This window comes from Pseudomonas sp. TWP3-1 (assembly GCF_049896625.1).
Taxonomy (GTDB): Bacteria; Pseudomonadota; Gammaproteobacteria; order Pseudomonadales; family Pseudomonadaceae; genus Aquipseudomonas.
The window spans coordinates 57,672-113,583 of the sequence record NZ_JAFCUQ010000016.1 but is presented as its reverse complement, the minus strand read 5'-3'; the positions used below and the strand labels follow the sequence as shown (position 1 = coordinate 113,583).

The window sequence follows — 55,912 nt, the reverse complement described above, 5'->3', positions numbered from 1 at the left end:
GTTGACCTGATGACCGCTCTGCACAGTGGTCATGGTCAACTCCATCACCATCACCTGGTTGCCATCAGCATCGGTTTTCACCGCGCGCTGGCGGGACACTTCAGGGCCAGTGTCAGGCAGCGCTTCGACCTGCCAGCCAGCGGGCCAGGTGATGCTCGGCTCCTGCGCGAACAATGGCGTGGCCAGCACAGACAAACTGAAGAAAACGAACAGCGATTTGAACGGTCGGATCATTACCGGAGGCACTCGCGAATTGAGCCGTAAAGTCTGAGGCCCGCCCACCCACAGGGCAAGCCCCACGGTTTCGGTTTGGCGATGCCGACAGGCATGCGTATCATTGCGCCCATTCACTCGCCCCAATTTGTTACGGAGGGCTCATGAGCCTGCAAGAACTGAACACTTTCCCCGGCGTCACTGCCACGCCAGACAGCGCAACCCGCAACTTCGTGTTCAACCACACCATGCTGCGCGTGAAGGACATTACCAAGTCGCTGGACTTCTATACCCGCGTGCTGGGTTTCTCGCTGGTAGAGAAGCGTGATTTCCCGGAAGCGGAATTCAGCCTGTACTTCCTCGCACTGGTCGACAAAGCACAGATCCCGGCTGACGACGCCGCGCGCACCGAGTGGATGAAGTCGATTCCCGGCATTCTGGAACTGACTCACAATCACGGCACTGAGAATGACGCGGATTTTGCTTACCACAATGGCAATACTGACCCGCGAGGCTTTGGCCATATCTGCATTTCGGTGCCGGATATTGTTGCGGCTTGTGCGCGGTTCGAGGAGTTGGGCTGCGATTTCCAGAAGCGTCTGACTGACGGGCGTATGAAAAGCCTGGCGTTTATCAAGGATCCGGATGGCTATTGGGTCGAGATCATTCAGCCTGCGCCGATGTAACTGTCGAAGAGCCAAAAGCCCCTCACCCTAACCCTCTCCCGGAGGGAGAAGGAACTGACGGCGGTGAACTTTCGATTTATGTCGACCGGAAAAGTTGAGTCGAACTCAGGCTTTGAACAGCACAGATATCTGCTCCCTCTCCCTCGGGAGAGGGCTGGGGTGAGGGGCTGGATCTGAAGCACAAAAAAACCCGTCATCGCTGACGGGTTTTTTTCGTTCCGGACTGCCGTTTAAGCCGGAGCCGAAGTCCGGATCAGGTGATCAAACGCGCTTAGCGAAGCCTTGGCGCCCTCGCCCACCGCAATCACGATCTGCTTGTACGGCACAGTGGTCACGTCACCGGCAGCGAAGATTCCGGGGATCGAGGTTTCACCACGGTTATCGACAATGATCTCACCGCGCGGCGACAGCTCGATGGTGCCTTTGAGCCAGTCGGTGTTCGGCAGCAAACCAATCTGCACGAAGATCCCTTCCAGCTCGACTGCGCGAAGCTCGTCAGACTGACGATCCTTGTAAACCAGACCGTTGACCTTCTCGCCATTGCCAGTGACTTCAGTGGTTTGCGCACTGGTGATCACGGTGACGTTCGGCAGGCTGTGCAGCTTGCGTTGCAGTACCGCGTCGGCACGCAGTTGCACGTCGAACTCAAGCAGGGTCACATGGGCAACGATGCCGGCCAGATCGATAGCCGCTTCAACGCCAGAGTTACCGCCGCCGATCACTGCGACACGCTTGCCTTTGAACAGCGGGCCGTCGCAGTGCGGGCAGTACGCCACGCCTTTGTTGCGGTATTGCTGCTCGCCCGGCACGTTCATTTCACGCCAGCGCGCACCGGTCGCCAGGATCACGCTCTTGGCTTTGAGGGTCGCGCCGCTGGCGAAATGCACTTCATGCAGCTCGCCGTTCTTGCCCGGGATCAACTTGTCGGCGCGTTGCAGATTCATGATGTCGACGTCGTATTGTTTGACGTGTTCTTCCAGTGCAGTTGCCAGCTTCGGGCCTTCGGTTTCCTGCACGGAAATGAAGTTCTCGATGGCCATGGTGTCGAGCACCTGACCGCCAAAACGCTCGGCCGCGACGCCAGTGCGAATGCCTTTGCGTGCAGCGTAGATCGCCGCCGAAGCTCCGGCCGGACCACCGCCGACGACCAACACGTCAAACGCTGCTTTGCCACTGATTTTCTCGGCCTGACGCTCAATGGCGCCGGTGTCGAGTTTGGCGAGGATTTCTTCCAGGCCCATGCGGCCCTGACCGAAGTTTTCACCGTTCAAGTACAGGCTCGGCACGGCCATGATCTTGCGATCATTGACTTCGTCCTGGAACAGCGCGCCGTCGATGGCGACGTGGCGGATGTTCGGGTTGAGTACCGCCATCAGGTTCAGTGCCTGGACCACGTCCGGGCAGTTCTGGCATGAGAGCGAGAAGTAAGTTTCGAAGTTGAATTCGCCTTTGAGCGAGCGAATCTGCTCGATCACTTCGGCGCTGGCCTTCGATGGGTGGCCGCCGACTTGCAGCAGGGCCAGCACCAATGAAGTGAATTCGTGGCCCATCGGAATGCCGGCGAAACGCAGGCTGATATCGGCACCGGGGCGATTGATCGAGAACGACGGCTTGCGTGCATCGTCGCCGCTGTCGATCAAGGTAATCTGGCTGGAAAGACTGGCAACGTCTTTCAGCAGGTCGAGCATTTCACGGGATTTCGCACCGTCGTCGAGCGAAGCAACGATCTCGATCGGTTGGGTGACCCGTTCCAGGTACGATTTCAACTGGGCTTTAAGATTGGCGTCCAACATACGGGCGATCTCCTGACTTTATTTGAGGCGAAAAAAAACGCCCGAGCGAATCTCGCCCGGGCGTTTTACAGGGCGGTGCAGCTTACTGAGTAGGTGCGGATGTCCGCCCTGAGTTGCGTGTCACAGACTTAGATCTTGCCGACCAGGTCAAGGGACGGAGCCAGAGTGGCCTCGCCTTCTTTCCACTTGGCTGGGCAAACTTCGCCTGGGTGAGCAGCGACGTACTGAGCAGCCTTGATTTTGCGCAGCAGCTCGGAAGCGTCACGGCCAACACCGCCATCGTTCAGTTCAACGATTTTGATCTGGCCTTCAGGGTTGATCACGAAGGTGCCACGGTCAGCCAGACCAGCTTCTTCGATCAGTACGTCGAAGTTGCGGGAGATGACCTGAGTCGGGTCGCCGATCATGGTGTACTGGATTTTGCCGATGGCTGGCGAGGTGTTGTGCCAGGCAGCGTGAGCAAAGTGGGTGTCGGTGGAAACGCTGTAGATTTCGACGCCGAGCTTCTTGAATTCAGCGTAGTTGTCAGCCAGGTCTTCCAGTTCGGTTGGGCAAACGAAGGTGAAGTCGGCTGGGTAGAAGAACACTACGGACCATTTGCCTTTCAGGTCAGCGTCCGAGACTTGTACGAAGTCGCCGTTTTTGAACGCGGTAGCTTTGAACGGTTTTACTTGGCTGTTGATGATAGGCATTGATGACTCTCCGTCAGGGTTGAGAAGTTGATGGGGTGAATCCTACCCACTCACTCGACGGATGGCTCATTGGCAAACCTGATGCTGCTGATTGGTTTTCGCTATTAGCAGACTGTATTAATAGAAGAAAACGATATCTACGGCGACAGCGGTTTTTCCGTAACCCGAACCATCCCTTGGAATGGGCTGGCTTCAACATAGCGCATTGCCGACTTCATATCCTTCCAGCCGACGTAACTCATCAACGATTTCAGATCCCAGCCGCTTTGATGCGCCCAGGTGGCGAAGCCGCGACGCAGCGAATGGCTGGTGTACTGCTCGGCAGCAATTCCGGCACGCTCCAGCGCTTGGCGCAATAAAGGGATCACGCTGTTGGCGTGCAAGCCCTCCTTGCTCAAATTGCCCCAGCGGTCGACACCGCGAAAGACTGGTCCTCGCACCAACGCGGATTCGGTCATCCATTCGATGTAGGCCTGAACCGGACACAGCTTGAGCAGCGCCGGCGTCTGGTAGGTCTGGCCGAGATTTTCCCGGTCGCCCTTGCTGCGCGGCAGGTACAAGGTGATGCCGCGGCCGGCATGCGCCTGCACATGCTCGACCTGCAAGCGACACAGTTCATCACTGCGAAAGCCGCGCCAGAAGCCCAGCAGAATCAGCGCCCTGTCTCTGCAGGCTCTTAGCAGCGAAGGTTGATCATGGTTTTCTCTCGCTTCCTCGATTTCCTTCTCAAGCCATTCCACAACCAGTTGAAGATCGCGCAGTTGCAGCGGCTCGGCCTGTTTTTCCTGCGCGGGATGCAACGCGCGAATGCCCTTGAAGACTTTACGCACCACCGGCGCCTTGGTCGGATCGGCAAAGCCCTGACTGTTGTGCCACTGCGCCAACGCTGAAAGGCGCAACTTGAGCGTATTGATCGACAACACACCGGCGTGCGCCACCAGATACCGCGCGACGCTGTCAGCCGTCGCCGGCAGAAACCCTCCCCAACTGACTTCGAAGTGTTCGATGGCCGCGCGATAGCTACGGCGCGTGTTATCGCGGGTGGCGGCTTGCAGATAGCGATCCAGATCGCTCATGGGTTGTTTTCTCGCTGGCGTACTGATTTGGAGGCTGAAAATCAAATTACAGCGCATCACACGGGGTAATACCAGTATATCCCGCCTGACAATTGGCCAGCATTTAACTTTATATTCAGCATGGTACACTGCAGACTTTGGTGGTACGTACCACAGTACAAAACCGTAGGAGTGATCATGGCCCGTGGCGGCATTAACAAAGCAGTGGTTCAGATCGCGCGCACAGCGATCCTGGCTCGCGGCGAACACCCAAGCATCGACGCTGTACGCATCGAAATGGGAAACACTGGCTCGAAAACCACAATTCATCGCTATCTGAAGGAGCTGGATGACGGTCGCGAACCCGCCGAAGCTTCTGCAGAACCGATCGATGATGAGTTGGCAGCACTCGTTTCACGCCTCGCGCAACGCCTGAAAGAGCAGGCGCAAGAGCCTATCGACCAGGCCCGCGAGCAGTACGAGCAACAACGTCAGACGCTAGAAAGCGAGCTGAATCAAGCGCGCCAGGCTCACGCGCAATTGGAGCAGCAACACGAAATCCAGGCCGCCGCCCTCGCCCGCGAATCTGAAGCACTGAACAACACCCGTTCAATGTTGCAGACCGAACAGACCCGCAACGCCGGGTTGAATCAGGCGCTGGCAGATTTCGAATTGCGATTGCAGGACAAGGACGAGCAGATCCGCTCCCTGGAAGAAAAACACCTGCACGCTCGCGATGCGCTTGAGCACTATCGCAACGCCAGCAAGGAACAGCGCGAGCAGGAACAGAGTCGTCACGAAGGACAGGTCCAGCAATTGCAGATGGAATTGCGCCAATCCCAGCAAAGCGCACTGGTGCGCCAGGACGAAATCACTCAGCTACACCGCGACAACGAGCGCCTGCTGACGGAAAACCGTGGCACGTTGCGCGAACTGAGCCTGTTGCAGGATCAACTCAAGCACAGCAATCAGCGCCAGGATCAATTGCTCGAGCAAGCCACTCGCGTCGACAGCGAGCGCACCCTCCTCCAGGAACGCTTGCGCGTTGCCTTGCTGGAAAGCCAGACACTCAAACAAAATGTCGACGAGCAGACGCAACTCAATCAATCACTGGAAAAGGATTTGGCCAAGGTTCAGGCCAGTCTGGATGACAGCTTGCGTCTGGCCGCTACCGTTGCGGCAGCGCCAGACGCAGCTGGGTCGAAAGACGCTTAAGCGCCGACCGGCGTACGCATGGTGACAAATTCTTCGGCGGCCGTCGGGTGCACCCCGATGGTTTCGTCGAAGTCACGCTTGGTCGCGCCAGCCTTCAAGGCAATCGCCAGCCCTTGCACGATTTCACCGGCATCCGGACCGACCATGTGGCAACCCAGGACCTTGTCAGTCTTGCCATCGACCACCAGCTTCATCAGCGTGCGCTCCTGGCATTCAGTCAAGGTCAGCTTCATCGGCCGGAAGCGGCTTTCGTAGATCACAACATCGTGGCCTGCGGCGCGCGCCTCTTCTTCGGTCAGACCGACCGTGCCGATATTCGGCAGGCTGAACACCGCTGTCGGGATCATCTTGTAATCCACGGGGCGATACTGCTCAGGCTTGAACAGGCGTCGCGCCACAGCCATCCCTTCCGCCAATGCAACTGGCGTCAACTGCACACGACCGATCACATCGCCCAGCGCGAGAATCGATGGCTCGGTGGTTTGATACTGCTCATCGACTTTGATGAAGCCCTTGTCGTCGAGCGCCACGTCAGTGTTTTCCAGCCCGAGGTTGTCGAGCATCGGACGCCGACCAGTCGCATAGAAAATGCAGTCCGCTTCCAGCACACGACCATCCTTGAGCGTGGCTTTGAGGCTGCCATCGGCCTGTTTGTCGATGCGCTCAATGTCCGCATTGAATTGCAGATCCATGCCACGCTTGGTCAGCTCTTCGTGCAAATGCTTGCGCACGGCGCCGTCGAAGCCGCGCAAGAACAGATCGCCGCGATACAGCAGCGTGGTGTTCGCGCCCAAACCGTGGAAAATCCCGGCAAACTCGACCGCGATGTAACCGCCGCCAACTACCAATACGCGCTTCGGCAGTTCTTTGAGGAAAAACGCCTGATTCGAACTGATCGCGTGCTCATGCCCCGGAATTTCCGGAATCTGCGGCCAGCCGCCCGTGGCGATCAGAATGTTTTTCGCGGTGAAACGCTCACCGTTGACCTCGACTTCATGCGGGCCAACAATTTTCGCGTGCGCTTCATGCAAGGTCACGCCGCTGTTGACCAGCAGATTGCGATAAATCCCGTTCAGGCGATTGATCTCGCGATCCTTGTTAGCGATCAGCGTCGCCCAATCGAATTTGGCTTCACCCAGTGTCCAGCCGAAACCCGAGGATTGCTCGAAGTCTTCAGCGAAATGCGCGCCGTACACCAACAGCTTTTTCGGCACGCAGCCGACATTGACGCAAGTACCCCCCAGATAACGGCTCTCGGCCACCGCCACTTTCGCACCGAAACCGGCAGCAAACCGCGCAGCGCGCACACCGCCGGAACCGGCGCCAATCACATAAAGATCAAAATCGTAGGCCATTTCTATCTCCTCGGCAGGGGATCAGCATACCCACCGGCATCTTTTGGGCAAGCGTTGCCATGCATATAGGGGCGGAAAATGAAAAAACCACCCGAAGGTGGTTTTTTCAAACAGACGATGCAGGCGCTATCAGTAAGCCTTGCCCGTCTTATAGAAGTTCTCGAAGCAGAAGTTGGTTGCTTCGATGTAACCCTCAGCACCACCGCAGTCGAAGCGCTTGCCTTTGAACTTGTAGGCAATCACGCAACCGTTTTTCGCCTGTTTCATCAGGGCGTCGGTGATCTGGATCTCGCCGCCTTTGCCTGGCTCGGTTTGCTTGATCAGCTCGAAGATGTCCGGGGTCAGGATGTAACGACCGATGATCGCCAGGTTCGACGGAGCATCTTCCGGAGCTGGTTTTTCGACCATGTTGCGTACGCGGTACAGGTCGTCAGCGATCAGCTCGCCGGCGATTACGCCGTACTTGTTGGTTTCCTGCGGATCGACTTCCTGGATCGCAATGATGGTGCAGCGATACTGTTCGTACAGCTTGACCATCTGGGTCAGGACACCGTCGCCTTCGAGGTTGACGCACAAGTCGTCCGCCAGCACTACCGCGAACGATTCGTCACCGATCAGCGGGCGACCGGTCAGGATCGCGTGGCCGAGGCCTTTCATTTCGGTCTGACGGGTGTAGGAGAACGAGCACTCGTCCAACAGTTTGCGGATACCGACCAGATATTTCTCTTTGTCGGTGCCTTTGATCTGGTTTTCCAGCTCGTAGCTGATGTCGAAATGGTCTTCCAGAGCACGCTTGCCACGACCGGTAACGATGGAGATTTCGTTCAGGCCAGCGTCCAGAGCTTCTTCAACGCCGTACTGGATCAGTGGCTTGTTTACCACCGGCAGCATTTCTTTGGGCATGGCCTTAGTCGCTGGGAGGAAGCGAGTACCGTAACCGGCTGCTGGGAACAAGCATTTCTTGATCATAAAAGTCCTTGAAAGGGCTGTGTGTACGAGTTTCGGCGCAGTCTAATCAGGCGGCGTGCACCTTACAATGCCCCGCACTGGCTAACCGATGTCAACATAGAGAAATATTCTCGCCGTTAGTTCCGTCGCAACGTCGAGACGGTCAGAGCAGAGTAGCTCAATGACGCCGGCGAACCGATTTACCCTACGCTTATAAGCAGCCGTGGCGAGCATTTGCCGGTATCATGGCGCCTTTGAACGATTTCAACGAGGCAGATAGATGTCCGCAGCAAAGATCATCAACGGTTATACCGTCGACAAGGGAAAAGACGGCCAGTGGCATATCACCGCCGCGAACGGTGAAGACGTGTCCGGGCCATTGCCCACCGAAGCGATGGCGATTGAAGTGGCGTCGGTACTCGATTACACGCCGCCCGCGCCGAAACGCCGCGGTAAAGATCAGGACTGATCAGCCCCAACATCAAAGCCCTGCCGTCGCGCAGGGCTTTTTTGTGGATCTTTGCGCAGATATGGCCAATCGCTATAACCTTTTCATTTCGGCGCTGTCAGAGCGTCTAGCCCCCCTCCTCTCGAAGACGATACCACCATGAACACTCACACTTTCACCAGCATGCTGCCCATGATTGCTTTGCTGACCCTGGGCGGTTGCGCCACCTCGCAGACCACCTACCTGAACAATGGCCAACAAGGTTTGAGCATCGATTGCTCTGGCGAGGCCAACTCCTGGGCCACCTGCTACGAGAAAGCCGACGCCTCTTGCGCGGGCACCGGCTACAACATCGTTGGCACTGACGGCACACCAGCCCCCAAAGAAAGCGACAAGACCCTTGGCGTAGACGTCGGCAACTACAAGAACCGCAGCGTGGTGGTGGTCTGCAAGTAAGCCTTACATGTGGATTTCGGCGAATTTGATTCCCAGGCCACGGACGACTTCGATCAAGTCATCGAGCCGGGCGAAAGATTCGACTTCGTCGTTATCGTCCACCAAAAAGTAGCTGCGCCCGGCGCTTTTCTTGAAAAACACGATCCATTCGCCCGAATTGGCAGGGTTCTGGATAACGTGGGTGGCAGAAACAAGGCCTTCTGCATGCCGTTCCCGTACTTGCTCGCGCTTCATGCGTATCTCCAGATATGACAATGCCGCCCAAGCGTGACTTGGGCGGCATTGATGCTGACCGCCGACATTCTATCAGCCGGAGATGCACGCCGTAGCGGCATTGCGCACATCGCGCGGGCGCATCGGAACGTTGGACATGCGCTCGTGCAGCTTGATGCTGCTGCCGCCGGAGCGGTCGTCAATGTCAAATACCGCCGCCGGACCCGACGCGAGCTTGCCTGGAACAATGACCCGGACACCGTCTTTGTGCGCTTCCATCTGCAAGGCACCGCGGCTGTTGGCCAGCTTGTCTTCCAGGCACTGCGCATACTCATGGGGCTTCTTGCCGGAAATGACGTTCACGGTGGGCAACGTTTCATTGATCTCTGAAACGTTCGCACAACCACCCATTGCCAAAACCAACGGCAGACACACAACACCCCACTTCATACAAAATCTCCATAAAGACCCTCCGACAGCACGAATGCTGTTTTTCTCCGGGCGTACTGCATTTAACGCGCAACGAATCGCGAATAACTGTTTTAAATTGTCAAAGCGGCGCCCGACGGCCGGATAATAACCTGTCCGGACTGATAAACTGCGGCAAAATTGCCCTGCTATCGTTTTGATTTTGTAGAAAAAGCCCATCTGGAGGCGCCCATGAAATTTATTCACCAGCGCGAACACCTCAACGAAGACGACATTGTCGTCATTCAATGCTCGCAAACCTGCAACATCCGTCTGATGAACGACGCCAACTTCCGCAGCTTCAAGAACGGTGGTCGCCATACTTATCACGGCGGCGCTTTTGACACGTTCCCGGCGCGCATCACCGCGCCAAGCACCGGTTTCTGGAACATCACCATCGACACCGTCAATCGCCGTGCGATCAGCGTAACGAAGAAGCCGACATTGACGCACTCGATCAAAGTCATCCGTCGCTCTAGCACCCGACTCAGCTGAGCCCGCCCCGCCAACGTAGACAGGTAAGCATGACCGTGGCCCAAACGACTAAATACGTCATCAAATACAAACTCAACGGCGAACGCCGCTTCGAGTTCGCCCAGCTGGAAAACGGCACGCCGGAAGAAGCCAAAGCCGCCCTGGATGCCTTGCATGGCCAGAGCGACGATGTGATCAGCGAGATCAGCGTCAGCAAGGCGCTGTAACGCGTATCCAATCATGCAGACCACCTTCGATCTGTTTGCCGACACCGAATCCACTCAGCCGCCGCGCGCTGAACAGATCGGCGAGCAATCGTGGGTGTTGCGTGGTTTTGCCTTGCCCGATATGGATACGTTGCTGCTGGCGCTTGACGTCGTTCTCGCAAGTGCTGCGTTGCGCCATATGGTTACTCCCGGCGGATTCAGCATGTCGGTGGCCACCAGCAGTTGTGGCGCGCTGGGCTGGATCACTGACCGTAGCGGGTATCGCTATTCTTCAGTGGATCCGGCGACCGGGCAGCCTTGGCCGAGGATGCCCGAGGTCTTTTGCAGTCTCGCCCGAGCAGCTGCGACACATGCGGGATTTGCCGATTTCACGCCGGACTCCTGCCTGATCAATCGCTATGTTCCCGGTGCCAAAATGTCTTTGCATCAAGACAAAGACGAAAAGGCCTACGCTGCTCCAATCGTCTCGCTATCACTCGGGCTTCCAGCGATGTTCCTGTTCGGCGGTTTTGAACGCAGCGACAAGCCTCAGCGCATTCCACTGTTACACGGCGACATGGTGATCTGGGGCGGGGTTGATCGCTTGCGTTATCACGGCGTATTGCCGATCAAGCCCGGGCAGCATCCGCGCCTGGGTGAACAACGGGTCAATCTGACCTTTCGCAGCGCCGGGTAATCCTGCAAAGTTTGACCGCAAGGGTCGGAGTGTTGCGACAACTGCGGCTGGTTAACCTGCATCAAACAGGTCAACGGACTCTCCATCATGAAAACGCCCCTTACTACGTCAGACACCGAAACCGACCCACGCTGGGCCGCCGTCGTCGCACGCGACCCACAAGCCGATGACCAATTTGTCTATGCAGTGAAAACCACCGGGGTGTATTGCCGCCCGAGCAGTCTGGCGCGTTTACCGAAACCGCAGAACGTGGTGTTTTTCGATACCGCACAAGATGCGGAAGCCGCAGGTTTTCGCCCGAGCAAGCGCGCGAGCAGGGATCAGACTGAAGTGCTGGCCCAACATGCCGCGAAGGTTGCAGCGGCGTGCCGACAGATCGAAACCTCTGAAGCGCTGCCGGCGTTGAATGACCTTGCACACGCTGCAGGATTGAGCCCTTTCCATTTCCATCGTGTGTTCAAAGCGGCCACCGGCCTGACCCCCAAGGGTTACGCGGCGGCTCATCGCTCGCGTCGAGTGCGCGAACGCCTGACCGATGGCGGCTCGGTGACTGACGCGCTTTACGAGGCTGGCTTCAATTCCAACAGCCGCTTTTATGAGGCTGCCGACCAACTGCTCGGGATGAAACCCGGCGATTACCGCGCGGCCGGGCAAAACAATGACATTCGGTTTGCCGTCGGGCAGTGCTCGCTGGGGGCGATACTCGTGGCGCAGAGCGCGCGCGGAGTCTGCGCAATTCTGTTGGGCGACGATCCGCATCAACTGGTTTGCGACCTGCAGGACAGATTCCGCCGCGCCAATCTGATCGGCGCAGACCGCGAGTTCGAGCAACTGATCGCCCAAGTCGTCGGCTTCATCGAAGCGCCCGCCATCGGCCTCGAGCTACCGCTGGATGTGCGCGGCACGGCCTTTCAGGAGCGGGTCTGGAAGGCCTTGCGCGAAATCCCGGTGGGCAGCACTGCCAGCTACGCCGACATTGCGCAGCGTATCGGCGCGCCAAAATCCATGCGCGCGGTTGCTCAGGCGTGCGGGGCCAACCACCTCGCAGTGGCGATCCCTTGCCACCGCGTAGTCAGCAGCGATGGCAATCTTTCCGGCTATCGCTGGGGCGTGGAGCGCAAGCGTGAGTTGCTGGCCCGCGAATCTGCTGTCAGCGATTGACGGCCACTAAAACCCGTCCGACGCGCGAATATCCCATCGCAACATTTTGCCCCACTCGACTTTCCACCAAACCACAAAACCAGCGGGTGAATCCTCGGCGGACGACTATGCTTTTTCGACGGCCCCGATTGCCACTGAAAAGCCTCTGTCGATGGAGTTGACGATGTCCCGCACGCGTAGTGTTTTTGCATGGCTGCTGCTCTGCTTGCTGACGGCAAATGTCGCTTGGGCTGCGCCTGCGCCCAAAGCCGCCGAGCCGGCCGCCGTCGAACCAAGCTGGCCGCAAGTCATAACCAGCGGCAAGGCGAAACTCACCGTGTATCAGCCGCAACTCGACAGTTGGGATGGCTACACCTTGCAAGCGCGCGCGGCAGTCGAAGCCACAGCTGCCGATGGCAAGGCGACTTACGGGATCGTGCAATTCAGTGCTCATACACTCGTCGACAAGGCCACACGCTGGGTGATGCTCGACCAATACAAACTGATCAAAGCCGATTTCCCCGCAGACGCCAGCCAGGCCGACATGTGGGTCGCGGCGCTGGAAAAAGACGCGGCAAAGCGCAAAAAAACCATTTCGCTTGATCAACTGGAGGCTGCTGTCGGTGTCCTCAATGCCGAACACCAAGCTGACGCAGCGACGCTGGAAAACACTCCACCGACAATCATCAGTTCGGACGTTCCGGGGTTGCTGGTGTATATCGACGGCGAAGCTGCCTACCGGCCGGTCGAGGGCACCGGTCTGCAGCGGGTCATCAATACCCGGCCGCTACTGCTCAAGGATGCTCAGGGCAAACACTACCTGCACGTATTCAATGGCTGGATGACCGCCGATCGGTTGAACGGCCCCTACACACGCCTGCCCTCGCCGCCCGCCGATCTGGAAAAAGCCAAAAAAGCTGCAATAGATAGCCGACAAGTGGATTTGCTGACGGGCCAGAGTGATCCCAAGGACAAGATCCCGGATCTGGCCAAACCGCCGCAACCCAAAATATTCATTGCCACCACACCCACCGAGTTGATCGTCACCGACGGTGCTGCGCAATGGCAGCCAATTCAGGGCACGCAACTGCTGTATGTCAGCAACACCACCGGACATATCTTCAAAGAGATTGGCGACCAGAGCAGCTACGTTTTGATCTCCGGGCGCTGGTTTCGCGCGGCAGACATGAACGGCCCGTGGACGTTTACGCCGGCCGACAAGCTGCCGGCTGACTTCGCCAACATCCCCGACGACAGTCCGAAAGAAAACGTCAAAGCTTCGGTGGCCGGCACCCCGCAAGCCAAGGAAGCCGCCATCGCTGCGACCATTCCGCAAACCTCGGCGATCAAGAAAAGCGCAGTGAAAATGAGCCCACCGCAGTTCGACGGCGAGCCGCAGCTCAAAGCGATCAACGGCACGCCACTGCAGTACGTGATCAACAGCGCCACGCCGATCCTGCGGGTCGACAACAACAGTTGGTACGCAGTAGAAAACGGTATCTGGTTCACCGCTGCAACGGTCAAAGGGCCGTGGGCAGTCGCCAGCTCGGTGCCGGCGGTGATCTATTCGATTCCACCGAGCTCGCCGATGCACTACCTCACCTACGTCAAAGTCTATGAATCCAGCGGCGACACCGTGGTAGTCGGTTACACGCCCGGTTATCAGGGTTCGACCCTCGATCCGGCAACCGGCGTGGTGGTTTACGGCACCGGTTATCCCTACACGCCGTGGGTCGGCAGCGTCTGGTACGGGCCGCCGGTGACCTACGGTTTCGGCGTCGCGATTCGCTACACGCCATGGACCGGCTGGACGTTCGGCTTCGGTTTCGGCTGGAGCTGGGGCGGCAGCACCGCTGCAATGGGCTGGGGCTGGGGCGCTTATCCGTGGTGGGGCAATTATGGCTGGGGTTACGCCTGGGGGCCGCGCCTGTATCCGGCGCCACTGGCCTGGGGCGGTGCGGCTTATGGCTATCGCGGCGGCGCGGTAGCGTGGGGCCCCGGTGGCTGGGCCGGTACCACCGGCAACATATACCGGCAATGGGGCGACCGGGCGACCGTCAGTCGTTACGGTTCGGGGTATAACGCGTGGACCGGCAATCGCTGGGCCGGTCAGGTCGGATCGTCGTATAACTCGCGCACCGGGATAGCCACGGCGGGCCAGCGCGGTGCGGTCCACAACGTCTACAACGGCAACTACGCGGCGGGTCGCAGCGGTATGGTGGCCGGGCCGAACGGCGGCGCGATTGCCGGTGGCCGCGTCACCGCTGGCAACGTGCGTAATGGCACGCAGGTCACGGCCAATCGCGGCGCGGTATACAACCCGAATACCGACAAAACCACCCAGTACGGCGGGGTTCGTGGGCGCAATAGCGGCGCGGCTCGCGTCGGCGACAACGTGTACGCCGGGCATGACGGCAACGTCTACAAGAAAACCGATGATGGCTGGCAGTCGATGGTCAGGGGCGGCACCAATCGCGCGCCGGTCAACAACAATGCCCAGCTGCAAAACCTCAATCGCGAATCTGCTGCACGCAATTCCGGTAACCAACGGCTGAACAATTTCCACAACTCCTCGCAGTTCATGAATCACTCGTTTGGCGGAGGCGGCGGATTGCATCGGCGCTGATGTGACTGCGGGCAGGCTGCAAATCTCGGCTGGTCATGCAGGACTGATTGCGTTAAAAAACCGCTCTAGCGCCCCTGCCCTGTTTCGACGTCGGAGAAATTCAATGAGCCAATGGCCAGATACTCGCATTCTCGATCTACTCGGTGTCGAGTTGCCGATCATCCAGGGGCCAATGGCCGGCGCCACCAATTCTTCGATGGTGATTGCGGTGTGTAACGCCGGCGGATTGGGTTCGATGCCAGCAGCGATGCTCAGCATCGAGCAATTGCGCGAGGAACTGAAAACCATCCGCCAAGGCACAAACAATCCCTTCAACGTGAACTTCTTCTGCCATCAGTCACCAGTTGCCGATGAGCGACGCGCGCAGGAATGGAAGAATCTGTTAGAGCCTTACTACCGCGAACTGGGCGCAGATTTCGACGCACCAACGCCGGTGTCCAACCGCGCACCATTCGACGCCGCGGCCTGTGAAGTGCTGGAAGAGTTTCGCCCGCAAGTGGTGAGCTTTCACTTCGGCCTGCCAGAGAAATCGCTGCTGGATCGGGTCAAGGCCACCGGCGCAAAAATCCTGTCCTCGGCGACCACGGTCGATGAAGCAATCTGGCTCGAGCAGAATGGCTGCGACGCAATCATCGCGATGGGCTACGAGGCTGGCGGCCATCGCGGGATGTTCCTCAGCGATGAACTGAGCACCCAGGTCGGCACTTTTGCCTTGGTGCCACAGATCGTCGATGCCGTAAGCCTACCGGTGATTGCGGCGGGAGCGATTGCTGATGCGCGCGGGGTCGCAGCGGCATTCATGCTTGGCGCGTCGGCGGCGCAGGTAGGCACCGCGTACCTGTTTGCCCACGAAGCAAAAGTCAGCGCTGCGCATCACAAAGCCTTGCGCACCGCCAAGGAAAGCCAGACCGCGATCACCAATCTGTTTACCGGCCGCCCGGCACGCGGGATTCTCAATCGGGTGATGCGTGAGATTGGGCCGATGTCGTCCTCTGCTCCGGCCTTCCCTCTGGCGGGTGGCGCTTTGTTGCCACTACGCGCCAAAGATGAAGCGGACTTCAGCAACCTCTGGGCCGGTCAGGCGTTTCCTTTGGGCAAAGACACCACTAGCGCTGAACTCACCCGGCAGTTGGCCGAAGGCGCCCGGGAAAAACTGACTCGCTGAATTCCCGCAGCCATCCAGTACTTCCCGTCTGACGGCGTTTCGCTATATATTTCGCTATATAGCGTTTTAGCCCTCGCAGCGGAGCCGTTTCATGACCATTCGTGCCTCACGTTTTGCCCCTGGTTGCCTGGCGTCCCTGATCGCGCTCTGCGCTTTCGGTAGCGCTCAGGCCGATGAAGTACAAGTCGCTGTCGCAGCAAACTTCACCGCACCGATCCAGGCCATCGCTGCCGATTTCGAAAAAGACACCGGGCACAAACTGGTCGCAGCCTACGGCGCTACTGGACAGTTCTACACCCAGATCAAAAACGGCGGGCCGTTCGAAGTCTTTCTCTCGGCGGATGACACCACTCCGGAAAAGCTCGAAAAAGAAGGTGAGACCGTCAAGGGCTCGCGCTTCACATACGCCATCGGCACGCTGGCGCTGTGGTCGGCCAAGGACGGTTACGTCGACTCCGAAGGCGAAGTCCTGAAGAAAAACGAATACCAACATCTGTCCATTGCCAATCCGAAAGCCGCGCCTTACGGCCTGGCTGCGACCCAAGTGCTGGAGAAACTCAAACTGACCGAAGCGAGCAAAGCCAAAATCGTCGAAGGCCAGAACATCACTCAGGCTTACCAATTCGTTTCCACCGGCAATGCCGAGCTGGGCTTCGTTGCTCTGTCGCAGATCTACAAGGACGGTAAAGTCACCAGCGGTTCAGCGTGGATCGTTCCGGCGAGCATGCACGACCCGATCAAACAAGATGCCGTGATCCTCACCAAAGGCAAGGACAACGCCGCCGCCAAAGCACTGGTCGAATACCTCAAAGGCCCGAAAGCCGCTGCGGTAATCAAATCCTACGGCTACCAGCTCTGACATGTCGCTGACGAGTGCTGATTTCGCAGCGATCTGGCTGACCCTGAAACTGGCGTCCCTGACCACCGTGATCCTGTTGATCATCGGCACTCCGATTGCGCTGTGGTTGTCGCGTACCCGCTCCTGGTTACGCGGCCCTGTCGGCGCAATCGTCGCCCTGCCCCTGGTGTTGCCACCGACCGTCATTGGTTTTTATCTGCTACTGGCGCTCGGTCCGCACGGGTATGTCGGCCAGTTCACGCAGTGGCTGGGGTTCGGCACGCTTACCTTCAGTTTCGCCGGATTGGTGATCGGTTCGGTGCTGTATTCCATGCCGTTCGTGGTGCAGCCGTTGCAAAACGCTTTCTCTGCGATTGGCACCCGCCCACTGGAAGTGGCCGCGACCTTGCGCGCCAATGCGTGGGACACTTTTTTCAGCGTGATCCTGCCGCTGGCCCGCCCCGGTTTCATCACAGCGGCGATCCTCGGGTTCGCGCATACCGTCGGCGAATTCGGCGTGGTGCTGATGATCGGCGGCAACATTCCCGACAAAACCCGTGTGGTTTCGGTGCAAATCTATGACCACGTCGAAGCCATGGAATACGCGCAAGCGCATTGGCTCGCGGGGGCCATGTTGGTATTTTCGTTTGTGGTGTTGCTGGCGCTGTATTCCAGCCGCAAGACTCGCGCGGGCTGGAGTTGATCGATGATTGATGCGCGTCTGAAACTGGCGTATTCAGGCTTCAGTCTGGATGTCGACTTGAAGTTGCCCGGCCGGGGCGTGACCGCCCTGTTCGGTCAATCCGGTTCTGGCAAAACCACCTGCCTGCGCTGTATCGCCGGCCTTGAGCGCGCCGAGCAGGCGTTCGTGCGCATCAATGACGAAGTCTGGCAGGACAGTGACAACGGCATCTTCGTACCGCCGCACAAACGTGCGGTGGGTTATGTATTTCAGGAAGCCAGCCTGTTCCCGCACCTTTCTGTGCTGGCCAATCTGCAATTCGGCTTCAAACGTATTCCAAAAGCTCAACGCCGGGTCGACATGGCGCACGCCACCGAGTTGCTCGGGATTGGCCATTTGCTTGAGCGGCATCCGCAGCATCTGTCCGGCGGCGAGCGCCAACGCGTCGGCATTGCTCGCGCGCTGCTCACCAGTCCGAAACTGCTGCTGATGGACGAACCGCTGGCGGCGCTCGACAGTCAGCGCAAAAGCGAAATCCTGCCGTATCTACAGCGTCTGCATGACGAACTGGATATCCCGGTGCTGTACGTCAGTCACGCGCAAGATGAAGTCGCGCGACTGGCTGATCACCTTGTCCTGCTCAGTGACGGTAAAGCGCTAGCCAGCGGCCCGATCGGCGAAACCCTCGCCCGCCTCGACCTGCCGCTGGCGATGGGCGATGACGCCGGCGTGGTGATTGAAGGTCAGGTCAGCGCCTACGATTCGGACTATCAATTGCTCACACTGCAACTCCCTGAGACGTTGCTGAGCATTCGCGTGACTCACGCACCGTTGGCCGTGGGCCAGGCCTTGCGTTGCAAAGTTCAGGCGCGGGACATCAGCCTGACGCTGCAAAACACCGAACACAGCAGCATCCTCAATCGCTTGCCGGTCACAGTGGTCACTGAACAGCCGGCAGATAATGCGGCGCATGTGTTGATCCGCCTCGACGCCGGTGGTACGCCGTTGCTGGCGCGAATCACACGTTATTCGCGCGATCAACTCGGCGTACATCCAGGCCAACAGCTCTGGGCGCAGATCAAGGCTGTCGCGGTACTGGCATAAATCCTTTGGCACTGCGGGCATGGCGTGCGGTCAATCGCATAACAGCCATCTATTGCCACCAGGAAACCTGCCATGCCAGACACCGCGCTCACCGATGTGCTGCCCTCCGACCTGCACTATGTTGATGACACGCAGCCAGGCATCACCCGCAAAAAGCTGCGCGGCAAGTTCTGTTATTTCGACCCGGCGGGCCAGCGCATCACTGATCCCGGAGAGATCAAACGCATCAATGCCCTCGCGGTGCCGCCGGCCTACGTTGATGTGTGGATCTGCAACGATCCGCGTGGTCACTTGCAAGCCACCGGCCGTGACGCGCGTGGCCGCAAACAATACCGCTATCACACGCGCTGGCGCGAGGTGCGCGATGCCGACAAATACTCGCGGCTGCGCGAGTTCGGCGCGGCCCTGCCCAAGTTGCGCAAACAACTCGAAGCACTGCTGGAGGCGCCCGGTTTCAGCCGCGACAAGGTCATGGCGACCGTGATTACTTTGCTCGACGCCACGCTGATCCGCGTCGGCAATACGCAATACGCCCGCGATAACCGTTCCTATGGCCTGACGACTTTGCGTAGCCGTCACGTCGAGGTCAACGGCAGTGCGATCCTGTTCCAGTTTCGCGGCAAGAGCGGCATCGAGCATCAGATCACGGTGAAAGATCGACGCCTGGCGCGGATCATCAAGCGCTGCCTGGAGCTTCCGGGGCAAAATCTGTTTCAGTATCTGGATGAAAACGGTGAGCGGCACACCGTCAGTTCCTCGGATGTGAACAGCTACTTGCAGAAGCTGACCGGCGCCGATTTCACCGCCAAGGATTACCGCACCTGGGCCGGCAGTGCACTGGCGTTGTCGGTATTACGCGAACTGCAATGGGAGTCGGAGGCCGAAGCCAAGCGGCATGTGGTGGAAATGGTCAAAGGTGTGGCCCGGCAACTCGGCAACACGCCGGCGGTGTGCCGCAAGTGCTACATCCACCCGGCGGTGGTCGAACATTTCATGCTGGGTGCGTTGGCGGAATTGCCGCGCCCACGCTTGCGCAAAGGGCTGCGCGCAGAGGAAGTTGCACTGGCGACATTTCTTGAGCAGATGTCTGAAGTGGCAGCCGCGCCTTGATCCTCGGGCGTTCCTCGGCTAGTCTGCCGGGCTTCCCTTCCCTCAGGACGACCGCAGAAGTGAACAACTAAGCCTTCAAAAATGTAATCGCGACATGCGCTTCAGGGTGCTTGTCAGTGTTCACGACATTTTTCGGAGGTGCCGATGACTCACGTCTCGCGTACGCCTGCTCTCGTCTCCCTCAATCAGCTGGGTTTTCAGTTGGCTGATGGCCAGACGATTTTCACTGCGCTGAATCTGCAATTCGACCACACACCAACGGCCATCGTCGGACGCAACGGTGTCGGTAAAAGCCTGCTCGCACGCCTGCTAGCCGGATCCTTGCAGCCCACTAGCGGCAGCGTGGTCAGCTCGGTAGCGATCGCTTATGTGCCGCAAAATTTTATCCATGAACCTTGGCAAACGGTTGCTCAAGCCACGGGAACAGCCTCGATTCTTGAAGCGCTGGATCGGCTAAGTCAAGGCTGCGCAACGGTCGAGGATTTCGACGTGATTGGCGAGCGCTGGGATATGGCCGAGCGCTTGCGCCGCGCGCTAGATGGCGCAGGCTTGCCCGAGGTTGCTTTCACCGATCTGACACAGCACCTGAGCGGCGGCCAACAAGCGCGCATTGCCCTGATCGGCGCCTTTCTGAGCGAGGCATCGATGCTGGTTCTGGACGAGCCAAGCAACCACCTGGATGCGCCCGGCCGACAATGGTTGATGAATACTTTCGAGCGCTGGCGCGGGGGCCTGATCGTTGTCAGTCATGATCGACAACTGCTTGAAGGTATGCAGCGGATCATCGAGCTGAGCGTATCGGGTGTCAGCGAGTTCGGTGGCAATTACTCAGCCTTTCGCGAGCATCAGCGCACTCACCAAGCCGCAGCGCAAGCTCGACTTGCTCAAGCCAGAAGCGAACGTCAGCGCGAACGCCTGCGTTTGCAACGTGAACACGACACGATTCAGCGCCATGCGGCTGGTGCCCGACGCCACGCCGACACCGCCAACGTGGCCGGTTTCGAGCGAGCCGCCATGAAAAGCGCCGCCAAGGACATCATGGGCCATGTCCGCTCGAATCATCAGGCGCGCAAATCTGAACTGGACGCGCAGGTCACTGAGGCCTTTCTCAAGGTTGCGCCCATGGAGGGCGTAATGATCAACCTGCCGGGCAGTGCTGTGCCGATGGGGCGGCAAGTCTGCACGCTGGTGGAAGCTGGTTTACCGTGGTTGCCGATAGAAGCGCCGTCAACCCGGCTCACCCTCACGCTGGGTGGCCCGATGCGCGTGGCCGTCCGCGGCCCCAACGGTTGTGGCAAGTCGACTTTGCTGAGAATGCTCGCTGATGAACTCGCACCGGTAAGCGGTACCTGCGCAACGAATGTGCCTTGGGCTTTCCTGGATCAGCATCTGACATTACTCGATGATCAACAGAGCATCATTGAGCAACTGATCGCGCAGGGCACTCCGTTGAGCGAGGGCACCTTGCGCAGTTACCTCGCCCGATTGCAATTGGAGGCCAGGCAGGTCACGCAACCCTGCGGGTCGCTAAGTGGCGGCGAGCGCTTGAAAGCTGCGCTGGCTTTGGCAGTCTGGCGCAAGACACCCGCGCAACTGCTCCTGCTGGATGAGCCGACCAACCATCTGGATCTGCCATCGACAGAGGCTTTCGAAGAGTCTTTACAGACATTTCCTGGCGCAATTGTCGCCGTTTCCCACGATCAGAATTTCCTCCAGGCGCTGAATCCCAGCCACTGCCTGCAATGGCACCGAACAGGCTGGGAGCTGTACCCGACGAACTGACTGTCTATTTTTTGCACGATTGGCCCAGGCTTCTATAGTTCATCTGACACAAATCAGCTGCGGTGAAGCCATGGAAGACATTTTCGTAGTGAAACGCTGCAACAAGATCATCATCCACGGCCGTCGTGCTGGAGAAAGCCAACACGCGCCGGCTGAAGCCACAGTGTGGTTTCGCATTTGCGATACGCGCACGGCTGGTTTCATCGGCGATGGCTACGATGTTGAAGAAGATGCCATGCATGAATGTCGCCGACTCAACACCGCCAGCGCGCCATCACCTGCCCGGGAGTCCTCCGGCTGATGCCGATCATTTTCGGGCCTATACTGAGATTTGCTTAACGCAACGCGTACTGACGATTCACAACTTTTTGAACGGAGGTGTCACATGTCCGAAAAAGAGTCCATCACCACCCTTCTCACCTTGCTCGACGCTCGCGAGGCACGCCTGGCGGCCGCTTGCAAAGACATCGCCGACTGGGTCGACCACCAAGGCGGCCACCCGACCGCACTACGTATCCGTGATCGACTGAACGATATCGAAAAGGATACTCCGCTGATTCGCAGGACCTTGTCCTCGCTCAGACCGGCCGATCGGCCGCTGCCGCGGTTCAGGTAGTTAGCAGTCTGCAATCACGACTGGCGGTTGAGCGACGCTACTGTCGCCAGCTGCTGCCTGGGATAATCGTGTTACCGAACGCCCTTGGTGATTAAAGGTCAAAACCTTTACACGTCACCAAGGAGACGTCTCATGGTCATTCACTTCAAAGTCGACGGGCACCTCGCCTGCGGCCACAACGGTAATAACCTCTCCTCCAGCCGCGAACTCAACCAAGTCAAGTGCCGCAGCTGCCGCAATACCGATGCCTACAAAGATGCTCGCAAGAGCCAACGCAATCGCGCACGGCGAACTTCTCGCAAGACCATTACGCCGCACGCTGCCGGTAACTGGCGTTCGGAGTGGACTGAACGACTGACGGCGATGATCGGACTGCAACGTCTGCCTCGAGGCTTCGCCGGACAAGCATTCGTCTGATGTTCGAGCAAAAAAAATGGGCCGATCAGATCGGCCCATTTGCATTAGTGATTGCCTTGCAGCTTCTTCGTATGACGGCTAGGTGACGACAATCTCGCGCAGACACACTTCGACGCTTGCGAATCGATCAAAGGTTGCAGGTGTACTGATATTCGAAGGGGAAAAATAGCGTATCGACAACCAATGAGAACGGTGCGTCGATCAGTAAAAAAGGAATCAGCTTTCCTTTAGATGTACCTACCAGCCACCAGTCAAATCGTACCCCGATGTAAGGACATCGATGTTTGTCGTAATCCATTCGCGTGGCAACTGCCGCACACGCGCTCAGACTGGTGATCAAAATCAGCAAAATCAGTTTCCGAAACAAGTAACTTCCTTATTACTTTTGCGTTTGGCTGGGCAGTGCATTTGGAATTGGATTTGAACGGAGATGTACGTTACGCCGACGGAATGACGTGTGAAGCGCGTGTTGCTGAGCATAAGCAATATTTTGCGGAGCAAAAGAATAAGGGCCTGCATGAGGTATCTCACGCAAGCCCTTGATATTCATGGTGCCCGAAGCCGGAATCGAACCGGCACGCCCTTACGAGCGGGGGATTTTAAGTCCCATGCGTCTACCAGTTTCGCCATTCGGGCGGTAGCGCGGTGTTGCATTGCTCTGTTGTTGAATCACGATCCTGACAGGGTCAGCACCGCAGCAAGCAGAGGGGAAATATATACATCACTTCCCGGTGACGCAAGTTGGCGAGAGTCGTTTTCAAGACTAAATCTTTCAACTTTTTCGCCAATAAAAAAGCTCCGTAAATCATGGATCTACGGAGCTTGTTTATAGTGGAGGCCGAGGTCGGAATCGAACCGGCGTAGGTGGATTTGCAATCCACTGCATAACCATTTTGCTACTCGGCCTCAAAGCATCTGCTGTCAGTAGCACAACAACAAACACGTACAAATTGGAGCGGGAAACGAGACTCGAACTCGCGACCCCGACCTTGGCAAGGTCGTGCTCTACCAACTGAGCTATTCCCGCTTGGTGTGGCGCATTCTATAGAATCCAGAAGCCCCGTCAACCCTTTGATTCAAAAAAGTTTTATTTCTTTTCAACATCAGTCTTCAGATGCGGCCAGGCAGCCCGCAGGTATTGAACCATCGACCACAACGTCAGGCCGGCAGACACGATCAACAATGCATAACCCAATACGACCCAGAAGTTGAAAGCCTTCGGCGTGGCCAGCAAGATCACCAGTGCGAGCATTTGCGCAGCAGTTTTCCATTTGCCCAGATTCGAGACGGCGACGTGCGCACGAGCGCCCAGTTCTGCCATCCACTCGCGCAGTGCAGAAATAACAATCTCGCGACCAATGATCACGGCGGCCGGCAGAGTCAGCCAAAGATTGCCGTGCTCTTGAACCAGCAGCACAAGCGCAACCGCGACCATCAGTTTATCAGCGACAGGGTCAAGGAACGCGCCAAACGGCGTGCTTTGCTCAAGGCGTCGCGCCAAATAGCCATCCAGCCAGTCAGTCGCGGCAGCGAATGCGAAGACCGAACTTGAAGCGAGATAACTCCATTCGTACGGGAGATAGAACAGCAAAATGAAGATCGGGATGAGCAGGACGCGGAGAACGGTAATCAGATTCGGGATATTCATCGGCACAACTGGCTACGAGGTGAATGGGCATTCTACTCACTATGCAGGTTTGCATAAATCGACTCTGCTAGCTTTTTACTGATCCCCGGCGCTTTGGCGATCTCTTCGATGCTTGCACGAGACAGCTCCTGCAATCCACCAAAATGTTTCAACAAGTCGCGACGCCGGGTTGGCCCCACACCCGCAACGCCTTCCAGCGTTGACGTACGCCGGGTTTTACCGCGGCGCGCGCGATGGCCAGTGATTGCAAAGCGGTGAGCTTCGTCGCGAATCTGCTGGATCAAGTGCAACGCGGGCGAATCTCCACGCAATGTGAACTCATGCGCTGCATCATTAAGATACAAAGTCTCGAAGCCCGCCTTGCGTGTAGCACCCTTGGCAACGCCCAACAGAATCAGATCGGGCACAGCCAGTTCATTGAGAACATCGCGCGCCATCGACAACTGACCTTTACCACCGTCCACCAGCAAAATGTCCGGCAACTTGCCCTCGCCGTCTTTTAGCTTGCTGAAACGTCGGGTCAAGGCCTGGTGCATTGCCGCGTAATCATCGCCAGCCGTTACGCCTTCAATGTTGTAGCGCCGGTAATCTGATTTGATCGGACCTTCCGGGCCGAACACCACGCAGGAAGCGACCGTCGCCTCACCGCTGGAGTGACTGATGTCATAGCATTCGAGACGTTGCGGCGGTTCATCCAGATTCAGCACTTCGGCCAGTGCTTCGAAGCGCGCGGCCACATGTTGTCGGTTGGCCAGTCGCGCGCCAAGCGCCTGCTCGGCATTGGTCACGGCCAATTGCTGCCAACGCGCACGCGTACCGCGAACCCGATGGCTGATCGCCAACTCGCGACCGCGCAGCGTCTGAATACCTTCGATCAGCGCCGGAAAGTCTTCATGGACCACGTTGACAATCAATTCACTCGGCAAGTCGCGCTCCGGGCTGGTAATGAAGTATTGTCCCAGAAACGCCGCCATGACCTCGGACACATCTTCTTCAATACCAACCTGTGGGAAGAAGTTCTTGCTGCCCAGGACGCGCCCTCCCCGCACGCTGATCAGATGCACACAGGCGCCACCAGGATTGACGAAGGCGGCGATTACATCGATATCACCGGTGCCGCCTTCCATGCTCTGTTGATCCTGAACCCGGCGCAGCAAGCCGATCTGGTCGCGCAGTTCGGCAGCTCGTTCGAACTCGAGGTTGACCGCCGCCTCTTCCATCGCTGCTGAAAGCTCGTTGGTCAACGCATGACTGCGCCCCTCGAGAAACATCACCGAGTGGCGCACGTCTTCCGCGTAGATTTCAGGCTCGACCAACCCGACACACGGCGCCTTGCAACGTTTGATCTGATATTGCAGGCACGGACGGGTGCGGTTTTTGTAATAGCTGTCTTCACACTGACGAACGAAAAACGTTTTTTGCAGCAAGCTGAGGCTTTCGCGGATCGCCCCGGCGCTCGGATAAGGGCCGAAATACTTGCCCTTGGCCTTCTTGGCGCCGCGATGAATACTCAGTCGCGGGAATTGTCCGTCAGACAGAAATACATACGGATAGGACTTATCGTCGCGCAACAGAATGTTGTACGGCGGCCGCCACTCCTTGATCAGGTTTTGCTCAAGCAGCAGCGCTTCGGTCTCATTGGCGGTGATAGTCGTTTCGACTTGGGCGATACGCCCGACCAGAGCCGCAGTTTTCGGCGCCAGACCGGTCTTGCGAAAGTAACTGGCCAGGCGTTTCTTCAGATTCTTGGCTTTGCCGACATAGAGCAAACGCGCATCGCTGTCGAACATGCGATAAACGCCTGGACGCCCGCTGACAGTCGACAGAAAGGCGCTGGGATCAAAAGTCTCGGTCATGATGGTCAGAGGCTGGCGTCAACCATGCCGTGACGAACTGCCAGAAGCGTCAGCTCGACATCGCTGCTGATCGATAGCTTCTCGAAAATGCGGTAGCGGTAGGTATTCACGGTTTTCGGTGACAGGCATAACTTGTCGGAAATGATCTGGACTTTCTGACAGCCGACAATCATCAACGCGATCTGGATTTCACGCTCGGAAAGCGCATCGAACGGAGAATCGCTGGTTGGCTGGAAAGATTTGATCGCCAGTTGCTGGGCAATCTGCGGGCTGATATAGCGCTGGCCGGCAAATACCAGACGGATGGCCTGCACCATCTCAGGCAGTCCGGCGCCCTTGGTCAGATAACCCGCAGCTCCGGCCTGCAGGAGTCGTGTAGGAAACGGATCCTCTTCGCACACGGTGACAGCGACCACCTTGACGTCAGGGTGACTGCGCAGCAGTTTGCGCGTGGCTTCGAGACCGCCGATGCCAGGCATCTTGACGTCCATCAGCACCACGTCGGGCTTCAACTCTCGAGCCTTGATCAGGGATTCTTCCCCGGATTCGGCCTGGCCAACTACTTGTAGGCCATCGATATCGGCCAGCATCCGTGTAATGCCTGTACGAACGAGATCGTGGTCATCGACCACTAGCACCCTAATCAAGCAGACACCTCGCGATATGGTCTTATTGGGATGGCTGACACCTTAGCAAAAAGAGCCAGACAGACCTAGCGGCAAGCCGCATATAAAAAGTTTCAATTCATCATGGAGGGCTTGTCGGCCGTGGATTTCAGAGCACAGCTGTACTCAAATCCAGCTGCATTCTCAGGAAACACTCGTCCTCACCCTGCAGGATCAATCCCTTTCGCTCATACAGACTTCGCGCCGGATTATTGTGGAAAACCGTCAGGCGCAATGCCGCGCGCTTTTCCTCCCGCGCCACCGCAATAACCTGATCGATCGCCCAGGATCCCGCGCCCCGTCCTTGCCACGCTGGTGCAACCTGCAATTCGCGGATGTATAAGGCACGTGCATCGCGGCTCAGGCTGAAATAGCCAACTTGCTCAGCACCATGCCCGATCAGCCAATTGTCCCGGCCGAGCCAGGCCACATCAAACGCCTCGTCTTGCCAAAGCAAGTCGTGCTGAATGTAGTAGCGCAGCATATTCCTGCAAGTGAGTTCTCGAACAAATGACAGGTCGGCCAGCGTTGCTCGGTGTAATTGGAACGTCATCACCCCTCCCGTAACAATGAATCGCCGATCTTGCGAAGCGCAAATCCCAGAGTGTGTCAGAACATCGGGGGCAATCAACCGATAGCCAACGTTTCGCCCATTCAATAGCAATTTCTGATTGCTGACGCGCGGCAGGCTCTAGTAAGCTCGGCGCATCCATCGGAGACAGCTCATGTTCAACGCCCTTCACCAGCTTCACACCGCCAGCGCCCTGCGTTCGGTTGCGGCTGCCCGGGTGAACAACGTCTGCGCTCCGGTCAGCTTTTATTTTGGGTATTGGTTTAGCCACTGGCGCGCCTGATACCCACACGGCGCCCATACAGACGGGTCGCCTACCAGAGAATTCTCAACCCCCGGTCGGCCTCCCGACCGGGGGTTTTGTTTTTTCAGGCCCCACACTTTTCAGTATCACACCAGACACTTTGAGGAATCACCACATGAACTACGCCACTTATTACCGCTACGACAGTTTTACCGCATGGCGATTTACCAGCCGCCGCTCGGGACAGCCTGCCGCCTCCGATCGGTCACCCACAGGTGGCAAGCACACGCACGCAGCCAGTACGGCCAATTGTCGAACACCCCAGTAGGGCCGAGCGAGCGGGAAGCACCCGCCGCCAGCCCAGGAAATCTGAATATGAACTCGTCCATCTCTGCTCTGCCGCTGTCCACCCTCACTTCTGCCAACGAAGCGCTGACCGTACGTCTGCCCAGCTCGTTGCAACTCAAACAGCAATTGCCACTGAGCAATGAGCTGAGCCAGCAAATCAGTGCCCATCGCCAAGCCGTTCGGGCGATCCTCGACGGCCACGACAGCCGTTTACTGGTGATCGTCGGCCCCTGCTCGATTCATGACCCACAATCCGCGCTCGAATACGCTGGCAAACTCGCACGCCTCGCCGATGAGGTCAGCAATGAAATGCTGCTGGTCATGCGTGCCTACGTGGAGAAACCGCGCACCACGATCGGCTGGAAAGGCCTGGCGTACGACCCTGATCTCGACGGCAGCGATGACATGGCCACCGGCCTGTCCCTGTCGCGCGGTTTGATGCTGGAAATGACTCGCCTTGGTTTGCCTGTCGCGACCGAATTGCTGCAACCGATGGCAGCCGGCTACTTCGATGACCTGCTGAGTTGGGTCGCCATCGGCGCGCGCACCACCGAATCACAGATTCACCGGGAAATGGCCAGCGGATTGGGTATCCCGGTCGGGTTCAAAAACGGTACCGACGGCGGTGTCGCGGTAGCCGTCGACGCCATGCGCTCGGCTGCTCACCCGCATCGCCACTTTGGGGTAGATAGCCAGGGGCATCCGGCAATCATCCCGACCTTGGGCAACCCGGATACGCATCTGGTACTGCGCGGCGGTCATTCGGGCCCGAACTACGACAGCGCAAGCGTGGCCCGGATCCGCACCGAGCTTGCCCGCTTGAAGATCCCGAGCCGGATCATGGTCGATTGCAGCCACGCCAACAGCGGCAAAGATCCGCTGCGTCAGCCGAGCGTGTTCAACGACGTGTTGGAGCAACGCCTGCAAGGTGACCATTCGCTGGTCGGCATGATGCTCGAGTCGCATCTGTTCGAAGGCTGCCAGCCATTGGGGACATCGCTGCGCTACGGCGTTTCCGTGACCGACGGCTGCCTCGGTTTCGATGCGACAGAGCGCCTGCTGGTGGACGCGGCAGCTCGCCTGCGCAAGCGTTCCCGGAGCTGAAAGTGACTGCAGCCTTGCAGAGTATGCGCACTCCGCAAGGCTGCACATCATGCTTGTACCCGCAACACGGTTACGCCGGATAGCTGGGTTGCTTCATCCAGTCGTTCAATGGAAAACGAAACGCGCACCTCGGTATCCACGTGCTCCCGCCAGAACTCATATGGAACATTGAATTCCAGTGGTTGCGAGACCATCGCGCCAGTGATTTCCCGATCCTCGCGATGAGAGAAACTCTCGCCATCGCATTTGAGATAAACCAGTTCGCCATCTTCTACTTGCGCATCACTGATCAGTGCAGTGACGCCATCATTGGCATCCTGCAAATCGAGCACACCATCTATTGCCTCGAGTATTTGCGGGGCTTCCAACAGACCTCTTTCCTGCGCCGCGATCATGATTCGTGTGACCCCGGATTCGCGGATCGCCGTGCTTCGTTGCTCGACGCGGTACCGCACGGTTACTTCGCTGCCAATATGCGCGGAGATTGACTCGGGAGGAATGCCAAATACCAGTGGCTGGCCCACAGCGAAAGGCTCGACGATCAGTTGATCCTCAAACATCGCGCTCCCCGGCGCCACGCCCCAGAACAACCAGATGCGGTCACCGGCAGCCATCCACGCGTAGGGCCGGATCGTGGCCGAGGTGCCATGCGTAACCCTCGCCGGATCAAGGTGTGCTCTGATCGCGTCGTCAATGATCGCCGGCAACAAGCTGCCGCGAACATCTCCGACATCCAGCTGCAATCGGTCAGAAGTCACGGGGGTCGGGATTCTGCTGCTGGTCAGCGTCCAGAAAACCTCTAGTGTCCCCCCATCCAGCGCAGCGATGTGAGCGCTTCTGACAACGAAAACAACCTCCTTTCCCAGTTGAAGTTGACTCACAAAGCGGATGCTTTCGTGACGGTACGGCAAGCCGTCCATATCCAGACCAGTCCAGCTCAACATCAGCCTGTCGCCGCACGCCATGCCGGGGTAAGGCGCAATACGCACCACAACCTGTTGCAGTGACGGATCAAGCACCGTTCCATTTACCGCATCGAGCGCCGGTGGATCGAGGGTTACTTCGTGTTCGCGCTTGCAACAGAGCACAGGCAGCTTTGGCTTTTTCGCCATTACCCGAGCGCTAAGCCTTGTTGTTGCCAGCGTTGGTGCATCTCGCCTCTTCATATACCGCTCCATTCCCTGGATTAACCACGCAGCCAGCCTGCCGCGAGCAAGAGCCTTTATTGAACCCGTTTCGTGGTCATTGCGATGTCAGCTCCAGGCGCCTTGGGTGCGAGTCAACAGCGCCCAGGAAGGTAGGCAACTGCGAGAAAATCACTCTGGATGACGTAAAAGATGTCCAGTTATTCCGATCCGGATTTCAGAAAGTAGAGATATTTCGCACGCACGCTGATCCGAATTCCAGCAAACGACAAAGACTCTTCATACATCGCCAGCGCCGTGAGTGTTTTAGAGTGACACGCAGACAACGTCGATCAACTTCTGCGATTTAGGTGCAAATATGCAACGGAATGCCACAACTCGTTACCCCATCCTGTTGGTGCACGGACTGTTCGGATTTGAGCGAATCGGCCCCTTCGACCTGTTCCACGGCGTTACACAGGCACTCAAAGACGCCGGTAATCGAGTGTTTGTGCCGCACCTCTCGGCGACTCAAGACAACGAAGTTCGGGGTGAGCAACTGCTCTTGCAGATAGACTCCGTGCTGCGAGGCACGGGCGCGGCCAAAGTCAACCTGATCGGACACAGTCAGGGCGCACTCTCCGCCCGATACGCTGCGGCGCTTGCACCACACCACGTCGCTTCAGTGACCTCGGTCAGCGGGCCAAATCACGGTTCGGAACTTGCAGATTTCCTGCGCAAGGCGTTGGTACCGGGACGATTACCGGAAACGGTCGCGCAAAATGTCGCGACGCTGTTCGGCGACTTCCTGTCGCTGATCAGTGGCAGCACCACACTGCCGCAAAACGCGCTGGCCTCACTTGATGCCCTGACGACCGAAGGCGTCGGAAAATTCAATGACAAGTACCCGCAAGGCTTGCCTGAAACATGGGGCGGACACGGAGCGGAACAGGTCAATGGCGTGCGCTACTACTCCTGGAGCGGTGTCGTACCGGATGCAGTCTTGCCAGCGGTTGATCCGGTGCGAAGTGTCTGCACAGCCCTTTCGGCATATTTTGTGACCGAGCCTGCGCAGAACGACGGTTTTGTCGGTCGCTTCAGCTCTCATCTCGGAACCGTGATCCGTTCTGATTATCCCCACGACCATTTAGCTAGCCTGGGTCGAGCCCATGGCCGACGACCATCACCTGTTGACTCGATTCAGCTCTACGTCGAGCATGCCTTGCGCCTGCAAGCAGCGAATCTCTAGGTGCAGTGATCAGACAAGCGAATGGAACTTTGCCGAGAAATCGGCCACTGAATCCGGTAGGCTCCACCCTTTACTGAATCTTGATTGGAGAGTTTCCCCATGGCTAAAGCCACTGCCCGCCACATCCTCGTTGCCAGCGAAGACAAGTGCAACGAACTCAAGGCCCAGATCGAAGGCGGCGCTGATTTCGCCGAAGTCGCCAAAGCCAATTCCACCTGCCCGTCCAGCCGTCAGGGTGGCGATCTCGGTTCGTTCGGTCCTGGTCAGATGGTCAAGGAATTCGACACCGTGGTATTCAGCGCGCCGATCAATGTCGTGCAAGGCCCGGTGAAAACCCAGTTCGGTTATCACCTGCTGGAAGTGACCAGCCGTCAGGACTGATCCGTCGTCCGACTCGCTTGAAAACGGCCCGCCTATTGGTGGGCCGTTGTGTTTTGGTAACACGATACGGCTGGCGGGCACCGCGTTGCTCGCGTACAAATTGCGCTTATCGATCACCCGGCGCTAAGGCTGACAATGCGACTGGCTTTCCCCACATTGATGTTCACTGCCGTGGCCCTGCTGTTTGGCGCCGCAGGTGTGGACGCTGCTCCGCAACATGCATTGACCGTTTATGGCGAACCGGCGAAGTATCCAGCCGGCTTCAGCCACTTCGACTACACCAACGCGCAGGCACCGAAGGGTGGCACCATGCGCCGCTCAGCCGTCGAAATCGGCCATTTCGACCATCTGCTGCCTTATATAGACAAAGGTATCGGCGTCTCCCAGATCGACGGCATGCTGTATTCGCCGCTGGCCCAGCGTTCACAGGACGAGCCGTATACGGTCTACGGCCTGGTCGCGCAGAAGATGGAGCGCTCCGAGGACGGCCTGTCGCTGCGCTTTTTCATCAATCCCAAGGCGCGCTTCGCCGATGGCAAACCGATCACCGCCGAGGATGTGCGCTACACCTACGATTTGTTGATGACCCAGGGCAGCCTGCGCTACCGCACTCAGTTTGCCGACGTCAAAGGCGTCGAAGTCGAAGCGCCACTGACCGTGCGTTTCGATTTCAAGAGCAACGAGAACCGTACCCTGCCGCTAGACATCGCGACTCTGCCGGTGTTTCCCGAACACTGGTGGAAAACCCGGGATTTTGCCGGTGGTGGCGGCTATGAACCACCGTTGGGCAGCGGCCCGTATCGCGTCGGCAAGGTCGACTCCGGGCGCAGTATCACCTTCGAGCGCAATGCCGACTGGTGGGGCAAGGATCTGCCGGTCAGCCGTGGGTTGTACAATTTCGATCACTTCAGTATCGAGTACTTCGGCGACACCGACGTTGCCCGTCAGGTATTGCGCGGCGGCGCTTACGACTACAACCGCGAATTCTCCGCCACCGGCTACTCCATCGGTTACGACAGCCCGGCGTTGAGTGACGGGCGTCTGCAAAAAGCCCATCTGGCAACCGAGGCGCCGCAATCGGCGCAAGGTTTCGTGTTCAATCTGCAAAAACCGCTGTTCGCCGATCGGCGCGTGCGTCAGGCACTGGCCATGCTCTGGGACTTCGAGTGGAGCAACCGGCAGATGATGCGCAACCTGTACATTCGCCAGCAGAGCTATTTTTCCAACAGCGACCTCGCCGCTCGGCAACTGCCGGACGCTGCCGAACTGAAAATTCTCGAACCCCTGCGCGGGCAAATACCCGATGAGGTATTCAATAAAGTCTTCGAAGCGCCGAAGACCGACGGCAGCGGAGTGATTCGCGACAAGCAGTTGCAAGCGCTTGAGCTGCTGGAACAGGCCGGATGGAAGCCGGAGGGCGATCAACTGGTCAATGCGCAGGGCGAACCGTTGAGCTTCACCTTTCTGGTCAGCCAGAACGGCATGGATCGCTTGCTCTTGCCGTACAAGCGCACACTGAAGCAGATCGGCATCGACCTCAACATCCGCCGCATCGACTCCTCGCAATACGTCAACCGTTTGATGAGCCGTGACTACGACATGATCGTCACCGGCTACCCCGTCACCACTTCCCCGGGTGGCGAGTTGCTCAACTATTTCGGTTCAGCCTCGGCCAACGATCCCGGCGCCAACAACTACATGGTGCTGAAGAACCCCGCGGTCGACACCTTGATCAACGGCCTGATCCGCGCCTCGACCCAGCCCGACATGCTGCGCTACGCCCACGCGCTGGATCGTGTGCTGCAATGGAACTACTACTGGATCCCCAACTATTACCCGCCGGGCACCTCGACGGTGTGGTGGAACCGCTTTGGCATCCCGACTGTTCAGGCGAGCAATGACGAGGCCATCGAGAGCTGGTGGGAGATCAGCCGCACGCCGCTGACCAATCAACAGATGACGGCCGAGAAAATCAGCCGTGGCAGACCCGGAGGGCCGCGCTGATGTGGGCTTATATACTGCGACGTCTGCTGCTGATCATTCCGACGCTGGTGATCATTCTGCTGGTCAATTTCGTGATCATTCAGGCCGCACCGGGCGGTCCGGTGGAGCAAGCCATTGCGCACTTGCAGGGTATCGGCGGCAGCAATGTCGGCGGCGGTTCCAGTGAGACCATGAGCGGCACCTCGCGCGCCAGCCGTGGCCTCGACCCGCAACTGATCAAAGACATCGAAAAACAGTACGGCTTCGACAAACCGGCGCATGAGCGCCTGTGGCTGATGCTGAAGAATTACGCGCAGCTGGACTTCGGCAAGAGCTTCTTCCGCGGCGCCACGGTCACCGATCTGATCCTTGAAAAAATGCCCGTGACCATTTCCCTTGGATTGTGGGCGACGCTGATTACTTATCTGGTATCGATCCCGCTGGGCATACGCAAAGCCGTGCATCACGGCAGTCACTTCGACATCTGGAGCAGCACCGCGATCATCATCGGTTACGCGATGCCGGCGTTTCTGTTTGCGATGTTCCTGATCGTGGTCTTCGCGGGCGGCACTTCCCTGAATTGGTTTCCGGTACGCGGACTGGTTTCAGACAACTTCGAATCGCTGTCGACCCTCGGCAAAATCACCGACTATTTCTGGCACCTGGTGCTACCGGTGACGGCATTGGTGATCGGTGGTTTTGCGACGCTGACCATCCTCACCAAGAACTCGTTCCTCAATGAAATCACCCGTCAGTACGTGGTCACCGCCCGCGCCAAAGGCCTGAGCGAACGCCGAGTGCTGTACGGCCATGTGTTCCGCAACGCCATGCTATTGGTGGTTTCGGGAATTCCTCAGGCATTCATCAGCGTGTTCTTCGCCGGTTCGTTGCTGATCGAGGTGATCTTCTCCCTCGACGGCCTCGGACGCATGAGTTACGAAGCGGCCGTATCGCGCGACTATCCGGTGGTGTTCGGCTCGCTGTTCATCTTCACGCTGTTCGGCCTGCTGATAAAACTCATCGGCGACCTGTGCTACACGCTGGTCGACCCGCGCATCGACTTTGCCGCGAGGAACGCCTGATGTTCAAGCTATCGCCGTTGGGCCGCCGCCGCTTCGAACGTTTCAAGAAAAACCGCCGGGGCTGGTGGTCGCTGTGGCTGTTTATCGGCCTGTTCCTGCTAAGTCTCGGTGGTGAGTTGATCGCCAACGATAAACCGTTAATGGTCAGCTATCAGGGCGACTGGTACTTCCCGGTATTCAAGCGCCACACTGAGCAGGAGTTCGGCGGACAACTGCCGTTTCAGGCCGACTACCGCAGCGATTACGTGCAGAACCTGATTCGCAAGGACGGTGGCTGGCTGCTGTTTCCGCCAATCCCGTTCAGTGATGACACGCCGAACTACGAACTGAACAAACCGGCGCCGAGTCCGCCGTCGGCCGTCAACTGGCTGGGCACCGACGACCAGGCACGAGATGTGCTGGCGCGGGTGATTTTCGGTGCGCGGGTGTCGATCCTGTTTGCGCTGATGCTGACCTTGGTCAGTGCGCTGATCGGCATTGCCGCCGGTGCGTTGCAGGGTTATTACGGCGGCTGGGTCGATCTGATCGGTCAGCGCTTGCTGGAAGTCTGGTCAGGGTTGCCGGTGCTGTATCTGCTGATCATTCTCTCCGGTTTTGTCGAGCCGAACTTCTGGTGGCTACTGGGGATCATGGCGCTGTTTTCCTGGCTGGCGCTGGTGGACGTGGTGCGTGCCGAGTTCCTGCGCGGGCGCAATCTCGAATACGTCAAAGCAGCGCGGGCATTGGGTCTGACCGACCGCAAGGTGATCTTCCGGCACATTCTGCCGAACGCGATGAATGCGACCCTGAGCTATCTGCCGTTCATTCTGACCGGGGCAATTTCCACCCTCACGGCGCTGGACTTCCTCGGTTTCGGCATGCCGGCCGGCAGCGCTTCGCTGGGCGAATTGATCGGTCAGGGCAAGCAGAACCTGCAAGCGCCGTGGCTCGGGCTCACCGCGTTCTTCACCTTGGCGTTGATTCTCTCTTTACTGGTTTTCATCGGCGAGGCGTTGCGTGATGCCTTCGATCCGCGATCCTGAGGCGCAGGCACAAATGACTGACAACCTGATCGAAATCCGTGACCTCAACGTCGCCTTCCATGGCCAGGTTGTGGTGCGCAATCTGTGCCTCGACATCCGCCCCGGCGAATGTCTGGCACTGGTCGGCGAATCCGGCTCTGGCAAATCAGTGACCGCGCATTCGATCCTGCAATTGCTGCCCGAGGGCGAAGCGCAAACCACCGGCAGCATTCGCTATCGCGGGCAGGAGCTGGTCGGCACCGACCCGAAGATCTTGCGCGAGCTGCGCGGTAATCGCATCGCCATGATCTTTCAGGAGCCAATGACCTCGCTCAACCCGTTGCACAGCATCGAAAAACAGATCGGCGAAACCCTGCTGCTGCACCGGGGGTTGGGCGGCAAACAGGCACAAAAACGCATCCTCGAATTGCTCGAGCTGGTGGGCATTCAGAAACCGCAAGAGCGGCTCAAGGCTTATCCGCATCAACTCTCCGGCGGCCAGCGCCAGCGCGTGATGATCGCCATGGCTCTGGCCTGCGAGCCGGAACTGCTGATCGCCGACGAGCCGACCACCGCGCTCGACGTCACCGTGCAGCGCAAGATCCTGCTGCTGCTCAAGTCCCTGCAACAACGGCTCGGCATGTCGTTGCTGCTGATCAGCCACGATCTGAACCTGGTGCGCAGCATCGCGCAACGGGTGTGCGTGATGAAAGCCGGCGAAATTGTCGAGCAGGCGCCCTGCGAAACGCTGTTCACCGAGCCGAAACACCCTTACAGCTGCGTGCTGCTCAACGCTGAGCCGGAAGGCGAAGCGCTGACCCGGGCCGAGCGGGAAAACGTCCTGGAAGTGGAAAACCTGCGGGTTGACTTCACCGTCGGCGGTGGTTTGTTTCAGCGCAAGCAATACCTGCGCGCAGTTGACGGCATCAGCCTGAACATCCAGCGTGGCAAGACCTTGGGCATCGTTGGCGAGTCCGGTTCAGGCAAGTCGACACTGGGCCAGGCAATCCTGCGGTTGCTCGACTCAGAAGGCAGCATTCGCTTCCAGGGCGAATCCCTCGACCGCCTCAATCAGAAGCAGATGCGTCCGTGGCGCCGACAGATGCAGGTGGTGTTTCAGGACCCGTTCGGCAGCCTCAGCCCGCGCATGTCGGTGGCGCAGATCATCAGCGAAGGGCTGGAGGTGCATTGCCAGTCCACCGCTGATGAGTGCGACGCACAGGTGATTCGCGTGCTCAAGGAGGTCGGCCTCGACCCCGACAGCCGTCACCGCTATCCCCATGAATTCTCCGGCGGCCAGCGCCAGCGCATCGCTATCGCCCGCGCATTGGTGTTGAAACCGGCGCTGATCCTGCTCGACGAACCGACCTCGGCGCTCGATCGCGCGGTACAGAAACAAGTGGTCGCCCTGCTCCGCGATCTGCAGGAAAAACACGGTTTGACCTATCTGTTCATCAGCCACGACCTCGCCGTGGTGCGTGCCTTGGCCCACGACATGATCGTGATCAAGGACGGCAAAGTGGTCGAGCGCGGGGCGAGCCATGATGTGTTCGACTCGCCGCAGCATCCGTACACCAAAGAGCTGTTGGCGGCGGCGCATCCGGGTTCAGTCCGATGAACAGCACCGAAAGCCTCAAGGACTACCAACGCGTCCGCACCTTGGCGATCCGCTCGCTGTTCGAGATCATCGAGCAGTCCAGCGAAGGCACGGTGATTGTCGACCGCGACGCGAACATCGTCTGGATGAACGAGCGTTATGCCCGACGATTCGGCCTCGAATCCGCCGAGGGCGCCATCGGCAAACCTTGTGAAAGCGTGATCCCCGGCAGTCTGCTGCGCGAAGTGGTGCGCACTGGCCGGCCGATTTTGCTGGACATGCAGGACACCCCCAAAGAGCCGCTGGTGGTGATGCGCCTGCCGATCCACGACGACGCTGGCTCAGTAATCGGCGCCATCGGTTTCGCCCTGTTCGACGAATTGCGCACGCTGTCGCCGATGCTCAAGCGCTACCTGAGCATGCAGGAGGAGCTGGCTTCGACCCGCTCGCTGCTGCGCGCCCGCCAGACCAAATACAACTTCGCCCATTTCATCGGCACCAGCGCCGCCAGCCTCGAAGTCAAACGTCGCGCCCGGCGTAGTGCCAGCGCCGAATCGCCGGTATTGCTGCTCGGCGAGACCGGCACCGGCAAAGAACTGCTGGCGCAGGCGATCCACAGCGCTTCGCCGCGAGCGCACAAAGCCTTCGTCAGCATTAACTCCGCAGCCATTCCGGAGGCGCTGCTCGAAGCGGAGTTCTTCGGCACCGCGCCGGGGGCTTTTACCGGCGCTGACCGTAAGGGTCGAACCGGCAAATTGCAGATTGCTCAGGGCGGCACGTTGTTTCTTGATGAGATCGGCGATATGCCGCTGCCGCTGCAGAGCAAACTGCTGCGCGTGTTGCAGGAAAAGGAATTCGAACCGGTCGGCTCCAACGACGTGATTCAGAGTGATGTGCGGGTGATTGCCGCGACCTCGACGGATCTGGAAGCGGCGATCAAGCGTGGCGAGTTTCGTGCGGATTTGTACTACCGCCTCAACGTGTTGCCGATCAAGGTTCCGCCGTTGCGCGAGCGTCTCGATGACCTGCCAGCACTGAGTGAAGCGATTCTTGAAGAGCTGCGCAGCCAGCATGAGCTGCATCGTGAGGCGCTGGAGTTGCTGGGGCAGCACGCATGGCCGGGGAATATCCGCGAGTTACGCAACGTGCTGGAGCGGGCGGCGCTGTTGAGTGATGACTTGCTGTTGACGGAGCATGACATTCGCGTGGCGATTGGTACGTTTACCCCGGTTGAGCGGACGTCAACGGCGTCCGCCGAAGCGCTGTCAGGCGAAACCTTCAGTCAGGCGCGCGAGCGGTTTGACCGGCAATTGATTGAGACGACCCTCGCGCAATGCGGGGGCAAAGTCGTTGAAGCGGCTGAGCGTTTGGGGCTTGGGCGGTCGACGTTGTACAAGAAAATGGTCGCACTTGGAATTGCCGAATCTCGATAAAGAGACTAGATCTCCATATTGAGATAGATCCCCGGGATCGCTTCGCGATCATCGCTAGCAGGCTAGCTCCCACAGGGAGAACGCGTTTCTACTGTGGGAACTAGCCTGCTAGCGATGACGATAGACCATAACCAACAATCTCTAGATTGAGACAGAAAATCGAATTTATTACCTCGCATTGAAATATATTCATATATTTCAATCACTTAACTGTTGGCACACATCTCGCAATAGTCCCTTCCTACAAAGCATCACCCACAAAAATAACAATCCCAGGAGACACACCATGAGTGTGATCATTGCCTTGGCAGCCCTCGCGCTGCTGATGCTCGCGGCCTACCGTGGCTACAGCGTTATCCTTTTCGCCCCGATCGCCGCCCTCGGCGCTGTCCTGTTAACGGACCCCTCCGCCGTCGCCCCTGCATTCACCGGGGTGTTCATGGAGAAAATGGTCGGCTTCATCAAACTGTATTTCCCGGTATTCCTGCTTGGCGCGGTGTTCGGCAAGTTGATTGAGTTGTCGGGGTTCTCGCGTTCGATTGTCGCGGCGGCGATTCGTCTGCTCGGCACCCGCCAGGCGATGCTGGTGATCGTGCTCGTCTGCGCCGTGCTCACTTACGGCGGCGTGTCCCTTTTTGTGGTGGTGTTTGCGGTGTATCCGTTCGCCGCAGAAATGTTCCGCCAGAGCAATATCCCCAAGCGCCTGATCCCGGCGACCATCGCCCTCGGCGCGTTCTCGTTCACCATGGACGCCCTGCCCGGCACACCGCAGATTCAGAACATCATCCCCAGCACCTTCTTCAACACCACGGCGTGGGCAGCGCCGTGGCTGGGGGTGATCGGCACGATCTTCGTGTTCTGCGCCGGCATGCTGTTCCTGCAGCGGCAACGCAACAAGGCGCAACGCGCCGGCGAAGGCTATGGCACTGAACTGCGCAACGAACCGGAAACAGCTGAAGACCTGAAGCTGCCGAACCCATGGCTGGCGCTGTCGCCGCTGTTGGCGGTGGGCGTGATGAACTTGCTGTTCACCCACTGGATTCCGCAGTGGTACGGCAAGACTCACAGCCTGGCGCTGCCGGGCATGGCTACGCCGGTCACCACCGAAATCGCCAAACTGACGGCGATCTGGGCGGTGCAGGCAGCCCTGCTGATCGGCATTCTGATGGTGTTGGCATTTGGCTTTAATGCGATCAAAAGCAAACTCGCCGAGGGCAGTAAAAGCGCGGTCAGCGGTGCGCTGCTGGCGGCGATGAATACTGCATCGGAATACGGTTTCGGCGCGGTGATCGCCTCGCTACCGGGTTTTCTGGTGTTGGCCGACTGGCTCAAGGGCATCCCCGATCCGCTGGTCAACGAAGCGATCACCGTGACCTTGTTGGCGGGTATCACCGGTTCCGCTTCGGGCGGCATGAGCATCGCCCTGGCGGCGATGTCCGAGCAGTTCATCAGCGCCGCCCACGCCGCGAATATTCCGCTGGAGGTGTTGCACCGAGTGGCGGCGATGGCCAGCGGCGGCATGGACACCCTGCCGCACAATGGCGCGGTAATCACCTTGCTCGCGGTCACCGGCCTGACCCACCGTGAAGCCTACAAAGACATTTTCTGTATTACGCTGATCAAGACCCTGGCGGTTTTCGTGGTGATCGGCACTTTCTACGCCACTGGCATTGTGTGAGGTATTGATGACGACTCTTTCAGGCAAGACCGCGCTGGTTACCGGTTCCACCAGCGGCATCGGGCTGGGCATCGCCCTGACGCTGGCCAAGGCTGGCGCCAATCTGATCCTCAACGGTTTTGGCGATGCGTCCAAAGTGATTGCCGAAGTCGAGCAATTTGGCGGCAAGGTCGGGCATCACCCGGCCGACGTCAGCGACCCGGCGCAGATTACCGAGATGATCGCCTACGCCGAGCGCGAGTTCGGCGGCGTCGACATTCTGGTGAACAACGCCGGTATTCAGCATGTGGCAGCGGTTGAAGAATTTCCGGTGGAGCGTTGGGATTCGATCATTGCGATCAACCTGTCCTCGGTATTTCACAGCACGCGTCTGAGCTTGCCGGGCATGCGCAGCAAGGGCTGGGGGCGGATCGTCAACATCGCTTCGGTGCATGGTCAGGTCGGTTCGACCGGCAAAGCTGCGTATGTGGCGGCCAAACACGGGGTGATCGGTTTGACCAAGGTTGTCGGCCTGGAAACCGCCACCAGCAATGTCACCTGCAACGCGATCTGCCCTGGCTGGGTGTTGACGCCGCTGGTGCAGAAGCAGATCGATGACCGGATTGCCACGGGCGTCGAGCCGCAGCAGGCGCAGCATGATTTGCTCGCGGAAAAACAGCCGTCGCTGGAGTTCGTTACACCGGCGCATCTGGGGGAACTGGTGCTGTTTTTGTGCAGCGAGGCGGGTAGCCAAGTGCGCGGTGCGGCGTGGAATATTGATGGTGGCTGGCTGGCGCAGTGAGCAACTGGTAGACCGCGTTATCGTTCATCGCGGGCAAGCCACGCTCCCACAGGTTTTGTGTTGGATCTGAAGATAAAACAAGAGGCAAACCATGTCCGACATTCTCTGGCAACCCGATGCCAAGCGTATCGCCAACTCCCGCATGGACATGTTCCGGCGCTGGGTTAATCAGCGCCATTCGTTGGATCTGCACGACTACCCTGCCCTGCACCAATGGTCGATCGACCAGCGTGAAGCGTTCTGGCAGGCAATCGTCGATTTCTTCGATATTCGCTTCCACACACAACCAGATACGGTACTGCGCGAAGGCACACAAATGCCCAGCGCCGAATGGTTTCCCGGTGCGACGCTGAACTTTGCCGAACACCTGCTGCGTCGCCGCGACGATGCCGTTGCTGTCATCGCAGTCGCGGAGAATGGTCAGCGCGAACAGCTGACCTGGGCCGAACTGGCCGAGCAAGTCGCAGGCTTTCAAGCCAGCCTGCAAGCAGCGGGAATCGGCATTGGCGACCGCGTGGCGGCGTGCATGCCCAACACCTGGCAGACCTTGGTGGCGATGCTCGCGACCACCAGCCTTGGCGCGATCTGGTCGTGTTCATCGCCAGACTTCGGCACCCACGGTGTGATCGACCGCTTCGGCCAGATCGAACCGAAGGTGCTGATCACCTGCGCCGGTTACCGCTATGCCGGCAAGTACATCGACCAAAGCCAAAAGCTCAACGAAATCCTCGAACAACTGCCGTCACTCGAGCAACTGATCATCGTGCCGTACGCGCGAACGCAGGCCCACATCGAGGATTACCGCACGCAGGCCAACGTCACGCTTTGGGATGATTTCTATCAACCCGGCGGCGAGCCGCATTTCGTCGCGGTGCCCTTCGCTCATCCGCTGTACGTGCTGTATTCCAGCGGCACCACCGGTGTGCCGAAATGCATCGTGCACAGCACGGGCGGTGTGTTGCTGCAACACGTCAAAGAGCACGGGCTGCACGTCGATCTCGGCCCCGGCGATCGTTTGTTCTACTACACCACCTGCGGCTGGATGATGTGGAACTGGCTGGTCTCGGCGCTGGCGGTCGGCAGCGCAGTGCTGCTGTATGACGGCTCGCCGTTTCATCCGGATAATGCGCGCCTGCTGGAGTTGATCGAGGATGAGCGGGGCAGTGTGTTCGGCACCAGTCCCAAGTATCTCGCGACGCTGGAAAGCAATGGCCTCAAGCCGCGCGAAAGCCATGATTTGAGTAGCCTGAAAACCCTGCTCTGCACTGGCTCGGCGCTGTCGCCACAGAGCTACGATTTCGTCTATCGCGACTTCAAACCGGACGTGTGCCTGGCCTCAATGTCCGGCGGTACTGACATCGTGTCGTGCTTCGTCAACGGCAATCCGCTGTCGCCGGTACGCCGGGGCGAGAATATGGGCAAGAGCCTGGGCATGGCGGTCGCGGTATGGAACGACGCCGGCCATGCGGTGATCGGCGAAAAAGGCGAACTGGTCTGCACCCGGCACTTCCCGGCGATGCCGGTTGGCCTGTGGAATGACCCGGACCGCGAGAAGCTGCGCAAATCCTATTTCAGCCAGTTCCCCGGCGTGTGGGCGCAGGGCGATTACGCGGAGGAACTGGCGCATGGCGGGATGGTCATTCACGGACGCTCCGATGCAGTGCTCAACCCCGGCGGCGTGAGGATCGGCACAGCGGAAATCTACCGGCAGGTGGAAAAAGTCGCTGAAGTGCTCGACAGCGTGGCCATCGGCCAACAGTGGCAGGACGACGTGCGCGTGGTGTTGTTCGTGCGCCTCAAGGATGGCGTAGTGCTGGATGAGGCGTTGCAGCAGCAGATTCGCCAGGTGATCCGCGCCAACACCACGCCGCGGCATGTGCCGGCGAAAATCGTTGCGGTGACTGATATTCCGCGCACCATCAGCGGCAAGATCGTGGAACTGGCGGTGCGTAATGTGGTGCACGGTGAACCGGTGAGGAACACCGATGCGCTGGCCAATCCCGAAGCGCTGGAGCAGTTTCGCGATCGACCTGAACTGAACCACTGAGACAGCGCCCCTGCGAGAGGAGCGCTGTTTTGCAATGCAGGCGGATTATTCTGGACGGTTCAAGGTGAGTAAGACCGGTTCGCTAATCGCACCGGCAGCACGTGACGCGAGGCACTGTTCGATGGTTTCGAGGTTGCGCTCGAATTCGAATTTGTCGGTGTAATACTGGTCCAGCAGCGAAATGACCAGCGCCAACGAGTCGGCATTTTCAATGGCTTTGGCTGCCGGATGGTATTGCACCGTGGCGCCACTCTCTGCCACTTGAAGTTGACCGCTTGCCAGATCGAGCAACGCCGCCACGTTCAGCGACTGGTCGGTAGCCCCTTCTGCTGCTGCATCGCTGGCGTAGCTGACATCTTTGGTTTGCGCTGCACCATGCAGCATCTCGTGAATCAGGTCATCTGCCACTACACCATGGTTGTAACCGTGTCCGATGAAATGAGCGTTCAGATTGCGCGTAAAGATCTCCATGAACATCACCTTAGGCCGCTCGTTGGCACTGGCGGCGATCCATTGCCGGTACAACTGCGGATTGAAGGCAGCGATATTGCCGTTGTCCTTGTATGGGTCCAGAAGCAGATTGCTCAGAGACAAACCGGCGAAATCGGTACGGATCAGTTTCAGGTATTTCAGCAACCGATCTGTCGCATCCGAGGCGTTGCTCCCCAAAAACGCTTTGATGATGAGGTCGCGATCCTTGGTGAAGTCGTGATCACTGAAGGCCTTGATCGCTTGCTCGATCTTGGCTTTAGCGCCAGGCAGACTTTTCTCGATGAAAGCCCGGGTGTAGCTGACCGGTAATGTTTTCTGGAAACGATTCGCCCTGAACGGTGCATTGAAGGTGAAGTTGCTCAACTTTGGCCCCCAGGCTTTGCCCGTGCGATCAAGCGCATACCAGTGAAAATCTGCGCGCGCGGCCAGCACGGTCAATGTGTCTGCGCTGGTCGCTTTCGGTTGCCAGGTGCCTTGCGCCATAGCGGCGCCGTTGTCCGCACTCGCCAGATGCGCGGGTTTGCCGGTGCCCTTGATATGACTCATCTGTGCTTTCGCCAGCGCGATAACCTCTTGGGTTTGCCGACTCAGACGCAGCCCGCCCTTATAGACTAGCTTGCCCGTGCCGCGCACGACCGACGGCAGATCGTCCAAAGGATTGAAAATTGAAATTCCGCTGATAATCACCAGTTTCGCCAGATGCCCCAACTTGGCGGACATGCTGGTAGCTTTGGCCACAATCGAAGCCGTTTTGCTGGCGACGCCGGCAACTGTGCCCAACAGCGCAATGGCATCCATGGCGCAACCGTAGATGCCGTCGACCACAAGGTTGTGTTCACCGGAGGACAGGTCTTGAATGCATCGCTTGAACGGCACGGCCAGATCAACGATGTAAGTCCCGACCACTTCACCTTTTGCCCGCTCGCGCTCAAGTACCGTAGGCTGCGTGGCCGCCGCCTGCAATTGATCGAACGTCATCAACGGGTGACGCGAAACAACCAGCGCTGAAATCTGCTCTATGCGCGGGTCTGAGAAGTTCTGAAATTCGCTGTCCTTGGGTTTCGAAGCCGTCGCCGGCGCTGGCAACTCGATCAACTTGTCGATAATCGCTGTGCTAGTGGTGACGCTGAAATCGTTCGCTACACCCTCCGCATAACATTTGAAATTGATCGGCAGGCGTTCTGTGGGTGTTGGCGGTACATGGGTTTTAAGATCACCCTTGAAATCCACTCGGGCGGGTGAGTTCAGTTTCCCGCTTTTGACGATCAGCGCGCCGAGCTCATCATTGCGTTGGATCTCACCCCGCAAAGTGAACATTTCATAGCAGCTTACTTTGCCCTCATATGCGACACACATGACAATGCCGAAACGGCCGGTCGCAGCATCTTTGCCGGCCTGACTCTCTACGTGCTCCACTCGGATGAGCGGTCCACTTATTGGTGTGGTTCGGGTAGTGACCGCTGAATCTCGTACGGTGAAAAAGGTCAGTTGCCCGCGCAACACATCTTGCAAGTCGTAACGGGACAACCGTGCCAAGGCCAATTTGATAGTGGTCGCAAGCGCGCTATTCAATTCATTCAAATAGCTATGCAGTTGACGGTTGAATTCGAGATTGTTATCGGCCATATGCAGCAGTTGCGGATAACGAGTGTAGATACTGGCGACCTTCGGATCGTAAAGCTGCGGTCTGCCAGTGCCGGTTACGTCACTCAGCAAATCGGGCGCCTTACTGTCGGGGAAGACCGCACGGAAGTCCCATTCCTGTTTTTTCAAGTCGCCGGACATATGTAAATCGACCAACGACATCCGCGTCGGCGAAGCGTAAAGGCCTGGCCGCTGATTCAGCACCGGAGTCTCCAGAAAATCACAGGCTGGAGCCGCTCGGGTCAGAGCGGCGCGCGCGATGATTTTGCGGTCGGGTAATGGCGTTGCATAGGCATGCCCCACTTGCGAGAAATTTGCCACGTAGTGCTGGTACGCCGTAATTGCCCGTTGTGTGGTCGCCTGCTCGGCCTGGCGAAGTTCGGTCTCGGTCACGACGCTGTTGATCAACGCCCAATCAACGATCGGATCAATCAACGCCAGCATCTGCACATCGGCCATTGCCTGGCTGACCGGTTCCAACTCCGCATATGCCATGACCTGCGAATAAGTCATCACCCGGGCGGCTCCGCGCGCGACAGCTTCGACCAAAGCCACGGCGCGGCAGAAGGCGACCCACTCCAGCGACCCGACCATCAGGGAGGTGGGAACCTGCCTGACAAGGAACTCAGGGGCGTTTTGTGCCAGGCACAAATGAATTGCCAGCGGTGCAGCATCTTGATTTACCCAAGCATTGGCCACCATGTGAGCGCGCAGTCCTTCGATAACTACTGCCGCAGGCCGACCCAGATAGCGTGGCGAGTACATTTCATAAGTGCCAACCGACTTTCTGCCCTGATGCATGCCAAATAACGGATTGATATCCAGCAACATGGCCGTCACCAGCAGTTGTTCTAGCTGCGTCGCCGACGTTACCTGACCGGTCTGCGCGCCGAACCAGCCAAGTCGCTGCAAGCATGAGTTGGCCAGACTTTGCGCAAGCGGATGGCCGATCACTTGCTTCAACAACTGCGCAGCATTGTCATGCACGGCTACCCCGACTCGGGTTCCGCGCAATAGATTATCCAATAGCCGAGTATTACCAGGTACGTGCTGAGCCGTAACATTTTTGATCGCAGTACATTGTTCTGCAGATAAGACGATCAACGCATGATCATCTGTGATCAGTTGACCCCAGTAGTTGCCGAGACCATCAACTTCAGGAAATTCAAACTCGAAATAATCAATCAGATTTTCTAATTGGGCAATGTTTTCCGGTACATCGAAACCGTGGAATTCAAGCCATTGATTTACCATTATTTCATTGTCGGACCAGATGTACCCTCCGGCTGCTGTGGCAATATCCGTGAGCATGGGTATCAAGCTCTTCTCGATTTCCAGGTCATCAAGATACCCAAGTGCGACGAAATCCAGCCAGCTCGTCTCAGCTAAAACTTCCATTTTGCCAGTTCGCGTTACGCATACCGGCGGACGGTCGCTGAGAGTCTCCCGAGTCAACAAAGACCGAACAGAGACCCTGCTGATCAACTCGATCAACAGCTTTTGACCTGGCGCGTGAATGTCATACAGCGACGAGTGTTTCTGCAACTCGAACTGGTAGTCCCAGCCGAGGATCTGCTGTTCTGGAGGCTGCTTGTTCAAGCAGGTTTTTAGTTCCGCCAACACCAACTCACGTTCCTTTGCATCCGCCGTCACACGCTGTCGCGCATCATCAGCCGACGCATACTTGTAAAACTTTCTTCCCGATTCAATATTCACTACATCAAACTCACAAAATGTTTATGCCAACTTGGCGGGAGCAATCTTACTTCTCGCCAAGTCTATTTCCAGCATGCAATCATGAGGTGACGTTTCAGCGCACCAGCCTCTAACATCAAACATTCAACGAGCAAACTATTCGAGCAACCCCCACTCCCCTGTCGCGGGGCCAGACACTATGCCTTGCTGGACTTCCAATTTCAGTCGCAACTTCAAATTATTGCTTGAGTCAGCATATTTAAGCGCTTCAGATTCGCTGATAACACCATCGACAACTAACTTGTAAAGCGCATCATCAAAAGTCTGCATGCCCAACTCGCGGGACTTTTCCATAATGTTTTTCAGTTCACCCAACTCATTGCGGCGAATCAAATCACCAATGGTCGGTGTCCCCAACATGACTTCGACGGCGGCCCGTCGTTGTCCGTCCAGCGTGCGCAGCAAGCGTTGGGACACGAACGCTTTCAGATGATTGCCCAACGCATGTAGCAGCTGCGGCCGGCGCTCTTCAGGGAAGAAATTAATGATCCGGTCCAGCGCCTGATTGGCGTTGTTGGCGTGCAACGTCGATAGCACCAGATGCCCGGTCTCGGCAAACGACAACGCATGTTCCATGGTCTCGCGGTCGCGGATTTCGCCGATCAGCACCACATCCGGCGCCTGGCGCAGGGTGTTTTTCAGCGCTGCATGAAAGCTGCGCGTATCGACGCCGACTTCGCGCTGGTTGATGATCGATTTTTTGTGCCGATGGATATATTCCACCGGATCTTCGATGGTAATGATGTGCCCGCTGCTGTGCCGATTGCGATGATCGATCAGCGCCGCCAGTGAAGTGGATTTACCCGAATCGGTGGCGCCGACAAACAGGATCAACCCTTGCTTGAGCATTACCGTTTCGAGCAACACCGGCGGCAGTTTGAGGTCTTCAAAACGCGGAATGTCGAGCTTGACGTTGCGGATCACGATTGACACATCGTTGCGTTGCTTGAAGATATTGACCCGAAAGCGGCCGATGCCTGCGCGCGAGATCGCCAGGTTCATTTCCAGATCCCGGTCGAACTCCCGGCGTTGCTCGGCGTCCATCAGGGAGGTGGCGATGGTTGCGACCTCGCCGGGTTTGAATGGCTGTTCGCTCAACGGCGCCAGCACCCCGTCGAATCGCGCACTGGGCGGCGCGCCGGTGGACAGGAACAGGTCCGAACCGTGACGGCTCGCCAGTTGATTGAGCAGTGCATCGATTTCCATGGCAACAACACCTGCGAAGCTTTCAATGATCAGGGACAACCCGCACCGTGACGCAGCGGGCCAAACAGCGTCTACCGAACTAGGATAGTAGACGCCGCCTCACCGACCGACGCTCAGGACTTTTAGATGAACGCTGTACCCACCCGCAACGACGCCCAGGCACTGATTGCCCGAACCGACTGGAGCCGCACGCCACTGGGCGCTGCCGGAACCTGGCCGCAGAGCCTGCGAACTGCGGTGGACATCGTGCTGCACTCGCCAATGCCGATGCTGTTGTTGTGGGGGCCGGAGCTGACACAGATCTACAACAACGGCTTCGCCCTGCTCGCCGGCAGCAAGCATCCGTACGCTTTCGGACAACCGGCGAACCTGATATGGCCAGAACTTCGAGACTTTACTGACCCGATTTACAGCGCCGTCCTACAAGGCGAAGTACGCACCTACAGCGAACGGCGCTTTACCCTACAACGCGATGGCCAGGAATCCGACTTCTGGCTCGACCTGACCTACAGCCCGATCCGCGATGAACGTGCGCAGGTCGCCGGGATTCTGGTCACGGCCATCGAAACCAACGAACGCCGACGCATCGCCCTGGAACTCCAGCAGCGCTCCGACGACAGCCTCAAGGCCCAGCGCGAAACCGAAGAACGCCTGCAACTGGCGCTGGCCGCAACTGATGCAGTTGGGACCTGGGATTGGGATATCGGCGAAGACCGTTTCATTGCCGACGCGCATTTTGCGCAATTGCACGGTGTCGATCCGGCGCTGGCCGAGCAATTGCCGATCAGCGAATACCTGCAAGGCGTGCACCCCGAAGACCGCGCGCTGATTGCCCGTAGCATCAAACATTGCATCACCCACGGTACCGAATACGCCGAGGAATATCGCCTGCTGCGCGCCGACGGCGAGTTGCGCTGGGTGTTTGCTCGCGGTCGTTGCTACAAGGATCACCACGGGCGGCCGACGCGCTTTCTCGGCGCGGCGCTGGATCTGACCGAGCGCAAACACACCGAACAGGCGCTGCGCCAAAGCCAGACCGAGTTGCAGTTGATCATCAACGCCATGCCGATTCTGATCAGCTACGTCGACCACGAAGAGCGCTTTCGCTTGAACAACGCCGCTTACCTCGACTGGTACGGCCTCACGCCGCAGGAACTCTACGGCCGCACCATTCGCGACGTGCTCGGCGATGAAGCCTACTTTCTGCGAGCACCGTATATTGCCGAAGCATTGGCCGGGCGGCCCTGTTCGTTCAGTCTGTACACCCCTCACCGCGATGGCAGCCAGCGTCATGCACTCATGAATTACCTACCGCGCCACGGTCCGGACGGCTCGGTGAATGGTTTCTATATTTTCGTGATCGATGAAAGCGAGCGTAAGAAGACCGAGGAAGCGCTGCGTCACCTCAATGAAACCCTTGAAGAACGCGTCAGCGCGCGTACCGAGCAACTGGCGCAGGCCAACGAGCGTTTGCAGAACGAAATGGTCGAACGCGAGCGCGCCGAGGATGCATTGCGGCATGCGCAGAAAATGGAAGCGGTCGGCCAGCTCACCGGCGGCATCGCGCATGACTTCAACAACATGCTTACCGGGATCATCGGCAGCCTCGATTTGATGCAGCGCTACATCGCTAACGGTCGCGCCGACGAGATTGGCCGTTTCACTGAAGCGGCGGTGTCATCGGCCAACCGCGCGGCGGCGCTGACCCACCGTTTGCTGGCGTTCTCGCGCAGGCAATCGCTGGATCGCAAGACGCTGGACGTCAACGAGCTGGTGCTCTCGCTCGAAGACCTGATCCGCCGCACAAAGGGTGATCCGATCGCCCTCACGCTGAAGCTGACCGACAACCTGTGGCCTGTGAGCACCGACGTCAGCCAACTGGAAAACGCCCTGCTCAACCTCGTTATCAACGCCCGCGACGCAATGCCCGATGGCGGTGAACTGGTGATCGAGACGGCGAATGTCTACCTCAATGGCAGCGATATCACCACGCTGGAACCGGTCAAGGCTGGCGATTACTTGATGCTCGCGGTCAGCGATAACGGCAGCGGCATGACGCCGTCGGTACTGTCGAAAGCCTTCGATCCTTTTTTCACCACCAAGCCTATCGGCCAGGGTACGGGTCTGGGATTGTCGATGATTTATGGTTTCGCCCAGCAATCCGGTGGGCACGTCAGCCTCGACAGCTTGCCCGGCAAAGGCACTTGCGTGCGTCTGTACTTGCCGCGTTTGCGCACATCGGAACCGGAACAGCCCGCGCTGGAAACGCTGAGTGAATCGCCTGCCATCGCCAGCGGCGAAACGGTCCTGGTAGTCGAGGACGACCCGGCCGTGCGCATGCTGGTGCTCGATTTGCTCAAGGAACTTGGCTACAGCGCACACGAAGCCGAAGACGCAAAAAGCGCGTTGCCGCTCCTCGAATCCGAGCTGCGCGTGGATCTGCTGGTGACCGATGTCGGCCTGCCAGGCATGAACGGCCGGCAACTGGCGGAGATTGCCCGTCAGCATCGACCGGGGCTCAAGGTGTTGTTCATGACCGGTTATGCGCACAAAGCCGCCGAGCGTCAGGGCTTTCTCGAGGACGGCATGGACATGGTCGCCAAACCGTTTGCCATCGAGCTGCTGGCGGGCAAGATCCGCACGATGCTCAACCAGACACCGTGACTTGAGGCATAATCCGCGCCCCGCCGTCACCCCGCTACAGGTATTGCACGATGAAAGCCCAAGCCCGCCACATTCTGGTGAAAACCGCCGAAGAGGCCGAACAGCTCAAACAACGCATCGCCAAGGGCGAAGCCTTTGATGTGCTGGCCAAGAAATTCTCGACCTGCCCGTCCGGTAAGCGCGGCGGTGATCTGGGTGAAGTGCGACCGGGGCAGATGGTCGGCGCGATCGATGCGGTGATCTTCAAAAAGCCGCTGCGCACCGTGCATGGGCCGATCAAAAGCAAATTCGGTTACCACCTGGTGCAGGTGTTTTACCGCGATTGATCACTTGGCTCCAGGGCCTCATCGCGGGCAAGCCCGCTCCCACAGGGTTCTGCTGTGCATGCGATCCCTGTGGGAGCGGGCTTGCCCGCGATCCGATTGCGCAGCAAGCGGCCATCCAGGAGTTATCTGGGGATCAGTGCTCCGGAAACCTGGATGACTTGGCTCGCGAGCAGGTGCCCCGCCTGTGCCGCTTCAACCGGACTGCCCCCCAGCAACCGCCGCGCCAGATACGCCGCACTGAATGAATCTCCCGCCGCCGTGGTGTCGACGACCTTCTCGACTTTCTGCGCCGGCACCTCGAACGCCTCCCCGCCACAGCGAATCAAACACGCCTCGGCACCGCGCTTGAGCACCACTTCCGGCGTGCCGATCTGCGCGTAGGCGTCGAACACCGCCTCGCAACTGGAGAAATGAAACAGCGCCTGCTCATCCTCCAGCGTCAACAACGCCAGATCGACATGCGGCAAAACGCTGCGATAGGCCGCCCGCGCTTCCTCTTGCGAAGCCCACAGGCGTGGCCGGAAGTTGTTGTCGAAGACGATGCGTGCGTCACGCTGGCGGGCCTCGACCAAAGTCTCGATCAGTTTCTCGCGGCCCTGCGCACCGAGCACCGCCAGCGTGATACCGCTGAAATACAGCACGTCGTAATCCGCCAGCGCCGCCAGAATCGGTGCAGCGGCCGGCGTGGTGAAGCAATCGCGCACGGCGGCTTCGTTGCGCCAGTACAGAAAACGCCGCTCACCCGCGGCGTCAGTCTGGATGCAATACAGCCCCGGCAAACGCCCGGGCAAGCGCTGCACCAAGTCCAGGCCGATACCTTCATCTGCCCAAATGCGGCACATGGCGTCGCTGAAACTGTCGTCACCCAACGCCGTGACGTAATCGACCTGCGCGTGGTCGCCCATGGCACGCGACAGATAAACCGCAGTGTTCAACGTGTCACCGCCGAAACTCTGTTGCAGACTGCCGTCGGCACGTTGCTGCAGTTCGATCATGCATTCGCCGATCAGGGCGATGCGCGGGGCGTTCGGCCCCAGAGTGCTGAGGGTGTTCATCAGAAGCAGGTTTCCATGCTTTCGATCACTGCCAGTTGCTCATCCACCAGCAAACCTGTGCGCCACTTGTCAAAGGTCAGGCACGGGTGCGACGTGCCGAAGGAAATGATGTCGCCGACGCGCAGTTGAACACCCGGCGCCACGCTCATGAACGCATGCTGATCCATCACCGCCGTGACTTTGCACGCGCCGACATCCTCACCCACCGCCGGCAGCACGCCGGCCTTGTAGCGCAGCAACGGCACCGGCAGCCCGGCGTCATACGCCACATCGCGTTTGCCGAGAGCGATCACCGCAAAACCCGGCTCCGGCAATGACTGCACATGCGCCCAGACTTCCAGCGCTGGACGCAGGCCTTCGTGCAAATCACTGCGACGGTCGAGCACGCAGCACTGCGCTTCTTTGTAGATGCCGTGGTCATGCGCCACGTAACTGCCCGGACGCAACACACTGAGGAAACGCCCGCCAGCGTTCTGCGCTTCGAAGGATTCGGCGATCAGGTCGTACCATGCCGAACCCGATGCGGTAATGATCGGCTTGCCAATCGCAAACGCGCCGCTGTCCTGCAACTGCACCGCCAGACGCACCAGCGAGGCAGCGAATTCGCGGATGCCGCTGACCGCATGATCACCATGGATTACACCTTCGTAACCTTCAATCCCGGTCAGCGCCAGCGCCGGTTGCGCGTCAATCGCCTTGGCCAGCTCGATGACTTCCTGTTCGCTGCGGCAACCGCAACGGCCGCCAACTACGCCGTATTCAATCATCACGTTCAGACGCACACCGCGCGCGGCGAAATAGGCACCCAAGTCCGCAACATTGTCCGGGTGATCGACCATGCAATAGAACTCGAAGGTCGGGTCTGCCAGCAGATCGGCAATCAGCGCCATGTTCGGCGTGCCGATCAATTGGTTGGCCATCAATACCCGGCGCACACCGTGGGCGTAAGCGGCCTGCGTCTGCGTGGCGCTGGCGAGGGTGATGCCCCATGCTCCGGCGTCGAGTTGTCGGTGGAACAGCGCCGGGGTCATGCTGGTTTTGCCGTGGGGCGCGAGTTCGGCGCCGCTGTCGCTGACGAATTTCTGCATCCAGCGGATGTTGTGCTCCAGTGCTTCGCGGTGCAGCACCAGCGCCGGCAGGCTGACATCGCGCACCAGTTGCGCGCCGATTGCGGCATCGCCCTTGTTCACGGCAGCAGAGTTGTTGGCAGTCGTCATGGTCGAACTCCTCACAGTCGCGCCGGCAAGCGGCGCGGTTATTCGTTGATCCGCCGGGCGAGGCTGTTGGCGCTCTCGATCAGAACCCGGCGATAGTCTTCGTAATGGGTTTTGGCATCGGCGCGCGGGGCGACGATGCACAGGGTGCAGATCGCCACGCCGCTCGGGTCTTTGACCGGGGCCGCGAAGCAATGGGTAAAGGTGTCGGCGACGCTATCGAAGGAGAAAAACCCGTCGATGCCGGCCTGACGGATTTCCTGCAGAAACGTGTCCAGCGGCAGGCGTTCGCCATCGGGCAAGATGAAGTCGTCAGGGTCGATCAGGTCGATGATCTGCTGGTCGCTCAGATGCGCCAGCAGCAGGCGCCCGGACGCCGTCCACGGGATCGGTGCGTTCTCGCCGATGTCGGAAGAAATACGGAAATGCCGCTCGCCCTCCTTCATCAACGCCACCGTATATTTGCGCCCGTTGAGCAGGCACATTTGCGCGGTTTCGCGGGTCTGGCTGACGATTTCCTGCAAGGCGTGATCGGCCTCACGGCTGAGGTCGAAATGGCGCAAATGCGCCTGACCGAGGAAGTACAACTGGCGACCGAGATAGACGTGACCGTCCTTGCCCACCGGCTCGAGAATCCGCCGCTCAAGCAGTGAGGCGACCAGTTCATAAACCGTGGATTTCGGGCTGCCGATGCCGTTGGCGATGTCATTCGGGCGCAGCGGCTGGCCGATCTCCTTGAGGAAATCGAGGATATCGAACGCCCGATCCAGACCGCGTGCCCGGCGTTTGATGGTGTCTTCGGTCATTTCATTGGGTTCCCATAAAAGATGCCGGGATGGTAACTGGGCCTTGGTGTTGTGTCAGTGAGAATGCTGCCCTCACCCCCCGCCCTCTCCCCGAGGGAGAGGGAGCCTGACCGCATTGATGCAAACGTCTTTGTCTAGCGCAAAAATCTGCATCGATACAAATCAGTCCCCTCTCCCTCGGGAGTGGGCTAGGCTAGGGTGAGGGGCTACTATCTGCGCGACACCCCAACCCTCAAGTGATCAAACCTTCTTCTTGTACGCGATACAGTCAATCTCAACCTTGCAATCGACCATCATGTGCGCCTGCACACACGCCCGAGCCGGTGCATGTTCAGGCTTGAAGTACTCGCCAAAAACCTTGTTGAAACTCGAGAAATCCCGCGGATCGTCCAGCCACACCCCGGCCCGTACCACGTCTTCGAGGCCATAACCGGCCTCTTCGAGAATCGCGATCAAATTCTTCATGGTCTGGTGCGTCTGCTCGACGATACCGCCGACAATGATCTCGCCATCCACGGCCGGCACCTGGCCGGAAACGTGCAGCCAGCCATCGGCTTCAACCGCGCGGGCGAATGGTCGAGGCTGGCCGCCTGCGGCGGTGCTGCCGGTGCCGTATCGAGTAATGCTCATGAATGTTGCTCCTGAATGAAAAAGTGAACAGTCAAAACCGCGTGCTTTTGAGAAATTCCGCCAGACGCGGCGATTGCGGGCGTTCGAACAGTTCCTTGGGAGGCCCCTGCTCTTCGATCCGCCCCTGATTCATGAATACGATCTTGTCCGAGACCTCGAAGGCGAAACGCATCTCGTGGGTCACCAGCAACATGGTCATGCCGTCCTCGGCGAGGCCCTTGATCACGCTCAGCACTTCGCCGACCAGTTCCGGATCGAGGGCCGAAGTGACTTCATCGAACAGCATCAGGCTCGGGTTCATCGCAATCGCGCGAGCAATCGCCACGCGCTGCTGCTGCCCACCAGACAGTTGACCGGGAAAGTGATTGCGCCGCTCCAGCAGGCCAACGCGCTCCAGCCATTTTTCGGCCAGCGCCACGGCTTCGTCCTTGTGCAGCTTCTTGACCTTGAGCAAGCCCAGAGTGACGTTCTGCAACGCGGTCAGATGCGGGAACAGGTTGAACTGCTGAAACGCCATGCCGGTCATCGCGCGATGACGGGCGATGACTTTTTCCGCATGGCGCACGCGCTTGCCGTTGCTTTCGTCATAGCCGATCGATTCGCCGTCGAGCAGGATCTGCCCGCCCTGAAATTCTTCAAGCATGTTCACGCAACGCAGCAGCGTGGTCTTGCCCGAACCGCTGGAGCCGATCAGCGTCACCACGTTGCCGCGCTGCATGCTCAGATCGACACCCTTGAGCACTTCGACTGCGCCGTATTGTTTGTGCAGGCCGCGAATGTCCAGCAGCGGTTGCGCGTTGGAAATATCAGTCTGAGTCATGGCAAAGCCACCCGCTTTTCAATGTGCCGGCCGAGTAACTCGATGCCGAAGTTGATGACGAAAAACAGAAACCCGGCGAACAGGTAAAACTCCAGAGTCATGAAGGTGC

At 58.5% G+C, this 55,912-nt stretch carries 54 protein-coding genes and 3 tRNA genes (2 of these 57 only partly in view); 32 read left to right on the top strand and 25 right to left on the bottom strand.

Going from position 1 to position 55,912, the window contains the following annotated elements; genetic code table 11:
* Window positions 1–234, bottom strand: the 5' end (the start) of a protein-coding gene (locus tag ACP7BN_RS20860; RefSeq protein ID WP_426205889.1) for a DUF4946 domain-containing protein. Its footprint begins 285 nt before the window's first position; 234 of the gene's 519 nt are visible here — the first part of the coding sequence; its start codon is at window positions 232–234; the stop codon falls past the left edge of the window.
* Window positions 235–377: 143 nt separating this feature from the next.
* On the opposite strand from ACP7BN_RS20860, the gene gloA reads away from it, so the two are divergent.
* Window positions 378–899 carry a lactoylglutathione lyase gene (gloA, locus tag ACP7BN_RS20855; RefSeq protein ID WP_426205888.1) on the top strand — a complete coding sequence of 174 codons (522 nt, stop codon included), beginning with the start codon at window positions 378–380 and terminating at the stop codon, window positions 897–899.
* Between the two features lie 230 nt (window positions 900–1,129).
* On the opposite strand, the gene ahpF is transcribed toward gloA, so the two are convergent.
* The 3 genes from ahpF to ACP7BN_RS20840 all read right to left on the bottom strand — a co-directional run bounded on the left by ahpF (window position 1,130) and on the right by ACP7BN_RS20840 (window position 4,460).
* Window positions 1,130–2,692: an alkyl hydroperoxide reductase subunit F gene (ahpF, locus tag ACP7BN_RS20850; protein WP_426205887.1), complete on the bottom strand. Its 1,563-nt coding sequence runs from the start codon at window positions 2,690–2,692 to the stop codon at window positions 1,130–1,132.
* Between the two features lie 128 nt (window positions 2,693–2,820).
* Window positions 2,821–3,384 (bottom strand): alkyl hydroperoxide reductase subunit C, encoded by a 564-nt coding sequence (gene ahpC / locus ACP7BN_RS20845; protein WP_420649094.1) that lies wholly within the window; start codon window positions 3,382–3,384, stop codon window positions 2,821–2,823.
* 137 nt (window positions 3,385–3,521) lie between these two features.
* Window positions 3,522–4,460 (bottom strand): site-specific integrase, encoded by a 939-nt coding sequence (locus tag ACP7BN_RS20840; protein ID WP_426205886.1) that lies wholly within the window; start codon window positions 4,458–4,460, stop codon window positions 3,522–3,524.
* A gap of 177 nt (window positions 4,461–4,637) precedes the next feature.
* Here ACP7BN_RS20840 and ACP7BN_RS20835 point away from each other — a divergent pair, with 177 nt between their 5' ends.
* A complete protein-coding gene (locus ACP7BN_RS20835) occupies window positions 4,638–5,654 on the top strand; it encodes a DNA-binding protein (RefSeq protein WP_426205885.1) in 1,017 nt (338 codons plus the stop codon).
* Here the strand turns inward: ACP7BN_RS20835 and gorA are convergent.
* Window positions 5,651–7,009 (bottom strand): glutathione-disulfide reductase, encoded by a 1,359-nt coding sequence (gorA, locus tag ACP7BN_RS20830; RefSeq protein WP_426205884.1) that lies wholly within the window; start codon window positions 7,007–7,009, stop codon window positions 5,651–5,653. The genes ACP7BN_RS20835 and gorA overlap by 4 nt on opposite strands.
* 129 nt (window positions 7,010–7,138) lie before the next feature.
* Window positions 7,139–7,978: a UTP--glucose-1-phosphate uridylyltransferase GalU gene (gene galU, locus ACP7BN_RS20825; protein ID WP_426205883.1), complete on the bottom strand. Its 840-nt coding sequence runs from the start codon at window positions 7,976–7,978 to the stop codon at window positions 7,139–7,141.
* A gap of 259 nt (window positions 7,979–8,237) precedes the next feature.
* Between galU and ACP7BN_RS20820 the strand changes: the two genes are divergently transcribed.
* Both ACP7BN_RS20820 and ACP7BN_RS20815 read left to right on the top strand, forming a co-directional pair.
* Window positions 8,238–8,426, top strand: coding sequence for a hypothetical protein (locus ACP7BN_RS20820; protein WP_426205882.1), 189 nt, complete (start codon window positions 8,238–8,240; stop codon window positions 8,424–8,426).
* A 138-nt stretch (window positions 8,427–8,564) separates the two neighbouring features.
* Window positions 8,565–8,861, top strand: a complete 297-nt coding sequence (locus tag ACP7BN_RS20815) for a hypothetical protein (protein ID WP_420649101.1) — start codon at window positions 8,565–8,567, stop codon at window positions 8,859–8,861.
* A 3-nt stretch (window positions 8,862–8,864) separates the two neighbouring features.
* Here ACP7BN_RS20815 and ACP7BN_RS20810 read toward each other — a convergent pair whose 3' ends face one another.
* Window positions 8,865–9,095 carry a hypothetical protein gene (locus ACP7BN_RS20810; protein WP_426205881.1) on the bottom strand — a complete coding sequence of 77 codons (231 nt, stop codon included), beginning with the start codon at window positions 9,093–9,095 and terminating at the stop codon, window positions 8,865–8,867.
* A gap of 72 nt (window positions 9,096–9,167) precedes the next feature.
* Window positions 9,168–9,524, bottom strand: a complete 357-nt coding sequence (locus tag ACP7BN_RS20805; protein WP_426205933.1) for a hypothetical protein — start codon at window positions 9,522–9,524, stop codon at window positions 9,168–9,170.
* Window positions 9,525–9,734: 210 nt separating this feature from the next.
* Here ACP7BN_RS20805 and ACP7BN_RS20800 point away from each other — a divergent pair, with 210 nt between their 5' ends.
* From ACP7BN_RS20800 to ACP7BN_RS20735, 14 genes are all read left to right on the top strand, one after another.
* On the top strand, window positions 9,735–10,037 hold the full coding sequence (locus ACP7BN_RS20800) for a DUF1883 domain-containing protein (protein WP_426205880.1): 303 nt from the start codon (window positions 9,735–9,737) through the stop codon (window positions 10,035–10,037).
* Between the two features lie 29 nt (window positions 10,038–10,066).
* Window positions 10,067–10,243: a hypothetical protein gene (locus tag ACP7BN_RS20795; RefSeq protein WP_420649104.1), complete on the top strand. Its 177-nt coding sequence runs from the start codon at window positions 10,067–10,069 to the stop codon at window positions 10,241–10,243.
* A gap of 13 nt (window positions 10,244–10,256) precedes the next feature.
* A complete protein-coding gene (alkB, locus tag ACP7BN_RS20790; RefSeq protein ID WP_426205879.1) occupies window positions 10,257–10,919 on the top strand; it encodes a DNA oxidative demethylase AlkB in 663 nt (220 codons plus the stop codon).
* An 87-nt stretch (window positions 10,920–11,006) separates the two neighbouring features.
* Entirely contained in the window at window positions 11,007–12,080 is a 1,074-nt protein-coding gene (ada, locus tag ACP7BN_RS20785; protein WP_426205878.1) for a bifunctional DNA-binding transcriptional regulator/O6-methylguanine-DNA methyltransferase Ada, read from the top strand.
* 163 nt (window positions 12,081–12,243) lie between these two features.
* Complete coding sequence (locus ACP7BN_RS20780) at window positions 12,244–14,685, top strand: autotransporter (protein WP_426205877.1); 2,442 nt, start codon at window positions 12,244–12,246, stop codon at window positions 14,683–14,685.
* Between the two features lie 103 nt (window positions 14,686–14,788).
* On the top strand, window positions 14,789–15,850 hold the full coding sequence (locus ACP7BN_RS20775) for an NAD(P)H-dependent flavin oxidoreductase (protein ID WP_426205876.1): 1,062 nt from the start codon (window positions 14,789–14,791) through the stop codon (window positions 15,848–15,850).
* A 91-nt stretch (window positions 15,851–15,941) separates the two neighbouring features.
* Window positions 15,942–16,709: a molybdate ABC transporter substrate-binding protein gene (modA, locus tag ACP7BN_RS20770; RefSeq protein ID WP_426205875.1), complete on the top strand. Its 768-nt coding sequence runs from the start codon at window positions 15,942–15,944 to the stop codon at window positions 16,707–16,709.
* Window position 16,710: 1 nt separating this feature from the next.
* The gene (modB, locus tag ACP7BN_RS20765) at window positions 16,711–17,391 is read left to right on the top strand and encodes a molybdate ABC transporter permease subunit (RefSeq protein ID WP_426205874.1); all 681 of its coding nucleotides are present in this window, start codon (window positions 16,711–16,713) and stop codon (window positions 17,389–17,391) included.
* Between the two features lie 3 nt (window positions 17,392–17,394).
* Entirely contained in the window at window positions 17,395–18,474 is a 1,080-nt protein-coding gene (modC, locus tag ACP7BN_RS20760; protein WP_426205873.1) for a molybdenum ABC transporter ATP-binding protein, read from the top strand.
* A 72-nt stretch (window positions 18,475–18,546) separates the two neighbouring features.
* On the top strand, window positions 18,547–19,584 hold the full coding sequence (locus ACP7BN_RS20755) for a DNA topoisomerase IB (protein WP_426205872.1): 1,038 nt from the start codon (window positions 18,547–18,549) through the stop codon (window positions 19,582–19,584).
* A gap of 144 nt (window positions 19,585–19,728) precedes the next feature.
* Entirely contained in the window at window positions 19,729–21,366 is a 1,638-nt protein-coding gene (locus ACP7BN_RS20750) for an ABC-F family ATP-binding cassette domain-containing protein (RefSeq protein WP_426205871.1), read from the top strand.
* A 70-nt stretch (window positions 21,367–21,436) separates the two neighbouring features.
* Window positions 21,437–21,667, top strand: a complete 231-nt coding sequence (locus ACP7BN_RS20745) for a hypothetical protein (RefSeq protein WP_420649113.1) — start codon at window positions 21,437–21,439, stop codon at window positions 21,665–21,667.
* An 84-nt stretch (window positions 21,668–21,751) separates the two neighbouring features.
* Complete coding sequence (locus ACP7BN_RS20740) at window positions 21,752–21,982, top strand: hypothetical protein (protein ID WP_420649114.1); 231 nt, start codon at window positions 21,752–21,754, stop codon at window positions 21,980–21,982.
* Between the two features lie 132 nt (window positions 21,983–22,114).
* Window positions 22,115–22,399, top strand: a complete 285-nt coding sequence (locus ACP7BN_RS20735) for a hypothetical protein (protein WP_426205870.1) — start codon at window positions 22,115–22,117, stop codon at window positions 22,397–22,399.
* A gap of 127 nt (window positions 22,400–22,526) precedes the next feature.
* Here the strand turns inward: ACP7BN_RS20735 and ACP7BN_RS20730 are convergent, their stop codons facing one another.
* The 8 genes from ACP7BN_RS20730 to ACP7BN_RS20695 form a co-directional block, all read right to left on the bottom strand.
* Window positions 22,527–22,766, bottom strand: a complete 240-nt coding sequence (locus tag ACP7BN_RS20730) for a YceK/YidQ family lipoprotein (protein ID WP_426205869.1) — start codon at window positions 22,764–22,766, stop codon at window positions 22,527–22,529.
* Window positions 22,767–22,948: 182 nt separating this feature from the next.
* A tRNA-Leu gene (locus ACP7BN_RS20725) sits at window positions 22,949–23,035 on the bottom strand.
* A 196-nt stretch (window positions 23,036–23,231) separates the two neighbouring features.
* A tRNA-Cys gene (locus ACP7BN_RS20720) sits at window positions 23,232–23,305 on the bottom strand.
* A gap of 45 nt (window positions 23,306–23,350) precedes the next feature.
* Window positions 23,351–23,426, bottom strand: a tRNA-Gly gene (locus ACP7BN_RS20715).
* A gap of 60 nt (window positions 23,427–23,486) precedes the next feature.
* A complete protein-coding gene (gene pgsA, locus ACP7BN_RS20710) occupies window positions 23,487–24,047 on the bottom strand; it encodes a CDP-diacylglycerol--glycerol-3-phosphate 3-phosphatidyltransferase (RefSeq protein WP_420649117.1) in 561 nt (186 codons plus the stop codon).
* A gap of 32 nt (window positions 24,048–24,079) precedes the next feature.
* Window positions 24,080–25,903: an excinuclease ABC subunit UvrC gene (gene uvrC / locus ACP7BN_RS20705; protein ID WP_420649118.1), complete on the bottom strand. Its 1,824-nt coding sequence runs from the start codon at window positions 25,901–25,903 to the stop codon at window positions 24,080–24,082.
* A 5-nt stretch (window positions 25,904–25,908) separates the two neighbouring features.
* Window positions 25,909–26,550 (bottom strand): response regulator transcription factor GacA, encoded by a 642-nt coding sequence (gacA, locus tag ACP7BN_RS20700; RefSeq protein ID WP_420649119.1) that lies wholly within the window; start codon window positions 26,548–26,550, stop codon window positions 25,909–25,911.
* Window positions 26,551–26,677: 127 nt separating this feature from the next.
* Complete coding sequence (locus tag ACP7BN_RS20695; protein ID WP_426205868.1) at window positions 26,678–27,121, bottom strand: GNAT family N-acetyltransferase; 444 nt, start codon at window positions 27,119–27,121, stop codon at window positions 26,678–26,680.
* Window positions 27,122–27,293: 172 nt separating this feature from the next.
* On the opposite strand from ACP7BN_RS20695, the gene ACP7BN_RS20690 reads away from it, so the two are divergent.
* Both ACP7BN_RS20690 and ACP7BN_RS20685 read left to right on the top strand, forming a co-directional pair.
* Complete coding sequence (locus ACP7BN_RS20690) at window positions 27,294–27,422, top strand: hypothetical protein (protein WP_426205867.1); 129 nt, start codon at window positions 27,294–27,296, stop codon at window positions 27,420–27,422.
* A 336-nt stretch (window positions 27,423–27,758) separates the two neighbouring features.
* A complete protein-coding gene (locus ACP7BN_RS20685) occupies window positions 27,759–28,835 on the top strand; it encodes a 3-deoxy-7-phosphoheptulonate synthase (RefSeq protein WP_426205866.1) in 1,077 nt (358 codons plus the stop codon).
* A gap of 47 nt (window positions 28,836–28,882) precedes the next feature.
* On the opposite strand, the gene ACP7BN_RS20680 is transcribed toward ACP7BN_RS20685, so the two are convergent.
* A complete protein-coding gene (locus ACP7BN_RS20680; RefSeq protein ID WP_426205865.1) occupies window positions 28,883–30,001 on the bottom strand; it encodes a hypothetical protein in 1,119 nt (372 codons plus the stop codon).
* 337 nt (window positions 30,002–30,338) lie between these two features.
* On the opposite strand from ACP7BN_RS20680, the gene ACP7BN_RS20675 reads away from it, so the two are divergent.
* The 10 genes from ACP7BN_RS20675 (at window position 30,339) to ACP7BN_RS20630 (ending at window position 43,191) form a co-directional block, all read left to right on the top strand.
* On the top strand, window positions 30,339–31,208 hold the full coding sequence (locus ACP7BN_RS20675) for an esterase/lipase family protein (RefSeq protein WP_426205864.1): 870 nt from the start codon (window positions 30,339–30,341) through the stop codon (window positions 31,206–31,208).
* 99 nt (window positions 31,209–31,307) lie between these two features.
* Window positions 31,308–31,589, top strand: a complete 282-nt coding sequence (locus tag ACP7BN_RS20670) for a peptidylprolyl isomerase (protein WP_003445034.1) — start codon at window positions 31,308–31,310, stop codon at window positions 31,587–31,589.
* Window positions 31,590–31,724: 135 nt separating this feature from the next.
* Window positions 31,725–33,593: an extracellular solute-binding protein gene (locus ACP7BN_RS20665; RefSeq protein WP_426205863.1), complete on the top strand. Its 1,869-nt coding sequence runs from the start codon at window positions 31,725–31,727 to the stop codon at window positions 33,591–33,593.
* Window positions 33,593–34,654 (top strand): microcin C ABC transporter permease YejB, encoded by a 1,062-nt coding sequence (locus ACP7BN_RS20660; protein ID WP_420649126.1) that lies wholly within the window; start codon window positions 33,593–33,595, stop codon window positions 34,652–34,654. Before ACP7BN_RS20665 ends, ACP7BN_RS20660 begins: the two co-directional genes overlap by 1 nt.
* Window positions 34,654–35,676 (top strand): ABC transporter permease, encoded by a 1,023-nt coding sequence (locus ACP7BN_RS20655; protein WP_426205862.1) that lies wholly within the window; start codon window positions 34,654–34,656, stop codon window positions 35,674–35,676. Before ACP7BN_RS20660 ends, ACP7BN_RS20655 begins: the two co-directional genes overlap by 1 nt.
* A gap of 13 nt (window positions 35,677–35,689) precedes the next feature.
* Window positions 35,690–37,273 (top strand): ABC transporter ATP-binding protein, encoded by a 1,584-nt coding sequence (locus ACP7BN_RS20650; RefSeq protein WP_426205932.1) that lies wholly within the window; start codon window positions 35,690–35,692, stop codon window positions 37,271–37,273.
* The gene (locus tag ACP7BN_RS20645; RefSeq protein ID WP_426205861.1) at window positions 37,270–38,685 is read left to right on the top strand and encodes a sigma-54 interaction domain-containing protein; all 1,416 of its coding nucleotides are present in this window, start codon (window positions 37,270–37,272) and stop codon (window positions 38,683–38,685) included. The genes ACP7BN_RS20650 and ACP7BN_RS20645 overlap by 4 nt, the downstream gene beginning before the upstream one ends.
* 286 nt (window positions 38,686–38,971) lie before the next feature.
* Window positions 38,972–40,363, top strand: coding sequence for a GntP family permease (locus ACP7BN_RS20640; protein WP_426205860.1), 1,392 nt, complete (start codon window positions 38,972–38,974; stop codon window positions 40,361–40,363).
* Between the two features lie 7 nt (window positions 40,364–40,370).
* Complete coding sequence (gene hbdH, locus ACP7BN_RS20635; protein WP_426205859.1) at window positions 40,371–41,144, top strand: 3-hydroxybutyrate dehydrogenase; 774 nt, start codon at window positions 40,371–40,373, stop codon at window positions 41,142–41,144.
* 91 nt (window positions 41,145–41,235) lie between these two features.
* Complete coding sequence (locus ACP7BN_RS20630; RefSeq protein WP_426205858.1) at window positions 41,236–43,191, top strand: acetoacetate--CoA ligase; 1,956 nt, start codon at window positions 41,236–41,238, stop codon at window positions 43,189–43,191.
* Window positions 43,192–43,236: 45 nt separating this feature from the next.
* Here ACP7BN_RS20630 and ACP7BN_RS20625 read toward each other — a convergent pair whose 3' ends face one another.
* Together ACP7BN_RS20625 and ACP7BN_RS20620 are read right to left on the bottom strand one after the other, a co-directional pair.
* Entirely contained in the window at window positions 43,237–47,043 is a 3,807-nt protein-coding gene (locus ACP7BN_RS20625) for a hypothetical protein (RefSeq protein WP_426205857.1), read from the bottom strand.
* Between the two features lie 135 nt (window positions 47,044–47,178).
* A complete protein-coding gene (locus tag ACP7BN_RS20620; RefSeq protein ID WP_426205856.1) occupies window positions 47,179–48,288 on the bottom strand; it encodes a PilT/PilU family type 4a pilus ATPase in 1,110 nt (369 codons plus the stop codon).
* 126 nt (window positions 48,289–48,414) lie between these two features.
* Between ACP7BN_RS20620 and ACP7BN_RS20615 the strand changes: the two genes are divergently transcribed.
* Window positions 48,415–50,952 (top strand): PAS domain S-box protein, encoded by a 2,538-nt coding sequence (locus ACP7BN_RS20615; protein WP_426205855.1) that lies wholly within the window; start codon window positions 48,415–48,417, stop codon window positions 50,950–50,952.
* A gap of 50 nt (window positions 50,953–51,002) precedes the next feature.
* Window positions 51,003–51,278 (top strand): peptidylprolyl isomerase, encoded by a 276-nt coding sequence (locus tag ACP7BN_RS20610; RefSeq protein WP_007912322.1) that lies wholly within the window; start codon window positions 51,003–51,005, stop codon window positions 51,276–51,278.
* A gap of 122 nt (window positions 51,279–51,400) precedes the next feature.
* Here the strand turns inward: ACP7BN_RS20610 and ACP7BN_RS20605 are convergent, their stop codons facing one another.
* The 6 genes from ACP7BN_RS20605 to ACP7BN_RS20580 form a co-directional block, all read right to left on the bottom strand.
* The gene (locus ACP7BN_RS20605) at window positions 51,401–52,333 is read right to left on the bottom strand and encodes a sugar kinase (protein WP_426205854.1); all 933 of its coding nucleotides are present in this window, start codon (window positions 52,331–52,333) and stop codon (window positions 51,401–51,403) included.
* The gene (locus tag ACP7BN_RS20600; RefSeq protein ID WP_426205853.1) at window positions 52,333–53,550 is read right to left on the bottom strand and encodes an amino acid deaminase; all 1,218 of its coding nucleotides are present in this window, start codon (window positions 53,548–53,550) and stop codon (window positions 52,333–52,335) included. The genes ACP7BN_RS20605 and ACP7BN_RS20600 overlap by 1 nt, the downstream gene beginning before the upstream one ends.
* A gap of 38 nt (window positions 53,551–53,588) precedes the next feature.
* Window positions 53,589–54,353, bottom strand: a complete 765-nt coding sequence (locus tag ACP7BN_RS20595) for an IclR family transcriptional regulator (protein WP_426205852.1) — start codon at window positions 54,351–54,353, stop codon at window positions 53,589–53,591.
* 240 nt (window positions 54,354–54,593) lie between these two features.
* Window positions 54,594–54,983 carry a RidA family protein gene (locus tag ACP7BN_RS20590; RefSeq protein WP_426205851.1) on the bottom strand — a complete coding sequence of 130 codons (390 nt, stop codon included), beginning with the start codon at window positions 54,981–54,983 and terminating at the stop codon, window positions 54,594–54,596.
* Between the two features lie 31 nt (window positions 54,984–55,014).
* Entirely contained in the window at window positions 55,015–55,803 is a 789-nt protein-coding gene (locus ACP7BN_RS20585) for an amino acid ABC transporter ATP-binding protein (protein WP_420649138.1), read from the bottom strand.
* Window positions 55,800–55,912: the end of an amino acid ABC transporter permease gene (locus ACP7BN_RS20580; RefSeq protein WP_426205850.1), read on the bottom strand. It continues 550 nt past the right edge of the window; the window shows 113 of its 663 coding nt (coding positions 551–663); the start codon falls outside the window, past its right edge — the gene reads right to left on this strand; it ends in the stop codon at window positions 55,800–55,802. The genes ACP7BN_RS20585 and ACP7BN_RS20580 overlap by 4 nt, the downstream gene beginning before the upstream one ends.

What these genes read in the sequence shown, in the direction of transcription:
- ACP7BN_RS20815 (WP_420649101.1), top strand. Translation starts at nt 8,565, where the DNA reads ATGAACACTCACACTTTCACCAGCATGCTGCCCATGATTGCTTTGCTG.
- ada (WP_426205878.1), top strand. Translation starts at nt 11,007, where the DNA reads ATGAAAACGCCCCTTACTACGTCAGACACCGAAACCGACCCACGCTGG.
- modA (WP_426205875.1), top strand. Translation starts at nt 15,942, where the DNA reads ATGACCATTCGTGCCTCACGTTTTGCCCCTGGTTGCCTGGCGTCCCTG.
- ACP7BN_RS20840 (WP_426205886.1), bottom strand. Translation starts at nt 4,460, where the DNA reads ATGAGCGATCTGGATCGCTATCTGCAAGCCGCCACCCGCGATAACACG.
- ACP7BN_RS20630 (WP_426205858.1), top strand. Translation starts at nt 41,236, where the DNA reads ATGTCCGACATTCTCTGGCAACCCGATGCCAAGCGTATCGCCAACTCC.
- ACP7BN_RS20755 (WP_426205872.1), top strand. Translation starts at nt 18,547, where the DNA reads ATGCCAGACACCGCGCTCACCGATGTGCTGCCCTCCGACCTGCACTAT.
- modB (WP_426205874.1), top strand. Translation starts at nt 16,711, where the DNA reads ATGTCGCTGACGAGTGCTGATTTCGCAGCGATCTGGCTGACCCTGAAA.
- ACP7BN_RS20645 (WP_426205861.1), top strand. Translation starts at nt 37,270, where the DNA reads ATGAACAGCACCGAAAGCCTCAAGGACTACCAACGCGTCCGCACCTTG.
- gorA (WP_426205884.1), bottom strand. Translation starts at nt 7,009, where the DNA reads ATGGCCTACGATTTTGATCTTTATGTGATTGGCGCCGGTTCCGGCGGT.
- ACP7BN_RS20805 (WP_426205933.1), bottom strand. Translation starts at nt 9,524, where the DNA reads ATGAAGTGGGGTGTTGTGTGTCTGCCGTTGGTTTTGGCAATGGGTGGT.
- ACP7BN_RS20610 (WP_007912322.1), top strand. Translation starts at nt 51,003, where the DNA reads ATGAAAGCCCAAGCCCGCCACATTCTGGTGAAAACCGCCGAAGAGGCC.
- ACP7BN_RS20835 (WP_426205885.1), top strand. Translation starts at nt 4,638, where the DNA reads ATGGCCCGTGGCGGCATTAACAAAGCAGTGGTTCAGATCGCGCGCACA.
- pgsA (WP_420649117.1), bottom strand. Translation starts at nt 24,047, where the DNA reads ATGAATATCCCGAATCTGATTACCGTTCTCCGCGTCCTGCTCATCCCG.
- ACP7BN_RS20820 (WP_426205882.1), top strand. Translation starts at nt 8,238, where the DNA reads ATGTCCGCAGCAAAGATCATCAACGGTTATACCGTCGACAAGGGAAAA.
- ACP7BN_RS20775 (WP_426205876.1), top strand. Translation starts at nt 14,789, where the DNA reads ATGAGCCAATGGCCAGATACTCGCATTCTCGATCTACTCGGTGTCGAG.
- ACP7BN_RS20655 (WP_426205862.1), top strand. Translation starts at nt 34,654, where the DNA reads ATGTTCAAGCTATCGCCGTTGGGCCGCCGCCGCTTCGAACGTTTCAAG.
- ACP7BN_RS20620 (WP_426205856.1), bottom strand. Translation starts at nt 48,288, where the DNA reads ATGGAAATCGATGCACTGCTCAATCAACTGGCGAGCCGTCACGGTTCG.
- ACP7BN_RS20685 (WP_426205866.1), top strand. Translation starts at nt 27,759, where the DNA reads ATGAACTCGTCCATCTCTGCTCTGCCGCTGTCCACCCTCACTTCTGCC.
- ACP7BN_RS20675 (WP_426205864.1), top strand. Translation starts at nt 30,339, where the DNA reads ATGCAACGGAATGCCACAACTCGTTACCCCATCCTGTTGGTGCACGGA.
- ACP7BN_RS20690 (WP_426205867.1), top strand. Translation starts at nt 27,294, where the DNA reads ATGTTCAACGCCCTTCACCAGCTTCACACCGCCAGCGCCCTGCGTTCG.
- ACP7BN_RS20590 (WP_426205851.1), bottom strand. Translation starts at nt 54,983, where the DNA reads ATGAGCATTACTCGATACGGCACCGGCAGCACCGCCGCAGGCGGCCAG.
- ACP7BN_RS20660 (WP_420649126.1), top strand. Translation starts at nt 33,593, where the DNA reads ATGTGGGCTTATATACTGCGACGTCTGCTGCTGATCATTCCGACGCTG.
- alkB (WP_426205879.1), top strand. Translation starts at nt 10,257, where the DNA reads ATGCAGACCACCTTCGATCTGTTTGCCGACACCGAATCCACTCAGCCG.
- ahpC (WP_420649094.1), bottom strand. Translation starts at nt 3,384, where the DNA reads ATGCCTATCATCAACAGCCAAGTAAAACCGTTCAAAGCTACCGCGTTC.
- ACP7BN_RS20735 (WP_426205870.1), top strand. Translation starts at nt 22,115, where the DNA reads ATGGTCATTCACTTCAAAGTCGACGGGCACCTCGCCTGCGGCCACAAC.
- ACP7BN_RS20600 (WP_426205853.1), bottom strand. Translation starts at nt 53,550, where the DNA reads ATGACGACTGCCAACAACTCTGCTGCCGTGAACAAGGGCGATGCCGCA.
- ACP7BN_RS20810 (WP_426205881.1), bottom strand. Translation starts at nt 9,095, where the DNA reads ATGAAGCGCGAGCAAGTACGGGAACGGCATGCAGAAGGCCTTGTTTCT.
- ahpF (WP_426205887.1), bottom strand. Translation starts at nt 2,692, where the DNA reads ATGTTGGACGCCAATCTTAAAGCCCAGTTGAAATCGTACCTGGAACGG.
- ACP7BN_RS20680 (WP_426205865.1), bottom strand. Translation starts at nt 30,001, where the DNA reads ATGAAGAGGCGAGATGCACCAACGCTGGCAACAACAAGGCTTAGCGCT.
- galU (WP_426205883.1), bottom strand. Translation starts at nt 7,978, where the DNA reads ATGATCAAGAAATGCTTGTTCCCAGCAGCCGGTTACGGTACTCGCTTC.
- ACP7BN_RS20670 (WP_003445034.1), top strand. Translation starts at nt 31,308, where the DNA reads ATGGCTAAAGCCACTGCCCGCCACATCCTCGTTGCCAGCGAAGACAAG.
- modC (WP_426205873.1), top strand. Translation starts at nt 17,395, where the DNA reads ATGATTGATGCGCGTCTGAAACTGGCGTATTCAGGCTTCAGTCTGGAT.
- ACP7BN_RS20650 (WP_426205932.1), top strand. Translation starts at nt 35,690, where the DNA reads ATGACTGACAACCTGATCGAAATCCGTGACCTCAACGTCGCCTTCCAT.
- ACP7BN_RS20595 (WP_426205852.1), bottom strand. Translation starts at nt 54,353, where the DNA reads ATGACCGAAGACACCATCAAACGCCGGGCACGCGGTCTGGATCGGGCG.
- ACP7BN_RS20795 (WP_420649104.1), top strand. Translation starts at nt 10,067, where the DNA reads ATGACCGTGGCCCAAACGACTAAATACGTCATCAAATACAAACTCAAC.
- gloA (WP_426205888.1), top strand. Translation starts at nt 378, where the DNA reads ATGAGCCTGCAAGAACTGAACACTTTCCCCGGCGTCACTGCCACGCCA.
- ACP7BN_RS20800 (WP_426205880.1), top strand. Translation starts at nt 9,735, where the DNA reads ATGAAATTTATTCACCAGCGCGAACACCTCAACGAAGACGACATTGTC.
- ACP7BN_RS20615 (WP_426205855.1), top strand. Translation starts at nt 48,415, where the DNA reads ATGAACGCTGTACCCACCCGCAACGACGCCCAGGCACTGATTGCCCGA.
- ACP7BN_RS20750 (WP_426205871.1), top strand. Translation starts at nt 19,729, where the DNA reads ATGACTCACGTCTCGCGTACGCCTGCTCTCGTCTCCCTCAATCAGCTG.
- ACP7BN_RS20745 (WP_420649113.1), top strand. Translation starts at nt 21,437, where the DNA reads ATGGAAGACATTTTCGTAGTGAAACGCTGCAACAAGATCATCATCCAC.
- ACP7BN_RS20740 (WP_420649114.1), top strand. Translation starts at nt 21,752, where the DNA reads ATGTCCGAAAAAGAGTCCATCACCACCCTTCTCACCTTGCTCGACGCT.
- uvrC (WP_420649118.1), bottom strand. Translation starts at nt 25,903, where the DNA reads ATGACCGAGACTTTTGATCCCAGCGCCTTTCTGTCGACTGTCAGCGGG.
- ACP7BN_RS20640 (WP_426205860.1), top strand. Translation starts at nt 38,972, where the DNA reads ATGAGTGTGATCATTGCCTTGGCAGCCCTCGCGCTGCTGATGCTCGCG.
- ACP7BN_RS20585 (WP_420649138.1), bottom strand. Translation starts at nt 55,803, where the DNA reads ATGACTCAGACTGATATTTCCAACGCGCAACCGCTGCTGGACATTCGC.
- ACP7BN_RS20665 (WP_426205863.1), top strand. Translation starts at nt 31,725, where the DNA reads ATGCGACTGGCTTTCCCCACATTGATGTTCACTGCCGTGGCCCTGCTG.
- hbdH (WP_426205859.1), top strand. Translation starts at nt 40,371, where the DNA reads ATGACGACTCTTTCAGGCAAGACCGCGCTGGTTACCGGTTCCACCAGC.
- ACP7BN_RS20780 (WP_426205877.1), top strand. Translation starts at nt 12,244, where the DNA reads ATGTCCCGCACGCGTAGTGTTTTTGCATGGCTGCTGCTCTGCTTGCTG.
- ACP7BN_RS20695 (WP_426205868.1), bottom strand. Translation starts at nt 27,121, where the DNA reads ATGACGTTCCAATTACACCGAGCAACGCTGGCCGACCTGTCATTTGTT.
- ACP7BN_RS20605 (WP_426205854.1), bottom strand. Translation starts at nt 52,333, where the DNA reads ATGAACACCCTCAGCACTCTGGGGCCGAACGCCCCGCGCATCGCCCTG.